Annotated in this window: 47 protein-coding genes, 1 tRNA gene, 1 pseudogene and 1 riboswitch (1 of these 50 running past the window's edge); of the genes and pseudogenes, 10 read left to right on the top strand and 39 right to left on the bottom strand. The window is 61.6% G+C overall.

Going from position 1 to position 57,671, the window contains the following annotated elements; genetic code table 11:
* The 13 genes from ACH2AT_RS01910 to ACH2AT_RS01970 form a co-directional block, all read right to left on the bottom strand.
* On the bottom strand, window positions 1–419 hold a 419-nt coding region (locus ACH2AT_RS01910), incomplete at its 3' end, for a class I tRNA ligase family protein (protein WP_394963097.1).
* Window positions 420–475: 56 nt separating this feature from the next.
* Window positions 476–1,264 carry a DivIVA domain-containing protein gene (locus ACH2AT_RS01915; protein ID WP_394963099.1) on the bottom strand — a complete coding sequence of 263 codons (789 nt, stop codon included), beginning with the start codon at window positions 1,262–1,264 and terminating at the stop codon, window positions 476–478.
* A 40-nt stretch (window positions 1,265–1,304) separates the two neighbouring features.
* Window positions 1,305–2,033, bottom strand: coding sequence for a YlmH/Sll1252 family protein (locus tag ACH2AT_RS01920; RefSeq protein ID WP_394963101.1), 729 nt, complete (start codon window positions 2,031–2,033; stop codon window positions 1,305–1,307).
* Window positions 2,034–2,085: 52 nt separating this feature from the next.
* Window positions 2,086–2,523 carry a cell division protein SepF gene (locus ACH2AT_RS01925; protein ID WP_330058484.1) on the bottom strand — a complete coding sequence of 146 codons (438 nt, stop codon included), beginning with the start codon at window positions 2,521–2,523 and terminating at the stop codon, window positions 2,086–2,088.
* A 120-nt stretch (window positions 2,524–2,643) separates the two neighbouring features.
* Complete coding sequence (locus tag ACH2AT_RS01930; protein ID WP_394963103.1) at window positions 2,644–3,849, bottom strand: HlyD family efflux transporter periplasmic adaptor subunit; 1,206 nt, start codon at window positions 3,847–3,849, stop codon at window positions 2,644–2,646.
* A gap of 37 nt (window positions 3,850–3,886) precedes the next feature.
* A complete protein-coding gene (gene miaA, locus ACH2AT_RS01935) occupies window positions 3,887–4,828 on the bottom strand; it encodes a tRNA (adenosine(37)-N6)-dimethylallyltransferase MiaA (protein WP_394963105.1) in 942 nt (313 codons plus the stop codon).
* Complete coding sequence (mutL, locus tag ACH2AT_RS01940) at window positions 4,812–6,773, bottom strand: DNA mismatch repair endonuclease MutL (RefSeq protein WP_394963107.1); 1,962 nt, start codon at window positions 6,771–6,773, stop codon at window positions 4,812–4,814. The genes miaA and mutL overlap by 17 nt, the downstream gene beginning before the upstream one ends.
* Before the next feature lie 28 nt (window positions 6,774–6,801).
* On the bottom strand, window positions 6,802–9,393 hold the full coding sequence (gene mutS / locus ACH2AT_RS01945) for a DNA mismatch repair protein MutS (protein ID WP_394963109.1): 2,592 nt from the start codon (window positions 9,391–9,393) through the stop codon (window positions 6,802–6,804).
* A 96-nt stretch (window positions 9,394–9,489) separates the two neighbouring features.
* Window positions 9,490–9,897, bottom strand: coding sequence for a YlbF family regulator (locus tag ACH2AT_RS01950; RefSeq protein ID WP_394963111.1), 408 nt, complete (start codon window positions 9,895–9,897; stop codon window positions 9,490–9,492).
* Window positions 9,898–9,934: 37 nt separating this feature from the next.
* On the bottom strand, window positions 9,935–11,317 hold the full coding sequence (miaB, locus tag ACH2AT_RS01955) for a tRNA (N6-isopentenyl adenosine(37)-C2)-methylthiotransferase MiaB (RefSeq protein WP_394963113.1): 1,383 nt from the start codon (window positions 11,315–11,317) through the stop codon (window positions 9,935–9,937).
* Window positions 11,318–11,447: 130 nt separating this feature from the next.
* Window positions 11,448–14,282 (bottom strand): excinuclease ABC subunit UvrA, encoded by a 2,835-nt coding sequence (gene uvrA, locus ACH2AT_RS01960; RefSeq protein WP_394963115.1) that lies wholly within the window; start codon window positions 14,280–14,282, stop codon window positions 11,448–11,450.
* Between the two features lie 28 nt (window positions 14,283–14,310).
* Window positions 14,311–16,320 carry an excinuclease ABC subunit UvrB gene (gene uvrB, locus ACH2AT_RS01965; RefSeq protein ID WP_394963117.1) on the bottom strand — a complete coding sequence of 670 codons (2,010 nt, stop codon included), beginning with the start codon at window positions 16,318–16,320 and terminating at the stop codon, window positions 14,311–14,313.
* Window positions 16,307–17,086 (bottom strand): RadC family protein, encoded by a 780-nt coding sequence (locus ACH2AT_RS01970; protein ID WP_394963119.1) that lies wholly within the window; start codon window positions 17,084–17,086, stop codon window positions 16,307–16,309. The genes uvrB and ACH2AT_RS01970 overlap by 14 nt, the downstream gene beginning before the upstream one ends.
* Before the next feature lie 95 nt (window positions 17,087–17,181).
* Here ACH2AT_RS01970 and ACH2AT_RS01975 point away from each other — a divergent pair, with 95 nt between their 5' ends.
* Window positions 17,182–18,138, top strand: coding sequence for a pseudouridine synthase (locus tag ACH2AT_RS01975; RefSeq protein ID WP_394963121.1), 957 nt, complete (start codon window positions 17,182–17,184; stop codon window positions 18,136–18,138).
* Between the two features lie 75 nt (window positions 18,139–18,213).
* Here ACH2AT_RS01975 and ACH2AT_RS01980 read toward each other — a convergent pair whose 3' ends face one another.
* The 11 genes and pseudogenes from ACH2AT_RS01980 to ACH2AT_RS02030 form a co-directional block, all read right to left on the bottom strand.
* The gene (locus ACH2AT_RS01980) at window positions 18,214–22,497 is read right to left on the bottom strand and encodes a PolC-type DNA polymerase III (RefSeq protein ID WP_394963123.1); all 4,284 of its coding nucleotides are present in this window, start codon (window positions 22,495–22,497) and stop codon (window positions 18,214–18,216) included.
* 81 nt (window positions 22,498–22,578) lie between these two features.
* A pseudogene (gene ispG / locus ACH2AT_RS01985) lies at window positions 22,579–23,631 on the bottom strand (flavodoxin-dependent (E)-4-hydroxy-3-methylbut-2-enyl-diphosphate synthase); the annotation flags it as partial.
* 14 nt (window positions 23,632–23,645) lie between these two features.
* Window positions 23,646–24,716 carry an RIP metalloprotease RseP gene (rseP, locus tag ACH2AT_RS01990; RefSeq protein ID WP_394963125.1) on the bottom strand — a complete coding sequence of 357 codons (1,071 nt, stop codon included), beginning with the start codon at window positions 24,714–24,716 and terminating at the stop codon, window positions 23,646–23,648.
* Between the two features lie 51 nt (window positions 24,717–24,767).
* On the bottom strand, window positions 24,768–25,922 hold the full coding sequence (gene dxr, locus ACH2AT_RS01995) for a 1-deoxy-D-xylulose-5-phosphate reductoisomerase (protein ID WP_394963127.1): 1,155 nt from the start codon (window positions 25,920–25,922) through the stop codon (window positions 24,768–24,770).
* A gap of 21 nt (window positions 25,923–25,943) precedes the next feature.
* A complete protein-coding gene (locus tag ACH2AT_RS02000; RefSeq protein ID WP_394963129.1) occupies window positions 25,944–26,786 on the bottom strand; it encodes a phosphatidate cytidylyltransferase in 843 nt (280 codons plus the stop codon).
* Between the two features lie 25 nt (window positions 26,787–26,811).
* Entirely contained in the window at window positions 26,812–27,528 is a 717-nt protein-coding gene (uppS, locus tag ACH2AT_RS02005; RefSeq protein WP_394963131.1) for a polyprenyl diphosphate synthase, read from the bottom strand.
* Between the two features lie 81 nt (window positions 27,529–27,609).
* Complete coding sequence (frr, locus tag ACH2AT_RS02010) at window positions 27,610–28,164, bottom strand: ribosome recycling factor (protein WP_394963133.1); 555 nt, start codon at window positions 28,162–28,164, stop codon at window positions 27,610–27,612.
* A gap of 70 nt (window positions 28,165–28,234) precedes the next feature.
* A complete protein-coding gene (pyrH, locus tag ACH2AT_RS02015) occupies window positions 28,235–28,945 on the bottom strand; it encodes a UMP kinase (protein WP_394963135.1) in 711 nt (236 codons plus the stop codon).
* 278 nt (window positions 28,946–29,223) lie between these two features.
* The gene (locus ACH2AT_RS02020; RefSeq protein ID WP_394963137.1) at window positions 29,224–29,424 is read right to left on the bottom strand and encodes a hypothetical protein; all 201 of its coding nucleotides are present in this window, start codon (window positions 29,422–29,424) and stop codon (window positions 29,224–29,226) included.
* The gene (locus ACH2AT_RS02025) at window positions 29,403–30,101 is read right to left on the bottom strand and encodes a hypothetical protein (protein WP_394963139.1); all 699 of its coding nucleotides are present in this window, start codon (window positions 30,099–30,101) and stop codon (window positions 29,403–29,405) included. Before ACH2AT_RS02025 ends, ACH2AT_RS02020 begins: the two co-directional genes overlap by 22 nt.
* A complete protein-coding gene (locus tag ACH2AT_RS02030; protein WP_394963141.1) occupies window positions 30,098–30,550 on the bottom strand; it encodes a hypothetical protein in 453 nt (150 codons plus the stop codon). The genes ACH2AT_RS02025 and ACH2AT_RS02030 overlap by 4 nt, the downstream gene beginning before the upstream one ends.
* A 40-nt stretch (window positions 30,551–30,590) precedes the next feature.
* Here ACH2AT_RS02030 and ACH2AT_RS02035 point away from each other — a divergent pair, with 40 nt between their 5' ends.
* Window positions 30,591–31,118 carry a TetR/AcrR family transcriptional regulator gene (locus ACH2AT_RS02035; protein ID WP_394963143.1) on the top strand — a complete coding sequence of 176 codons (528 nt, stop codon included), beginning with the start codon at window positions 30,591–30,593 and terminating at the stop codon, window positions 31,116–31,118.
* A 117-nt stretch (window positions 31,119–31,235) separates the two neighbouring features.
* Here the strand turns inward: ACH2AT_RS02035 and ACH2AT_RS02040 are convergent, their stop codons facing one another.
* From ACH2AT_RS02040 to ACH2AT_RS02050, 3 genes are all read right to left on the bottom strand, one after another.
* Window positions 31,236–32,069, bottom strand: a complete 834-nt coding sequence (locus ACH2AT_RS02040; RefSeq protein WP_394963145.1) for a sensor histidine kinase — start codon at window positions 32,067–32,069, stop codon at window positions 31,236–31,238.
* Window positions 32,053–32,787 (bottom strand): hypothetical protein, encoded by a 735-nt coding sequence (locus tag ACH2AT_RS02045; protein ID WP_394963147.1) that lies wholly within the window; start codon window positions 32,785–32,787, stop codon window positions 32,053–32,055. Before ACH2AT_RS02045 ends, ACH2AT_RS02040 begins: the two co-directional genes overlap by 17 nt.
* Before the next feature lie 516 nt (window positions 32,788–33,303).
* On the bottom strand, window positions 33,304–33,696 hold the full coding sequence (locus ACH2AT_RS02050) for a hypothetical protein (protein WP_394963149.1): 393 nt from the start codon (window positions 33,694–33,696) through the stop codon (window positions 33,304–33,306).
* Between the two features lie 720 nt (window positions 33,697–34,416).
* On the opposite strand from ACH2AT_RS02050, the gene ACH2AT_RS02055 reads away from it, so the two are divergent.
* The 7 genes from ACH2AT_RS02055 to ACH2AT_RS02085 all read left to right on the top strand — a co-directional run bounded on the left by ACH2AT_RS02055 (window position 34,417) and on the right by ACH2AT_RS02085 (window position 43,018).
* The gene (locus tag ACH2AT_RS02055; RefSeq protein ID WP_394963151.1) at window positions 34,417–35,091 is read left to right on the top strand and encodes a response regulator transcription factor; all 675 of its coding nucleotides are present in this window, start codon (window positions 34,417–34,419) and stop codon (window positions 35,089–35,091) included.
* Window positions 35,088–36,314 (top strand): sensor histidine kinase, encoded by a 1,227-nt coding sequence (locus ACH2AT_RS02060; protein WP_394963153.1) that lies wholly within the window; start codon window positions 35,088–35,090, stop codon window positions 36,312–36,314. Before ACH2AT_RS02055 ends, ACH2AT_RS02060 begins: the two co-directional genes overlap by 4 nt.
* A gap of 189 nt (window positions 36,315–36,503) precedes the next feature.
* Window positions 36,504–37,502 (top strand): ABC transporter ATP-binding protein, encoded by a 999-nt coding sequence (locus tag ACH2AT_RS02065; RefSeq protein WP_394963155.1) that lies wholly within the window; start codon window positions 36,504–36,506, stop codon window positions 37,500–37,502.
* Window positions 37,499–38,362 carry an ABC transporter permease gene (locus ACH2AT_RS02070; protein ID WP_394963157.1) on the top strand — a complete coding sequence of 288 codons (864 nt, stop codon included), beginning with the start codon at window positions 37,499–37,501 and terminating at the stop codon, window positions 38,360–38,362. Before ACH2AT_RS02065 ends, ACH2AT_RS02070 begins: the two co-directional genes overlap by 4 nt.
* Complete coding sequence (locus tag ACH2AT_RS02075; protein ID WP_394963159.1) at window positions 38,362–39,819, top strand: Gldg family protein; 1,458 nt, start codon at window positions 38,362–38,364, stop codon at window positions 39,817–39,819. The genes ACH2AT_RS02070 and ACH2AT_RS02075 overlap by 1 nt, the downstream gene beginning before the upstream one ends.
* A complete protein-coding gene (locus tag ACH2AT_RS02080; RefSeq protein WP_394963161.1) occupies window positions 39,806–41,233 on the top strand; it encodes a DUF4340 domain-containing protein in 1,428 nt (475 codons plus the stop codon). The genes ACH2AT_RS02075 and ACH2AT_RS02080 overlap by 14 nt, the downstream gene beginning before the upstream one ends.
* A gap of 159 nt (window positions 41,234–41,392) precedes the next feature.
* Window positions 41,393–43,018, top strand: a complete 1,626-nt coding sequence (locus ACH2AT_RS02085) for a hypothetical protein (protein WP_394963163.1) — start codon at window positions 41,393–41,395, stop codon at window positions 43,016–43,018.
* Window positions 43,019–43,083: 65 nt separating this feature from the next.
* Here the strand turns inward: ACH2AT_RS02085 and ACH2AT_RS02090 are convergent, their stop codons facing one another.
* The 6 genes from ACH2AT_RS02090 to ACH2AT_RS02115 all read right to left on the bottom strand — a co-directional run bounded on the left by ACH2AT_RS02090 (window position 43,084) and on the right by ACH2AT_RS02115 (window position 50,215).
* Window positions 43,084–43,647: a DUF3267 domain-containing protein gene (locus ACH2AT_RS02090; protein WP_394963165.1), complete on the bottom strand. Its 564-nt coding sequence runs from the start codon at window positions 43,645–43,647 to the stop codon at window positions 43,084–43,086.
* 24 nt (window positions 43,648–43,671) lie between these two features.
* A complete protein-coding gene (locus tag ACH2AT_RS02095) occupies window positions 43,672–44,478 on the bottom strand; it encodes a lipase family alpha/beta hydrolase (protein WP_394963167.1) in 807 nt (268 codons plus the stop codon).
* 58 nt (window positions 44,479–44,536) lie between these two features.
* Window positions 44,537–45,265: an NAD-dependent protein deacylase gene (locus ACH2AT_RS02100; RefSeq protein ID WP_394963168.1), complete on the bottom strand. Its 729-nt coding sequence runs from the start codon at window positions 45,263–45,265 to the stop codon at window positions 44,537–44,539.
* Window positions 45,266–45,394: 129 nt separating this feature from the next.
* Window positions 45,395–45,470: transfer RNA gene (locus ACH2AT_RS02105), tRNA-Ala, on the bottom strand.
* A gap of 152 nt (window positions 45,471–45,622) precedes the next feature.
* Window positions 45,623–48,232: a bifunctional acetaldehyde-CoA/alcohol dehydrogenase gene (adhE, locus tag ACH2AT_RS02110; protein ID WP_394963170.1), complete on the bottom strand. Its 2,610-nt coding sequence runs from the start codon at window positions 48,230–48,232 to the stop codon at window positions 45,623–45,625.
* Between the two features lie 216 nt (window positions 48,233–48,448).
* Window positions 48,449–50,215: a Na+/H+ antiporter NhaC family protein gene (locus tag ACH2AT_RS02115; protein ID WP_394963172.1), complete on the bottom strand. Its 1,767-nt coding sequence runs from the start codon at window positions 50,213–50,215 to the stop codon at window positions 48,449–48,451.
* Window positions 50,216–50,309: 94 nt separating this feature from the next.
* Window positions 50,310–50,495, bottom strand: a riboswitch (Lysine riboswitch).
* A 163-nt stretch (window positions 50,496–50,658) separates the two neighbouring features.
* Here ACH2AT_RS02115 and ACH2AT_RS02120 point away from each other — a divergent pair.
* A complete protein-coding gene (locus ACH2AT_RS02120) occupies window positions 50,659–51,411 on the top strand; it encodes a DUF975 family protein (protein WP_394963174.1) in 753 nt (250 codons plus the stop codon).
* Here the strand turns inward: ACH2AT_RS02120 and ACH2AT_RS02125 are convergent.
* The 6 genes from ACH2AT_RS02125 to ACH2AT_RS02150 form a co-directional block, all read right to left on the bottom strand.
* Window positions 51,324–51,749: a DUF1294 domain-containing protein gene (locus ACH2AT_RS02125; RefSeq protein WP_394963176.1), complete on the bottom strand. Its 426-nt coding sequence runs from the start codon at window positions 51,747–51,749 to the stop codon at window positions 51,324–51,326. The genes ACH2AT_RS02120 and ACH2AT_RS02125 overlap by 88 nt on opposite strands.
* 11 nt (window positions 51,750–51,760) lie before the next feature.
* Window positions 51,761–51,982: a DUF3006 domain-containing protein gene (locus ACH2AT_RS02130; RefSeq protein WP_394963178.1), complete on the bottom strand. Its 222-nt coding sequence runs from the start codon at window positions 51,980–51,982 to the stop codon at window positions 51,761–51,763.
* Entirely contained in the window at window positions 51,982–52,977 is a 996-nt protein-coding gene (locus ACH2AT_RS02135; RefSeq protein ID WP_394963180.1) for a ComEC/Rec2 family competence protein, read from the bottom strand. Before ACH2AT_RS02135 ends, ACH2AT_RS02130 begins: the two co-directional genes overlap by 1 nt.
* 9 nt (window positions 52,978–52,986) lie before the next feature.
* Window positions 52,987–54,894 carry a YgiQ family radical SAM protein gene (locus ACH2AT_RS02140; RefSeq protein WP_394963182.1) on the bottom strand — a complete coding sequence of 636 codons (1,908 nt, stop codon included), beginning with the start codon at window positions 54,892–54,894 and terminating at the stop codon, window positions 52,987–52,989.
* 25 nt (window positions 54,895–54,919) lie between these two features.
* Window positions 54,920–57,460, bottom strand: coding sequence for a DNA translocase FtsK (locus ACH2AT_RS02145; RefSeq protein WP_394963184.1), 2,541 nt, complete (start codon window positions 57,458–57,460; stop codon window positions 54,920–54,922).
* 184 nt (window positions 57,461–57,644) lie between these two features.
* Window positions 57,645–57,671: the 3' end of a GNAT family N-acetyltransferase gene (locus ACH2AT_RS02150; RefSeq protein WP_394963186.1), read on the bottom strand. The gene runs 423 nt beyond the window's last position; only the last 27 of its 450 coding nucleotides appear in the window; the start codon falls outside the window, past its right edge; its stop codon occupies window positions 57,645–57,647.

Genomic DNA, 57,671 nt, shown 5'->3' on the forward strand with positions numbered 1-57,671 from the left:
TGCTCGCCCATGATGTCGATGTGCTCGGTGGCGAACTCGTGGCAGACCTTGCGCAGCTCCAGCTTGGAGATCTCGCCTTTCCCCACCAGCTGCTTCATGGCCTTCAGCTCGATGGGCAGGCCATGGGTGTCATAACCGGGCACATAGGGGGCCTGGAAGCCGGTCATGTTCTTGTAGCGGACGATGATGTCCTTGATGATCTTGTTCAGCGCGGTGCCCATGTGGATGTTGCCGTTGGCGTAGGGAGGGCCGTCGTGCAGCACATAGCGGGGCTTGCCCTCGTTGTGCTTCATCAGTTCTTCATAAAGATGATCCGCATTCCACTCCTTGAGCATCTCCGGCTCTTTCTTGGGCAGACCCGCCCGCATGTCAAACAAAGTTTTGGGCAGGTTGATCGTGCTGTTGTAATCCTGTGGCACTGGTAACTACACTCCTATTCCTCAAATGAGCTGCGCGTTTTTCGCGCGCTGGGGGATCAATCGCTGAATTTGATGCCCTCGAAGCCTTCGAACACCGACGAAGCGGGCGGGGTCTCGGGCTGAGGCGCGGCGGGACGGTTCTGACCAGGCACAAAGGTCCGGGTGGGCTCCTCCTCCGGCTCCCCGGCGGCGGGCGCTTCCTCCTGAGCCTGCATGCCATACAAAGCGCTCAGGTCCGGGAAGCGGCTGATGGGGTCGTCCGGTTCCGGCACGGCATCGAAGGTTTGGCCAAAGGACTCGGCCTCCGCGGGGGTCTCCGGTTCTTCAGGCTCAGCCGCGGGTTCGGGCTCCACCGTTTCCTCCACGGGGGCGGGGGCCTCCTCTTCCGCCTCCTCCGGCTCGTCGCCGGGCAAAGTGCTCAGAGACTCGATGTGCTGCTTGTAGAGGCTCAGCACACTGTTTTTAAACTGCGCCACTTCCGCCTTGACGCGCTCCAGCTCCAGCTGTTCTTCGCTCACCTGCTCCAGGGCGGCGCGGGTGATATCCTCGGACTTGATGCCCGCTTCCCGCAGAATGGATTCGGCTTTCTGCTTGGCTTCCTTTATGACGTTCTCGCCCATGCGTTGGGCGTTGAGCAGCGCGGTCTTGAGGTTATCCTCATCCTTGCGGTACTCCTCCACCTTCTGGGCCAGGATATACAGTTTTTTCTCGGCGCTCTCTTTTTCCGCCTGCAGCTGCTCCATCTGCTGGGCCAGCTGCTGCAGCAGCGCGTCCACGTCTTCGGGGCGGTAGCCGCGCATGACCTTGTCGAAGGTGACGGTGCGGATCTCCTGGGGTGAAATCATTCAGATCATTCCTTTCGGCGAAAGTGGCGGCACAGTGCCGTCAGTATTGGAAATATTGAATAAACAACCGGTCTTTGCGGCTCCTGCCGCCCAGGGCCTCCAGCTTGAAGCGGCCCACGCCCCGCACGGTGAACACATCGCCTTCATACACAGCCGCATGGGCGCTGGTCACGGGGACGTGGTTTATCTCCAGCCTGCCGCCCCGCACAAGGGCCTCCGCCTGACCGCGGCTGCAGCGGAGCATGGCCGCCAGCACTGCGTCCGCCCGCAGGGAGGAAACAGTGGCGGTTTTGCTCTCCCGCTGGGCAGGCTGCACCGGCAGCTGCCCTTCAAACCGCTCGGCCCGGGCCGTCCATCGGCCCACGCTGGTGAGTTCATCGCAGATGAGCGGCGCCACCCGCTCCAGCACAAAGGCATACGCGGTGCCGGGCGCGTCAGGGTCCGGCAGGATGTCGCCCACGCACTCCCGCTCAAGGCCGAGGCCCAGAACGGAGCCAAGATAATCCTTGTGGGCGGGCGCGCCGGGGCCCGCGCCCGCGCAACGGATCAAAACGCAACAAATCGGCGGTTCGCCCGAGGCGCCCGCCGGTTCGAGGCACAGCAGTTTGCGCTCGGCTGCAGGATAGCCGCCCTCAAAGGCGGCCCAGGCGCAGCCGGCCTGGTTCATCGCGGCCTTGGCCAGACTTTGCTCCCGATCCGACAGAAAGCCGCTGTAACGGGCCACGCCCCGGTTCTCTGCGATGCGGCAGAGGTCCTGGGCGCGGCGCATGACAAGGCGCTCCTGATCGTTCTGCGGCGGGATATAACCCCGCTGCCTCTCATCAGAAGAATACGCCATTGCTTTCTAACTCATCCAGCAGGTCCCCCATGATGTCAACATTGTAGGGGGTGATGATGAAGGTGCTGTTGGCCACCCGCTTCATCTGGCCGTTGTTGGCGTAGGCCACGCCGGACAAAAAGTCCACCAGACGGCGGGAGACTTCCTTGTTGGTGCCTTCCAGATTCAGCACCACAGTGCGCTTCGCGTTCAGGTGGTCGGCCACCGTGCTGGCGTCGTCAAAGCGTTCGGGCTTGACCAGGACCACCTGCAGCTGGGTGGTGGCGTTGATGTTGACCACCTTGTTCCGCTTGCCGGTGGGTTCGGGCTGATAGCCGTCGTCATCCGCAGCGCTGCGCTGGGGGAACATGTCTTCGTTGTCGTCGTAATAACCGTCGTCCTCTTCGTTCACACCAAGAAATCTTTTAAGCCCGTCGAGCATCGTTCCGTATCTCCTTCCGAAAATGATGAACGCTTCATTCGAAAACATATCACCAGTTAGTATATATTATCGCTATTTTTAGTGTTTCTGTCAACAAAGAAACACAACATTGCCTTATATTCACAGGATTTTCCCGTCGTAGAGGTCGGTGCCCTCCACGATGACCTCGTCGAACAGGCGCACCTCGTTTTCGGTGCCCACCTTGCCGCCTTCCGGCGCAAGGATGTACTCGTCATTCTGGTAAAGCACGGTGATCTTGCGGAAGCGCGCCAGATTGCCGTATTTCACATAGACGCCCTTTTCGCCGTCCACGATGTTCAGCGCCTTGGCGCTGACCCGCACGCCCTTGAAGGACTCAAAGTCGATGCGGGCGGTGGCCGCTGCAAGGCTCAGCACGTCCGCGCCCACATATTCACAGCTGAGAACGAATTTTGCAAGGCCGGAGCCCTCATCCACCGTGACGCTCTCCACCGTGGCGGGCAGGACCTTTTCCGCCGCGCCGGGGAAGCTGATGTCCACGCTGGCAACGCCCTCGAATTTTTCACTCTCCTCCGCGGTGCACACGCCGTAGAAGTACCATTTATAATCGGTGACCAGTTTGCCCGCGCCGGAAACTTCGCTCACGCCGGCGCCCTGCTGCAGGGCGCCGGCCATCTCCGCGGCGGACATGTTGTCCAGTTCGTCTTTGCTGTACAGCAGCATCCGGGCCGCATCCGCCGCCACAAAGTAGCCGCCGGTGGAAACGGTGACCGCCGCCGGGCTGCCGAGGTTTGCCTGCTGCACAGCCTGTTCCTGGGCGATCAGTTCCTTCGCGCCGGAAAAATCCCGGATCGCGCCGGTGGTGATCTGGAGCCGGTTCAACGCCAGAAGGTACTCGTTGCTTTTGGAGGAGATCTCCTCGTAATTCTGCCGGTCCAGGCCGTCCAGCAGGTCGTACAGCGCCGACTGGCGCTGGGTCAGCAGGACATCCACGTCGGTCCCCACGGTGTTTTCGCTGCGCTCCAACAGGTCCAGCTGGGCGTCCAGTTCGGTGAGGGTGGCGCGGGCGCGGGCCTGGCTGGGGTCGGAATAGATCTCCGCCACCTGGGTGCCCGTTGCCACACGCTCGCCGCTTTCAACGAGATACCCCATCTGCCCCTCGCCGGGCACCTCCGACTGCTCAAAGACAAGATACCCGCCGCAGGAAAGGCTGTCGGACATATCGTAAAGGATGGCCGTTTCGGTTCGGTAAGGCCGGTCCAGCACCGTGAAGATCTGCACTGCCAGATAGGCCGCGGCAAAGCCCAGCGCGGCGATGACGCCGTATTTGATGATCGAGCCTCTCATGTCCTTCTCCCCCTTCCCCTCTTTGCGGCAGCGCCGCTCATAAACCGAAATGTTCGCGCACCATCTGCTCCGCGCGCCGCACCAGCCGTTCGTCGCCGGGGTCCAGCCACACAACGTTCGGCATCCGCCGGAACCAGGTCAGCTGGCGCTTGGCGTAGTTGCGGCTGGCCTGCTTGAGTTTGTCCGCGCAGGCGGCAAGGTCCGCCGTTCCCTCGAAATAAGGGAAAAACTCCTTATAGCCGATGGCCTGGGCCGCCGTGCGGTAGCGCCCGCGGTTCTCGAACACCAGTTTCGCTTCTTCCAAAAGCCCCGCTTCCAGCATGCGGTCCACCCGGGCGTCGATGCGCTGGTAGAGCTGCGCGCGGTCCGAAGGCGCAAGGCAGAACATCAGCGAATCGAACGGCGGCGTTTCGGGCAGCGACTCCGCCCGCTGCCGGCTCATGGTCTTGCCGGTGGAATAATAGAGTTCCAGCGCGCGCACCACCCTGCCCACATTGTTGGGATGCACCGTGGCGGCGTAGTCTGGGTCCACGTCCGCCAGTGTTTGGTGCATGGCCTGCGGCCCGAGGGCCGCGGCCTCCCGCTCCAGCTTTTCTCGAAGCGCGGGGTCCGTCTTCTGCCGGGCAAAGCGTACGCCGTTCAAAAAGCTTTCGATGTAAAGGCCGGTGCCGCCCACCAGGATGGGCAGCCTGCCACGGGCGCAGATGGCCCGCACCTCCCGGTTCGCCGCTTCCACAAAATCCGCCACACTGAAGGTCTCTTCCGGCGGCAGAAAATCCATCAGGTGATGGGGCACGCCCTGCATCTCTTCTTTGGTCGCCTTGGCGGTGCCCACGTCCAGCCCTTTGTAGATCTGCATGGAATCGGCGCAGACGACCTCCCCTTCAAGGCGTTTTGCCAGCTGGACCGAAAAAGCGGTCTTTCCGCTGGCGGTGGGGCCGCCCACGGCCACCACAGGCATCTTATCCCAATCGGCCAAACTGCTTTTCCAGCTCCTTTTTGGTAAGTTTCAGCACCACTGGCCGGCCGTGGGGGCAGAAAGGCGGCACCTTTCCGTTCAGAATGTCCTGGGCCAGGGTCATCAGCTCCCGCCGGTCGGACTTATCCCCCGCCTTGATGGCGGCCTTGCAGGCGATGGAGTGCATCACCCACTGGGTCTTTTCGCTCACCGTCTCCCGGCTGCCCTGGGCAAGGCGGTCCGCCAGTTCACACAGAAGGCCTTCCACGTCGGCGACCGGCACATCCGCCGGCACTGCCCGCACCAGCATGGTGTTGCCGCCGAAGTCGTCCACCTGCACGCCCGCATCGTTCAAAAGGGCGGCGTTTTCCAAAAGCGCCGCCTTTTCCGGGGCGGAAAGATTCACCGTGACCGGGGCCAGCAGAAGCTGGCTGCTGGCCGCGCCGTAACCGGCGGCCAGCTGCTCGTACAGGATGCGCTCGTGGGCGGCGTGCTTGTCAATGAGGCAGAGCGAATCCCCCCGCTGGGCGATGATGTAGGTCCTGAACGCTTCGCCAATGTATTCCAGAGGCTCCTCCTGCGGGGAGGGAGCAGCCTGCAGCCCGGCAGGATCCGCCTGCAGCTGCTCTTGGGCAGGTTCAGAGCAGACCGGCGCAGGCCCCACGGGCCGCGGCGCGGGCTGCAAAGAGGACGCAGTACTCAAAGGCAGAGGCTCCGAGCGCAGAGAGCCCAGCTGCACCGGGGAAGCGGTAAACGCCGGATGCACAGTGGGTGCAGGGCGCTGCGAAGCGGGTCCGCCGCCCCGTCCGTCAAGGCCGGACACTGTGGCTGCCGGCCTTGTAGCAGTGGTGACCGGCGGCGCAGTGTGTGTAAGCGTCGGCTGCTTTACAGGCGTGGAAAGGTCCAGCTGTTCCACCTTCTGTGCCGGCTCTTCCAATTCTGGCTGTTTTGCAAAAGTGAAGTGCTGTTCCCCGCTGCCCGGCTGGGCCAGCGCCGACTTCACCGCGCGGTAGACCGCGTCGAACACGTCGCTTTCGCGGGAGAAGCGCACCTCGGTTTTTGCGGGATGCACATTCACGTCCACCAGCCGGGCAGGCATTTCCAGCGCCAGCACACAGCCGGGGAACTTGCCCTGCATCAGGGTGCCCCGATAGGCGTTTTCCAGCGCGGCCATCATGGTGCGGTTCTTGACGAAGCGCCCGTTGATGAAAAAGAACTGCATGCCGCGGCTGGCCCGGCAGGCGCGGGGCGGCGTGACAAGGCCGGACACCCGGTAGCCGCCGCTCTCGTCCTGCACCGGCAGAAGGTCCTTTGCAAAGTCCCGGCCAAGCACAGCGTAGGCCGCGCTCTTGAGGCTTCCGTCCCCCGGCGTTTTGTAAAGCTGTTTCCCTTCACGTGAAAAAGAAACAGAAACTTCCGGGTGGGAAAGGGCGGCGCGGATGACCGTCTCGCCCACGAACGCGCCTTCGCTGGCGTCCTTTTTCAAAAACTTCATCCGGGCGGGCGTGTTGTAGAACAGATCCCGCACGGTGATGGTGGTGCCCACCGGGCGCGCGCCTGGCTCCATGCCCAGTTCCTCGCCGCCTTCGATGCGGTAGCAGCAGGCGAATTCATCCGGTTCGGTGCGGGTGAGCACCTCCACGCGCGCCACGCTGGCAATGGAGGCCAGGGCCTCGCCCCGGAAGCCCAGGGTGTGGATGCTTTCCAGGTCCTGCTCGCAGGAAATTTTGCTGGTGGCGTGGCGGATGAAGGCGGTGGAGATGTACTCCGCCTCGATGCCGCTGCCGTTGTCTGTGACCTGGATGAGGGAAACGCCCCCCTTTTCAATGGCCACGCTCACCTGGGTGGCGCCTGCGTCGATGGCGTTTTCCAGCAGCTCTTTCACCACCGAGGCGGGGCGCTCCACCACCTCGCCGGCGGCGATGAGCTCCGCGGTGTGCTTGTCCAGCACATGGATCACAGCCATGGGTCTGCCTCCCCTTTCCTAAGTAAAATCAGTTGCCGAGCGTCTTTTTCAGTTCATAGAGGAAATTCAGCGCCTCGATGGGGGTCAGCGTCTCCACGTCCAGCGCGTTCAGCTTGTCCATCATTTCGCTGGGCGCCGCGGGGCTGTTCATCGCCTCCAGCGCCTCAAAGTCCAGCTGAGTGACCCGGCGGTCCGCCTGGCTGGCGGCGTCCAGCGTCTTGAGCACCTGCTTGGCCCGCTCGGTGACCTCGTCGGGCAGGCCGGCCAGCTTTGCCACCTGGATGCCGTAGCTGTCGTCGGCGGGGCCGCGGACGATGCGCCGCAGGAAGGTGATGTCATCGCCCCGCTTTTTCACGGCGATGTTGTAGTTCTTGACGCCGGGCAGCTGTTCTTCCAGCTCGGTGAGCTCGTGGTAATGGGTGGCGAACAGGGTCTTGCAGCCGATCTTTCCGGCGATGTGCTCCACCACCGCCCGCGCAATGCTCATGCCGTCGAAGGTGGAGGTGCCCCGGCCGATCTCGTCCAAAATCACCAGGCTCTTGCGGGTGGCATATTCCAAAATCTGGGCCACCTCGGTCATCTCCACCATGAAGGTGGACTGGCCCGCGGCCAGGTCGTCGGAAGCGCCCACGCGGGTGAAGATGGCGTCCACCACGCCCACGCGGCATTCCTTCGCGGGCACGAAGCTGCCGATCTGGGCCATCAGCGCGATCAGAGCGTTCTGGCGCATGTAGGTGGATTTGCCCGCCATGTTGGGGCCGGTGATGATGAGCAGATTGTTTTCGCCGCAGTCCAGCGTGGTGTCGTTGGGCACAAAGAGGCTGCCTTTGAGCATCCGCTCGATGACCGGGTGACGTCCCTCCCGGATGAGCAGTTCGCTGCCCTCGTCCACCGTGGGGCGGACGTAGTTGTTGTCCGCCGCCACCTGCGCCAGCGCGGCGAAAACGTCCAGCCGCGCCACCGCCCCGGCGGTGGCCTGGATGCGGGAAAGCTGAGCGGAGAGATCAAACAGCAGCTCCTCGAACAGCTTGCGCTCCAGCGCCAGCAGCCGCTCGCTGGCGCCCAGAATTTTGTTTTCGAGGTTTTTCAGGTCCTCGGTGATGTAGCGCTCGGCGTTTGCCAGCGTCTGCTTGCGCACGAAGTTCGCGGGCACCTGGCCGGTGAAGGACTTGCTGACCTCGATGTAGTAACCGAACACCCGGTTGAAGCCCACCTTTAAGGTGCGGATGCCGGTCTCTTCCTTGAGCTTTGCCTCCATCTGGGACAAAAAGCCCCTGCCGCCGTGGACGATGTCCCGCAGTTCGTCCACCTCCGGCGAGAAGCCCTTGCGGATGACGCCGCCGTCCTTCAAGGTGGAGGGGGCCTCCTCATCAATGGCCGCCACGATGCGGTCATGGATGTCGGTGAGCGGGTCGATCTGCACCGCCACCGCCTTGAGCTGCGGGCAGCCAAGCCCCTCGGCCAGCTGACGAAGCCCGGGCAGCTGGCCGCAGGTGGCAGCCAGCGCGTAGACCTCTTTGGGGGTGGCGCTGCCGTAGACCGTGCGGGTCATCAGCCGCTCCATGTCAAAGATATGGCTCAGGGTCTCGATGACCTCGGCCCGCTGCACGCTGTCGCCGAACAAAGCCTGCACGCAGTCCAGCCGGTCATTGATGGCCGGTGCGCTGACCAGCGGCTGCTCCAGCCAGCTGCGCAGCAGGCGCTTGCCCATGGCGGTCTGGGTCTTGTCCAGCACCCAGAGCAGGGTGCCCCGCTTTTCCCTCCCGCGCATGGTCTGGGTCAGTTCCAGGTTGGCCCGGGTCACCGGGGAAAGCTGCATATACTGCGCTTCGGCGTAGCTGACGACGGTCTTGAGCCGCTCCACACCGTGCTTCTGGGTGCGGCCCAGATAGGCCAGCAGGCCCGCCACTGCAAGCCCGGCAGGGCCGTCCTGCGCAAGGCCGCCGGAAGGCCAGCCCTCATCGCCGAACTGGGCCTGAAGCGTATCCTGGGCGCCGGCATAAGCCTCGTTTTCCATCAGTTCCACCGCGCAGGCCATGTGCTGTTTGATGTAGGCGGTGACTTCCTTCAAGGAGAGGGTCGCCTCGTTGAAAAGCACCTCGCTGGGGGTATAGCGGCAGAGTTCGGTGATGATCTGGCCGCTCACCGATGCGCCGCCCAGCTGGGTGGCATAGGTCTGGCCGGTGGAAACGTCGGCAAAACAGATGCCGGCCTTGTCCCCTTCCAAGTATATGCTGCAGATGTAGTTGTTTTTGTCGTCCTGGAGCATGCTGCTCTCGATGACCGTACCGGGGGTGATGACGCGGATGACGTCCCGTTTCACCAGCCCTTTGGCCAGGGCCGGGTCCTCCATCTGCTCGCAGATGGCCACCTTGTAGCCCTTGGCAATGAGCCGGGCCACATAGCTTTCATAGCTGTGGAAGGGCACGCCGCACATGGGCGCGCGCTCCGGCTGGCCGCAGTCCCGCCCGGTGAGGGTGAGCTCCAGCTCTTTGGACGCAAGGATCGCATCGTCATAGAACATCTCGTAAAAGTCGCCCAGCCGGAAGAACAGGATCTCATCCTTGTGCTGCTGCTTGATCGCAAAATACTGGGCCATCATGGGGGAAAGTTCCGCCATTGTTGCGCTTCACCTGCCTGTTTTCTTTGAAAGGGACTTTTATGAAAGGGCGGCGCGGCGGCACAAGCCGCCGCGCCGTTCGGAATGTTATATCGCTCAGCCGCAGCCGCCGCAAGAGGCGCAGCTGCCGCTGCAGCCGGCGGAAGGCGCTTCCACCAGCATCGGGTCGCCGCCGTTCATGGCGGTGTTGATGATGGCGTCGATGTGGCTGATGAGGGCCTCGGCATCCGCCTTGGCAGCGTTGTAGGCCACCATGCCCTCGCTGGCCATGATCTTGCCGTAGAGGTCGTTGACCTTGGCGTTCAGGGCTGCCACGCGCTCGTCGTTGCGCTCGTCCTTGGAAATTTCGTTGTTCAGGTCCATCCGGGCCAGGTTGAACTCGCCGATCATGTCCTGCAGGGCCTCGTCTTCATCGTTGGCCTTGCGGGCCGCGGCCAGGGCCAGATAGCGCTCGTCGGTCTGAAGAGCGGCGGCGGCTTTCTTGAAAAGGTCGATCACGTCCATGGTAGTTCTCCTTTTTTTACTGTAAAGTATTTTTATTTCACACAAGTTCGCCTTTGAGGATCGTGCCTTTGCTGGAAGTGAAATGCACCCGGGCATACTGCCCGATGAGCGCTTCATCGCCCGCAAATTCCACCACGAGGTTGTTGGTCAGCCGCCCGGCCAGAGTGCCCGGGGTGCGGCTGTGGCCTTCCACCAACACCCGCTGGGTGCCGCCCACCAGCGCCGCGGTCTCGGCGTGGGCGATCTTCTCCTGCACCGCCAGAAGGCGGGCCATGCGCTCGGTCTTTTCCTTGTGGGTCGCCGGGTCGGGCATGAGAGCGGCTTTGGTGCCGGTGCGCTTGGAGTAGATGAAGGTGAACAGCTGCATGTACTGCACCTTCCGGATGAGTTCCAGCGTGGCCGCAAAGTCCTCCTCGGTCTCGCCGGGGAAACCCACGATGATGTCGCTGGAGAAGGTCACGTCGGGAATTTTCGCCTTGGCGTAGTCGATGAGCTCCAGATACTGCTGCACCGTGTAGTGCCGGTTCATCTCTTTCAGGATGCGGTCGCTGCCGCTCTGCACCGGCAGGCGCACGTGGTTGCATATTCGCTCCTCGGCGGCGATGACGTCGAGGAGCTTGCGGCTGGCGTCCTTGGGGTGGCTGGTCATGAAGCGCAGGTGATAGTCTCCCGGCACCCGGCAGAGCATTTCCAGCAGGTCGGCGAAATCCACGCGGGGTTCCAGGCCTTTGCCGTAGCTGTTCACGTTTTGGCCCAGCAGGGTGATCTCCTTGTAGCCGGCGTCCACCAGCTGGCAAAACTCCGCCAGAATGTCCTCGGGGCGGCGGCTGCGCTCTCTGCCGCGCACATAGGGCACAATGCAGTAGGTGCAGAAGTTGTCGCATCCATACATGATGGGCAGCCAGGCCCGGAAATCAGAATCGCGGCGGATGGGCACCTGTTCCACGATGTCCGCCCGCTCCACCGGCGTCTGCAAAAGGCGCTTTTTGCCGCCGGTGAGCTTTTGCACCAGCAGCTGAGGCAGAGTGTCGATGGCGTTCACCCCGAACACCAGGTCCACGAAGGGGTAGCTCTGGCGCAGCTTTTCCACCACGGTTGGCTGCTGGGCCATGCAGCCGCACAGGCCGATGATGAGCCGGGGCTTTTTCTCCTTGAGGCTTTTCAGCGCGCCCACGTTGCCGAATACCCGCTGCTCGGCGTGCTCCCGCACGGCGCAGGTGTTAAAGAGGATAAGGTCCGCCTGCTCCGGCGCGTCGCACAGGCCGAAGCCCACATCCGCCAGCACGCCTTTTATCTTCTCGCCGTCGTTGACGTTCTGCTGGCAGCCGAAGGAGTGGATATAGGCAAGAGGCGGGGTGTCGTAGAACGAGGCAATGATCTGCGCGGCCTGTTCGTTGTGTTCAAAATGCAGGATCTCCAATGGGTCGTTTTCCTCCGCTTGGGTGTTGTGTTTACGGACCGGCGCCCCTGCTTGTGGCAAATGCGCCGATATACTGCTTCAGTATACTATATTTTGCGGTTTTGCACAAGAGCGAAGTGTTCCGTTCCCCTCACTCCCGGTCCCGCTCCAGGATGGGCTTGAGGTAGCGCCCGGTGTAGGAGGCGGGGTTTTCCGCCACTTCCTCCGGGGTGCCGGTGGCCACGATGGCGCCGCCCTCGCTGCCGCCCTCGGGGCCCAGGTCGATGATATAGTCCGCGCGCTTGATGATGTCCAGGTTATGCTCGATGATGACCACCGTGTTGCCGCCCTCCACCAGCCGGTCCAGCACGCCGATGAGCTTGTGGACGTCCGCCACATGCAGGCCGGTGCTGGGCTCGTCCAGCACGTAGACGGTGCGCCCGGTCTCCCGGCGGGCCAGTTCCAGCGCCAGCTTGACGCGCTGTGCCTCGCCGCCCGACAGGGTGGTGGCGCTCTGGCCCAGGGTGATATATCCAAGGCCCACGTCCATCAGGGTTTGCAGCTTGCGGGCGATCTTGGGCACGTTGGCGAAGAAGACGCATGCCTCCTCCACCGTCATGTTCAGCACGTCCGCGATGCTCTTGCCCTTATATTTGACTTCCAGCGTCTCCCGGTTGTAGCGCGCGCCCTTGCACACCTCGCAGGGCACGAAGATATCCGGCAGAAAGTGCATCTCGATCTGCACAATGCCGTCGCCCTCGCAGGCTTCGCACCGGCCGCCCTTCACGTTGAAGCTGAACCGGCCGGGGCCGTAGCCCCGCATCTTGGCGTCCTGGGTCTGGGCGAAGACGTTGCGGATGTCGGTGAACACCCCGGTGTAGGTGGCGGGGTTGGAGCGGGGGGTGCGCCCGATGGGAGCCTGGTCGATGCCGATGACCTTGTCCACGTATTCCAGCCCTTCGATGGCCTTGAACTTGCCGGGGCGGCGCTTGGCGCCGTTCAGTTCCATGGCCAGTGCCTTGTAGAACACTTCGTTGATGAGGCTGGACTTGCCCGAGCCGGACACGCCGGTGACGCAGACCATCCGCCCCAGGGGGATGTCCACGTTGATGTTGCGCAGATTGTTTTCCGCCGCGCCCACGATGCGCAGCCTGTTGCCGGTGCCTTTGCGCCGGGTGGCGGGCACCACGATCTTCTTGCGCCCGGAAAGATAGTCGCCGGTGATGCTGCGGGGCGCGGCGCAGATGTCCTCCACCGTGCCGGCGGCCACGATCTCGCCGCCGTGGACGCCCGCGCCGGGGCCCACGTCCACGATGTAGTCCGCCTGGCGCATGGTGTCCTCGTCGTGCTCCACCACGATGAGGGTGTTGCCAAGGTCTCGCAGGCGTTTGAGGGTAGCGATGAGCTTATCGTTGTCCCGCTGGTGCAGGCCGATGCTGGGCTCATCCAGCACATAAAGCACGCCGGTGAGGGCGCTGCCGATCTGGGTGGCAAGGCGGATGCGCTGGCTCTCGCCGCCGGACAGGCCCGACGCCCCCCGGGAGAGGGTCAGATAGTCCAGGCCCACGCTCTGCAGAAAGCCCAGGCGCTCCCGCACTTCCTTCAAAATGCCGTCGCCAATGAGGTGCTCCTGGTGCGTGAGCTCCATCCCGTCCAGGAATTGCAGCTCCTGCCGCACGCTCATCTCGCAGAAATCGCTGATGTTCTTGCCCCCCACCGTCACTGCCAGGCTGGCTGGTTTGAGGCGCTTGCCGTGGCACTCGGGGCATTCCACTCCGTTCATCACGGTGGCGATCTCCTCTTTCATCCACTCGCTGCCGGTCTCCCGGAAGCGGCGTTCCAGATTGTTTACGATGCCCTCGAAGTCGTTGAGATAGCGCCCGGAACCGAACTCGTTTTCCCGGCGCATCTCGATGCGCTCGCCGCCGGTGCCGTAGAGCAGGGCGTTCAGCGCCTTGGCGCTCAGCTCCTTAATGGGGGTGTCCAGTGTAAAGCCGTAGTGCTTTGCAAGCCCCTCGTAGTACATCTCGCTCACCGAACCCTCGGCGTAGTACCAGCCGCTGGCCTTGATGGCGCCCTCGCGGATGGAAAGCTCCTTGTTGGGGATGATGAGCTCCGGATCCACCCGCATGAAGGTGCCAAGGCCGGTGCATCGCTCGCAGGCGCCGAAGGGGTTGTTGAAGCTGAACATCCGGGGCTCCAGCTCGTTCACCGACACGCCGTGCTCCGGGCAGGCGTAGCTCTGGCTGAACTGCATCGCCTCCCCGCCCGTCACATCCACTGTGACCAGCCCGCCGGTGAGGGCAAGGGCGGTCTCCAGGCTGTCGGCCAGGCGGCTGTGGACGTTCTCGTTGAGCACCAGACGGTCCACCACGATCTCCACCGTGTGCTTCTTGTTCTTTTCCAGGGAAATCTCTTCATCCAGGTCGTACATGTTCCCGTCGATGCGCACCCGGGCGTAGCCGCCCCGGCGGGCGGCGTCCAGCTCCTTCTGCTGGGTGCCCTTGCGCCCGCGCACCACCGGCGCCAGCACCTGGAAGCGGGTGCCCGCGGGCAGTTCCAGCACGGCATCCACCATCTGGTCCACCGTCTGCTGGCTGATGACCCGCCCGCACACCGGGCAGTGAGGGATGCCGATGCGGGCATAGAGAAGGCGCAGATAGTCGTAGATTTCCGTCACCGTGCCCACGGTGGACCGGGGGTTGCGGTTGGTGGTCTTCTGGTCGATGGAGATGGCGGGCGAAAGGCCCTGGATGTCGTCCACATCCGGCTTTTCCATCTGGCCCAGGAACATGCGGGCATAGCTGGAAAGGCTTTCCATATAGCGGCGCTGGCCGTCGGCGTAGATGGTGTCGAAGGCGAGGCTGGACTTGCCCGACCCGGACAGGCCGGTCATGACGATCAGCTTGTCCCGCGGGATGGTCAGGTCAACGTTTTTCAGGTTGTGCTCCCGCGCGCCCTTGATAACGATCTTGTCGTTGCTCACAGATATGTTCTCCCTTAAGTCAGTTTGCTCAGCGGCGGCCGCGGCGCTTTTTGGGCGCATCGGGCTCCTCCGTGGGGTTCTCGCCCCGGCGCAGCCGGTCGATGCGGTCCCGCAAAAAGGCGGCGTGCTCGAACTCCAAAAGGCGCGCGGCCTCCTTCATCTCCCGGGTCAGCCGGGTGATGAGCTGCTCCCTCTCGGCCTTGCTCATGCGGCGGCCGGAAAGTTTTTCGTTTTCCTTGTGGTCGCTGATCTCGATGCCCTCGCGGATGCTTTTGACGATGGTCCTGGGCACGATGCCGTGGGCCTCGTTGTAGGCCATCTGGATGGAGCGGCGGCGTTCGGTCTCGGTGATGGCCCGCTCCATGCTGGGGGTGACCTCGTCGGCATACATGATGACCACGCCGTCGGCGTTGCGGGCCGCGCGGCCGATGGTCTGCACAAGGCTCGTCTCACTGCGCAGAAAGCCTTCCTTGTCGGCGTCCAGAATGGCCACCAGCGACACTTCCGGCAGGTCCAGGCCCTCCCGCAGCAGGTTGATGCCCACGATCACGTCGATGGAGCCGGTGCGCAGGTCTTTGATGAGTTCCATGCGCTCGAAGGTGTCCACCTCGTGGTGCATGTATTTCACCTTTACACCGTGTTCCGAAACGAAATCGGTCAGGTCTTCGGCCATCTTCTTTGTGAGGGTGGTCACCAGCACGCGCTCGTTTCGGGCGGTGCGCAGGTTGATCTCGCCCAGAAGGTCCTCGATCTGGCCTTCCACAGGCTTCACGACGATCTGCGGGTCCAGCAGGCCGGTGGGCCGGATGACCTGCTCGGCAATCTGGGTGCTGTGCTCCCGCTCGTACTCGCCGGGGGTGGCGCTGACAAAAACGATCTGATTGAGCTTTTCTTCCACCTCCTCGAATTTGAGGGGGCGGTTGTCAAAGGCGGAAGGCAGGCGGAAACCATAGTCCACCAGGGTGCGCTTGCGGGCGTAGTCGCCACCGTACATCGCCCGCAGCTGGGGCAGCATGACGTGGCTCTCGTCCACGAAAAGCAGAAAGTCCCTGGGGAAATAGTCCAGCAGCGTGGTGGGGGTGGAACCGGGGGCCCGGCCGCTGAGGACGGCGGAATAGTTCTCGATGCCCTTGCACATGCCCACTTCCCCGAGCATTTCCATGTCGTAGCGGGTGCGCTGGGCGATGCGCTGGGCCTCCAGCAGCTTGCCCTGTTCGGTGAACTTGCGCACCTGAACGTCCATCTCCTCCTGGATGCGGGCAAGGCCGGCGCGCATTTTTTCCGGCGAGACGATGTAGTGGCTGGCCGGGAAAATCGCCACGTGCTTGATGACGTTTTTGCGCTCGCCGGTGAGGGGGTTCATCTCGCTGATGCGGTCCACCTCGTCGCCGAAGAACTCCACCCGGATGGCGGTGTCGCTGGCGTAGGCAAGGTTTATCTCCACCGTGTCGCCCCGCACCCGGAACTTGTTGCGCACAAAGTTGACGTCATTGCGTTCGTACTGCAGCTTCACCAGCCGGCGGCACAGCTCGTCCCGGTCCATCTGCATGCCGGGCCGCAGGCTGACGACCATGCTTCGGTAGTCGATGGGGTCGCCCAGGCTGTAGATGCAGGAGACGCTGGCCACGATGATGACGTCCCGCCGTTCGGACAACGCCGCCGTGGCGGAGTGGCGCAGGCGGTCGATCTCGTCGTTGATGGCGCTGTCCTTCTCGATGTAGGTGTCGGTGGAGGGGATGTAGGCCTCCGGCTGGTAATAGTCGTAGTAGGAGACGAAATATTCCACCGCGTTCTCGGGGAAAAATTCCCGAAACTCGGTGCACAGCTGGGCGGCCAGCGTCTTGTTGTGGGCCAGCACCAGCGTGGGCCGGTTCACCTTGGCGATGACGTTGGCCATGGTGAAGGTCTTGCCGCTGCCCGTCACGCCCAGCAGGGTCTGGGCTTTATCGCCCCGCAGGATGCCCTCGGCCAGTTTGTCGATGGCCTGGGGCTGGTCGCCGGTGGGCTGATAGCTGGAAACAAGTTTAAACTGATCCATGGTTCTCCTTTTTGTCTTGCCCGAGGGCTTTTTCCTTGCTGCCCGCCACGCCCTGCAACAGCGAGGGCTCCACGGCGGGCATCCTGCCCGATTGCTGCAGAGAGATGTAGTCCCCTTCTTTGTCCACGATGATGTGGTCCAGAAAACGGATGCCCAGGCTTGCCAGGGCGTTGGCCAAATCGCGGGTGAACTGGATGTCGGAAGGGCTGGGCAGCGCCGCCCCTGCCGGGTGGTTGTGGGCCAGCACGGCCTGGGTGGCGCGGCACTGCACCGCCAGCCGGGCGATCTGGGTGCGGGCCATGGCCGCCTCGTTCACGGTGCCCTCGGTGACCTTTTGCAGCTTGATGGGGCAGTTGCGGTCGTCCAGAAACAGAACGTAGACCTGCTCGGTCACTGCGCCGTAAAACTGCGGGATGAGGTAGGCTGCCACCTCTTCCAGGTCCTGAAAGGCCCGTGGCGCGCGGGCGCGGCTCTGGCTGTAGTAGCGGTTGGCGGCGTGCATGGTGGTGAGCAGCCGGGCCACGGCCGGCCCCGCGCCCTCCACCGTGAGGATGTCGGCCTCGCTGGCCTCCAGCACCTGGCACAAACTGCCGAAGCGTTCAATGAGGCGGTGGGCCAGAGGGTTCGTGTCCTTGCGGGGAATGGCAAGATACAGGATGTACTCCAGCACCTCGTGCTCGGCAAAGCCGGAAAAACCGCCCTGCTGGGCAAACCGTTTGTGCATCCGCTGGCGGTGGTTGGCATGGAGTTCCTTTTCCTCGGGCATCCTGCGCCCTCCTTTCCTGCTGTTTTGTGCTTTACGCCGTATCTGATTTATTATATACTATTTGCAGGCAATTTTAAAGAGAGGGGCCAAGGGATTTGAAACAATTTACCGCCGGCGCGAATGAGGACGGCGTGCGGCTTTCCCGCTTTGTGGAGAGCGTTACCGCCGGCCTGCCCGCCAGCCTGCTTTACAAGAGTTTCCGCAACAGGCGCATCAAGGTGAACGGCAAGCGCCAGACGCCGGACTACCGCCTTCGCCAGGGGGATGTGGTGGAGCTTTACATCAACGACGAGTTCTTTGCCGCCGCGCCTCAAAAGGCCGTTCCCACCCGGAAGCTTCCGTCTTTGAAGGTCGTGTATGAGGACGAGGCCCTCGCCGTTCTCTACAAGCCCGCCCACCTGCTGTGCCACGGCGACCGCACCGGCGACGTCAGCCTTGTGGACGCCTTCATCGCTTATCTTGCCCAGAAAGGCGAGTTTGACCCGCAGGCCGAAGCGTCTTTCAAACCGGCCCTTTGCAACCGGCTGGACCGGGGCACCGAAGGATTGGTGGTGGGCGCCAAGACCTACGCCGCTTTGCGGGACATGAACGCCGTCATCCGGGACGACCTTGTGCGCAAGGAATACCTGGCCATCACCTTCGGCGCGCCCGCCGCGGGACGGCACGCGGCCTACCTGCGCCACGACGAAAAGCGCAACAAGGTGAAGGTGCAGGCAGAACCCGGCGAGGGCTTCAAGCAGATCGTCACCGATGTGGCGGTGGAGCGCACCGAAGGCCCCTTCGCCCTCTGCCGCATCGGCCTTGTGACGGGGCGCACCCACCAAATTCGGGCGCACCTGGCCTTTTTGGGCGCGCCGGTGCTGGGCGACGTCAAATACGGCAACCGCAAATGGAACGAAAAGACCGGCTTCAAGACCCAGGCTCTCTGCGCGGTGAGCCTCACCTTCGCCCGGCTGCCGCCGGAGAATACGCTCTGCGCCCTGAGCGGCAAAACCATCCGGCTGGAACACCCGGCCATTCTGGATAAATTTGCCTCGCTGGCAAGAAAGTGAACCGCCCTTCCCTTTTGCAAAAAAACGGCGGCCCGCCTCCCTTTTTGGGGAAGCGGGCCGCCGTTTTTTTGTTGCTCAGAAGAAGCTGACCTGGCTTGTGTCCGGCAAATCGCCGAGCGCGCCCACATTTTTCAGGTTCTCCATCACCGCGCTGGACACGCCGCAGGCCTGCTGCAATTCCTCCACCGAAAGGTATTCCTGGCCGTGGATGGTGGCCGCCTCCAGCGCCTGGGCCGCCGCCTCGCCCACGCCTTTCAGCGAGGCGAAGGGCAGGCGCACCTTGCCATCCTCCACCATGTAGCGCACGGCGCGGCTTTTGCCCAGCTCAATGGGCAAAAACTCATAGCCCCGGGCCAGCATCTCGTTCACCAGCTGCAGCGACACCTGGATGTCCTCGTCCTTGGCCTTCTTTTCTTCTTTCAGGCGCTGCTCCACCTCCCGCAGGTGCTGCTGGGCCACCCTGACGCCGCCCACGGCGGCCTCGTAGTCGATGTCGTCGCCGCGCACGGTGAAATAGGTGGCATAGAACGCCTGGGGATGATAGACCTTGAACCACATCAGCCGGATGGCCGCGATAAGGTAAGCCACCGCATGAGCCTTGGGGAACATGTACTTTATCTTGCGGCAGGAGTCCATATACCAGTCCGGCACGCCGCACTCTTTCATCTTCTCCTCCGCCCCCGGCGGAAAGCCCCCTTTTGCCACCTTGCCCTTTCGGGTGAGCTCCATGATGTTGAAGGCCAGCTTGGGTTCCAGCCCCTTGTGCAGCAGATAGGTCATGATGCTGTCGCGGCAGCCGATCACATCGGAAATGGTGCAGATCTTGTTTTTGATGAGGTCCTGGGCATTGCCGTTCCACACGTCGGTGCCGTGGGACAGGCCCGAGATCTGGATCAGGTCGCTGAAGTTTTTGGGCTGGGCTTCAATGAGCATCTGCCGCACGAAGGGGGTGCCCAGCTCCGGGATGCCGAAGGTGCCGGTCTGGCTGCCGATCTGCTCCGGGGAAACCCCCAGCGCCTCGGTGCTCACCAGCAGGCTGATGACCCGCTGGTCGTTCATGGGCACCTGGTCCATGGGGATGCCGGTCATATCCTCTAGATACTTGTACATGGTGGGCACATCATGGCCCAGCTCGTCCAGCTTGAGCAGCGTATCATGGAGGTATTTGAATTCGAAATGGGTGGTCAGCACGCCCTTGTCCTTGTCGTCGGCGGGGTGCTGGATGGGGCAGAAATCCTGGATCTCATGCGCGTCCGGCACCACCACCATGCCGCCCGGGTGCTGGCCGGTGGTGCGTTTCACCCCGGTGCAGCCCACGGTAAGGCGGTTTTCCTCGGCCCGGTTCACCGTGCGGCCCCGCTCTTCCAGATACTTTTTCACGTAGCCGTAGGCGGTCTTGTCCTGCAGGCCGGACACGGTGCCCGCCTTGAACACATATTCCTTGCCGAACAGCTCTTCGGTGTAGCGGTGGACCTGGCTCTGGTATTCGCCGGAAAAGTTCAGGTCGATATCCGGCTCCTTGTCGCCGTCGAAGCCCAGAAAGGTCTCAAAGGGGATGTCGTGGCCGTCCACGATGAGTTTCGAGCCGCAGCGGGGGCAGTTCTTGTCCGGCAAATCGAAGCCGTCCGCCACGCTGCCGTCGGTGATGAACTCGCTGTACTGGCACTTGGGGCACAGGTAGTGGGGCGGCAGGCTGTTCACTTCCGAGATGCCCGAGAAGTGGGCCACGGCAGACGAACCCACGGAACCGCGGCTGCCCACCTGGTAGCCGCCTGCGTTGGAGTAGGCCACCAGCTTGACCGCGATGACGTACAGCACGGCGAAGCCGTGGCCGCAGATGGAGTCCAGTTCCCGCTGCAAACGGGTCTGGACGATCTCCGGCAGCGGGTCGCCGTAATGCTTTTTGGCGGTGGACCAGGTGGCGTCGCGAAGCTGCTGCTCCGCGCCTTCGATGGAGGGCGGGAAGGTGCCCTTGGGAATGGCCCGGATACCGCCGTCGCACATATCGGCGATCTTGTTGGGATTTTTCACCACGATCTCGAAGGCTTTGTCTTTGGGCAGGTAATAAAACTGGTCCAGCATGTCCTGGGTGGTGCGGTAGTAAAGGGGGGCCTGGTTGTCGGCATCCTTGAAGCCGTTGCCCGCCTGCAGCACCGCCCGGTAGACCGAGTCCTCCGGGTCCTGGAAATGCACGTCGCCGGTGGCCACCACCGGCTTGTGCAGCGCCTCGCCCAGCTTGATAATGGTGCGGTTGAAGTCCTGTATCTTCTCGATGGAATCCACCAGGTGTTCCCGCAGCATGTACTCGTTGTTGCCCAGGGGCTGCACTTCCAGAAAGTCGTAGTATTCCGCGATGCGGCACAGTTCTTCAAAGCTGCGGCCCTCCATAACAGCCCTGTAAAGCTCGCCGGCCTCACAGGCAGAACCAATGATAAGGCCCTCCCTGTACTTGTCCAGCACGCTGCGGGGAACGCGGGGCTTTTTGAAGAAATACTTGGTGTGCGCCTCGCTGACGATCTTATAGAGATTTTTCAGGCCCAGCTGGTTGCGCACCAGGATGATGAGGTGATAGTACTTCTTTTTGATGACCGCCGTGTTGCCGCCGCCCAGGCCGGTGTTGATCTGCTCCACCGTCTTGACCCCTTTGAGGGCCAAATCCTCCAGCATCTTGCAGAAGATTTTTGCCAGCGCCATGGCGTCGTTCACCGCGCGGTGGTGGTTGAAGGGCTCAATTTCAAGGTGGTCGTTGATGGTGTCCAGCTTGTAGTTGCGCAGGCCGTGATAGAGGTTCTGGGCCAGAGGCAGGGTGTCGATGTAGGAATTCTCCAGCCGCAGGCCGGCCTTTTCCGCCGCCGCCCGCATGAAGCGCATATCAAAGTTATGGGCGTTGTGGGCAATAAGCACCCGGTCGCCCGCGAACTCCATGAACTGTTTGATGGCCTCGTCCGGGCCCGGCGCATCGGCCACCATGGCGTCGTTGATGCCGGTGAGCTCCACGACTTTGGGCGGGATGGGTTTGCCGGGGTTCACAAAGGTGCCGAAGGTCGCCGTTATCCCGCCGTTCTCCACCAGCACCGCGCCGATCTCGGTGAGGGCCTCGGTCTTGGCGTCGAGGCCGGTGGTCTCGGTGTCGTAGATCACAAAGCTGCCGGACAGCGGCCCGGCCGCTTCGCCATAGACCACCGGCACCATATCGTCCACAAAATAGGCCTCGCAGCCGTAGATGAGCTTGAAGTCCGGGTCGGTCTTACGGATGGCCTCGGCGGCCAGCATCGCTTCGGGAAAGCCCTGGCAGACGCCGTGGTCGGTGATGGCGATGGCCCGGTGGCCCATGCGGTGGGCGGTGCGGACGATCTCGCCCGGGTCGCAGAAGCCGTCCATGCTGGAGAGCTTGGTGTGCAGGTGCAGCTCCACCCGCTTTTGGGGGGCGTTGTCCTCCCGCTTTTTGCGCTCCACCTGCAGCACGTCATAGGGATACACCACATAGTCGTGCTCGTATTTGTCGTAGGCGCACTCGCCCTTGAGCACAAGGGTGGTCCCCTTTTTCACTTCTTCCCATTTGGAGTAGTCCTCGCCGTCCCGGCTGCGCAGTTTCAGGCTGATAGAGCCGGTGTAGTCGGTGATGGACACGATGTAGCTTTTCTGGAAGTTGCCCTTGACCTCCACGGCGAACACATCGCCCCAGATGGTGACCTTGCCGCTGTCGCTGCCCAGGTCTTTGAGCGGGGTCACCGCCCCCGGCTTGAAATTCTTGCCATGGAACACGCTCACCGGCTTGTCGGTGAGGTCGAGGCCCGGTATCTTGAAATCGGGCGGCTGCTTTTTTTCTTCAAACCGGGGCGCGGGGGCCTTTTTCATCACCCGTTTTTCCCACTCGTCGGCGCTCACGGAACTGTTCTGTTCCAGCGTGACGGTGGGCAGCACGCCGGTGCGCTGCTCCACCAGCTTGGCCAGCGTATCGCCAAAGCCGATGTCTTCCAGAATATTCTTCCCCACCGGCACCGTGATGACAAGCTGCGTGCCCTGCAAAGCAAAGGCTGCGTGGTCCAGAAAACCGTTTACCGGCAGCCCCTCCCCCCGAAGCTCGTCGATCATCGCCCGCAGGCTCTCTTCGGTGATGGTCTCAAAGGGAAAATAATTGCACACCATCAGTTCCAGCCCTTCAAACTGGGGCGCAAGCGACGCGCAGAGCCGCCCGCACAGCTCAAGCGGCAGAGGCGCCGCGCTGCGCAGGCTGATTTTCAGTTTTCGGCTGATGCGCAGCAGTTCCACCTGCTCCACGAGCACCCCCGCAAAGCAGCGGGCAAAAGCCTCGTCGGCATTGAACTGCGGCCACAGCTGGCTCACCAATGGCTTCAATGGTCTTTCTCCCTTTCCTTGTGGCAAAGCGCAGCCCGCGGGCAGGGCAAAGGCCCCGCCCGCAGGCAGATAAAGCAGCTCTTACAGCTTGTAAATTTCGTCCACCAGCTGGCCAACGATGTCGCCCCGCAGCATCCGTATCTTCTCCCCGCGGATGAACAGCAGGGCCTCGTCTTTGCCGCCGGCGATGCCGATGTCGGCCTCCCGGGCCTCGCCGGGGCCGTTGACCACGCAGCCCATCACCGCCACCTTGACGGGCTTTTTGTAGCCTTTGAGGCGCTGCTCCACCTCGTCGGCGATCTTGGCCACCGGGATGTTGGTGCGCCCGCAGGTGGGGCAGCTGATGATCTCCGGCCCACCCACGGCGTGGCCGGCGGCCCGAAGGATGTCAAACCCCGCCTGCACCTCTTTCTCCGGCTCGTCGGTCAAAGAGACTCGCAGGGTGTCGCCGATGCCCTCCATCAGAAGGCCGCCGATGCCCATGCCGGACTTAATGAGGCCCATGCGGTAGGTGCCCGCCTCGGTGACACCCACATGCAGCGGGTAGCCGCACCGCCCGCTCAAAAGGCGGTAGGCCTCCATCATCCGGGGCACGTTGCTGGATTTGATGGAGATGACGATGTTGTCAAAATCGTATTTTTCCAGCAGAGAGACGTGGTACATGGCGCTTTCCACCAGCGCCTCGGGCACCGGCGCGCCGTATTTGGCCAGCACCTCTTTTTCCAGGCTGCCGGCGTTCACACCGATGCGGATGGGGATGTTCTTTGCCTTGCAGGCGGCGGCCACCTCTTTCACATGGTCGTCGCCGCCGATGTTGCCGGGGTTCAGGCGAATTTTGTCCACCCCCGCGTCCACGCAGGCCAGAGCGATGCGGTGGTTGAAGTGGATGTCCGCCACGAGGGGGATGTCCACGGCATTTTTGATGGCTTCGATGAGGCGCACATCCTCCAGGGTGGGCACGCTCACCCGCACGATCTGGCAGCCCGCCTCGGCCACCCGCACCGCCTGGGCCACGTTGCCCGCCACGTCGGCGGCGGGCACGTTGAGCATGGTCTGCACCGCCACAGGGTTATGGCCGCCGATGGTGAGGTTGCCGATGGTCACTTCACGCTTGACCTTGCGCATGCTTTTTCCCTCTTTTCTTAAATTTAAAACAGCCGGGTGATGTCGTTGAAGGTGGCAAAGATCATCACGGCAAACAGGAAGAAGAGCCCCGCCATGTTCACCCAGATCTCGAACCGTTTGGGCAGCGGGCGGCGGAAGATGCCCTCGATGACAAGGAACACCAGCTTGCCGCCGTCCAGCGCAGGGAAAGGCAGCAGGTTGAAGATGCCCAGGTTCACCGTAAGCAGCGCCAGCAGGCTGAGCACCTCGGGAAGGCCCATGCCTGCCGCCTGATTGATGGCGCTGACGATGCCCACCGGGCCGGAGAGTTCGGTCACGCTGACCCGCTGGGTCACCAGATCCACCAGAGAGCGGAACACCAGCCGGGCGTAGAACAGGGTGTAGTCAAAGGCCTGCCCGATGACGTTCAGCGGCGTTTTTTCCAGCGCATAGACCTTGAAGCCCATGTTCATGGTGACGGTGCCGCCAGTTTGCACCTGGTCGAAATGGACGTCGTCGATCTGCACTGTTTCGCCGTTTCGCTTCACTGTGAAGTCGGCGGTGAATTCTTCGCTGCGCTGTAACTCGTATATGATATCGTTGGCCACAAAGCAGCGGCGGCCGTTGATGGCCAGGATCTCGTCGCCCACCTGCAGGCCGGAGGCCTCCACGGCGGAACCTTCCTCCACCAAGGCCACCGTGCGGCTTGCAAGCGTGTCGCTGCCGGAGAACAGGAGCAGCAGCACCACGAAGCCCAGCACCAGGTTCATCACCGCGCCGGCAGCCACCACGATGATGCGTTTCCAGACCTTGACCTTGGGAAAAGGCAGGCCGGTCTTTGCCTCCGGCGGCAGGTCCGGGTCGATGAACTGTTCCTCCTCCGAGAGTTCCTCATCCTCCCCTTCCATGCTCACATAGCCGCCCACCGGCAGCGCGCGGATGCTGTATCGCGTGCCGTTTTTCACCCGGCTGAACAGCGCAGGCCCCATGCCGATGGAAAACTCGTTGACCTGGATGCCCGCCTTTTTCGCGCAGACGAAGTGGCCCAGCTCGTGGATCATCACCACCAGGCCGAAGATGAGCACCGAGACGACGGTCGTGATCAGAATTGACATATGCCCTTGTTTGCTCGCTTTCTTTAATTTACTTACAGGCGCTCTTTCCTGTTAAGTCAAATGGCTTTGCACAAAAGAGCGGGCCATGCGGTCGCACTCGTACACATCGGCGAGGGTGTAGCCGCCGCCGAAGGAGTCGCTGTCCACCACTGCCTCCACCAGGCGGCCGATGTCCAGAAAGCCGATCTTGTCTTCCAGAAACAGGCGCACCGCCTCCTCGTTGGCGCCGTTGGCGGCGCAGGGGCCGAGGCCGCCCTTGGCGATGGCTTTTTTGCAGGCGGCGAGGCAGCGGAATGTTTCCTCATCCGCCACATCGAAGGTGACGGACTTGAGGGTGGTGAAATCCAGCTCCGGGGCGCAGCCGGGGGCCCGCTCGGGCCAGGTGAGGGCGTACTGGATGGGGATGCGCATATCCGGCACACCCAACTGCGCCAGGATGGAATTGTCACTGAACTGCACCATGGAGTGGATGATGCTCTGGCGCTGCACCACCACCTGCACCTTCTCCGGCGGCAGGCCGAACAGCCACACCGCCTCGATCAGCTCAAGGCCCTTGTTCATCAGGGTGGCGGAGTCGATGGTGATCTTTGCGCCCATGTTCCAGTTGGGATGCTTGAGGGCGTCCGCCTTGGTCTTGCCCGCCAGCTCCTCTTTTTTCATGCCGAAGAAGGGGCCGCCGGAGGCCGTGAGCAGTATTTTTGTGAGCGCTTTGGCGGAATGGGCGTCCTGCAGACACTGGAAAATGGCGGAATGCTCGCTGTCCACCGGCAGCAGTTTCGCATTGTGGCTTTCCGCCGCCTTTGTCACAAGATACCCGCCGGTGACAAGGCTTTCCTTGTTGGCCAGCGCCACGTCGCAGCCGCTTTCCAGCGCCGCGAGGGTGGCCCCAAGGCCGGCGATGCCCACCACCGCGTTGAGCACCACATCCGCCTCGCCCATGCCGGCCAGGGCCACGATGCCCTCGGCGCCTTTTAGCACCCTGGGCGCGTTTGCACGGCCCGCCAGCGCGCTTTCCAGCCGGCGGCAGGCCGCGGGGTCCGCCACCGCCACATAGCGGGGATGAAATTCTTCGATCTGCTCCAGCAGTTTTTCCACGCTGGAATTGGCGGCCAGGGCCCGGATCTCATACCCCTGGCTGCGGGCCACGTCCAGGCTCTGGACGCCGATGGAACCGGTGGAGCCCAGCAGCGTGATGCTTTTTGCCATAGCTCGTTCCTCCGTCAAATTTTACATCATGGTCCTGAACCAGACGGCCAGGGCCACCAGCGGGGTGATGAACAGCACGCTGTCGAACCGGTCCATGATGCCGCCATGGCCCGGGAAGATGGTGCCGTAGTCCTTGATGCCAAGCTGGCGCTTGATGGCCGAGGCAAACAGGTCGCCCAAAATGCCCAGCACCGAACAACCCATGCCCAGCAGGAACACGGCGACATAGCCGAACATGCCGCCTGCCAGATGGCCTGTGATGGCCCTGGCGGCAAAGGTGCACAGCACGCCCACCACGCCGGAGCCCAAAATGCCGCCGATGGCGCCCTCCACCGTCTTGTGGGGGCTCACCAGCGGGGCCAGCTTGTGCTTGCCGAGCAGCCGCCCGGTGAAATAGGCAAAGGTATCGCCGCCCCAGGCAAAAGCCAGCGCCATAAGGATGAGGTACACCGCTTCGTAGCCGTATTCCTCCACCGGCAGCCGGGCCTTGATGTAAACCAGCGAATAGAAGGCGGTCCAGATGACCGCGCCCACGGCGCACACGCCGCTGAGGCGGGTGACATTCAGGCTCTGGTTACACCATATGAGGCAGACGGCCAGATACAGTACAAAAAGAAAGCTGACGGGCGCGATCAGCAGTTTATCCGGCGCCGCCGCAGACAGGATCAGCAGCACCGTGTACACCGAAAAGCCCCCGAAGACCCATGGGCCGCGCTTGCCCAGATCGAACGCCTCATAGATCTCGTGCACGGCGATCAGGCAGATCAGGGCCACCACGATCTCGAAGACCGGTGTGTTGAACAGACACAGCACCACCGCCAGCAGGGCAAGCCCGAAGATAGAGGTGATGATCCGCGTTTTCATCGAAATTCTCCCCCTTTTTCCGCAGTCAGATGCCGCCGAAACGGCGGCTGCGGTGACAGAATTCCAGAATGGCAGCGTCCAGGTCCGCCCGGGTAAAGTCGGGCCAGAGGACGTCCATCTCCACCAGTTCCGAATAGGCCGCCTGCCAGAGCATAAAGTTGGACAGCCGCTTTTCCCCACTGGGGCGCAGGATGAAGTCCGGGTCTTTCTGGCCGCGGGTGTACATATGGCCGCTCATCATCTCTTCGGTGATGTCCTGCGGCTGCAGCTTGCCCTCCTTCACCAGTTCGGCCAGCTGCCGGGCCGCCCGCACGATCTCGGGCCGCCCGCCGTAGTTCACGGCAATGTTCAGCGTCATGCCGGTGTTGCCGGCGGTCTTGGTCTCGATCTCGTCCATCAGCTGCTGATGCCGGGGCTCCAGCACCGAGCGGTCGCCCAGAAACACCACACGGTTGTTCTCTTTCTGGTAATCGAAGGCTTTGACAAGGTACTCGCCGAACAGCTTCATGATGGCGCCCACCTCGTCCTGGGGGCGGCGCCAGTTCTCGGTGGAAAAGGCGTAAAAAGTCACCGACTCCACCCCCAGCTGGTTGCAGTAGCGGGTGATGTCCTGGAAGACTTCGGCGCCCTTTTTGTGGCCCGCGGTGCGGGGCAGGCCCTGCCGCTTGGCCCAGCGGCCGTTGCCGTCCATGATGATGCCGATGCTGAGGCCCTTGGCCAGTTCCTGAATGGGCTGCTCCATACAAATTGTTCCTTTCATAAATAAAGGGCCGCGCTTCGCAACCTGGCGCTGCGCGGCTCGGCCCTTTTGGTCACGCCGAGATCAAATCTCCATGATCTCCTTGTTTTTCTCTTCGCAGGCTTTGTCGACCAGTTTAACATACTTGTCGGTGATCTTCTGCATCTCCTCCTCGAGATTCTTCTGATCGTCCTCGGTGATCTCACTGTTCTTTTTCTGCGCCTTGAGTTTGTCCATCGCGTCACGGCGGACGTTGCGCACAGCGACCTTGGTCTCCTCGCCCAGCTTCTGCACGTCCTTGGTCAGCTGGCGGCGGCGCTCCTCGGTGGGCGCCGGGAACACAAGCCGGATGACGCGGCCGTCATCGGTGGGGTTGATGCCGATGTCGCTCACCAGCAGCGCATGCTCGATGGCGTGGATCAGCGAGGAATCCCAGGGAGTGATGGTGAGGATGCGGGCTTCGGCCACCGCCACAGCCGCCATCTGATTGATGGGCGTGGGGCTGCCGTAATAGTCCACAGTGACCCGGTCCAGGATGGCAGGGTTGGCGCGGCCGGCGCGGATGGCCACCAGTTCCTTGTCCAGATGGCGCAGGGCGCCGTCCATTTTGTCCTCGTAGGGTTTTGTAAATTCGCTCATATCCAAAGCTCCTTTTCTGTTTTCCAGCCGTCAGGCTCAAAGTTCGTTTTGCGGGGCAGTATCTGAAAGATCAAGCTCCCTGCACCAGGGTGCCGATGTCTTCCCCTTTCGCCGCGCGGGCGATGTTGGCAGGGTGCGCCAGGTCGAACACCAGGATGGGCAGGCCGTTCTCCCGGCAAAGGGTGGCGGCGGTGCCGTCCATCACGCCCAGCTGCTTTTCCAGCACCTCGCTGAATGTGAGGGTGGAATACTTTACAGCATCAGGGTGCTTCTTGGGGTCCTTGTCATACACGCCGTCCACCATGGTGGCCTTGAACATCACGTCGCAACCGGTCTCGATGGCGCGCAGGGCGCTGGAAGTGTCGGTGGAGAAGAAGGGACAGCCGGTGCCGCCGCCGAAGAGGACCACTTTCCCCTCTTCCAGGGCCTGCACGGCGGCATCGCGGGTGAACACCTGCGCGACCTGGGGCATCACGAAGGAGGTCTGGACCACCGCGGGAACACCCATCTGCCGCAGCATATCCGCCACAGCCAGGCAGTTCATCACCGTGGCCAGCATGCCGATCTTGTCGGCGCAGGTGCGCTCCATCCTGCCGCTGGAGCGGCCGCGCCAGAAGTTGCCGCCGCCCACAACGACGCCGATCTGCACGCCCAGCTCGTAGGCCTGCTTGATGCCGCTGCAGATAGAGCGCATGGTCTCATCGTCGAACCCCGTGCCTCTGGCGCCGGCGAGAGCCTCGCCGCTCACCTTCAGCAGGATGCGTTTGTATTTGGTTTCCACGTTCAAACACCGCCTGTATCCCTACAGCCCGAAGGCCGGAACTGTATTTATTATATTGCTTATATTTTACAATAAAACCCTTTTCTTGTAAACAATTAAAAAAGAAGGCCGCCTTTTGAAGGTCGGCCGCTGCTTCGAACGCATTGAAAGCGAAGCGGCTGAACGGCGTGCCGCGGCAGAAAAGCGGGCAAGAAGCCTTTGGCCTCTTGCCCGCTTTTCTGCACCGCGAAAGCTTTAAAACGCATTTTGTCCTTGCGGTGGTCATTGACAATATGAAATTACCCTGATGTATTATTTTCGCGTTTCAATCTCGCTTTTGCTTCTTCAACGCTTTCTCCTTCTTCCGTTAGATAGCGGTCAACAAATGCGTCTTCGATTTTAGTGTAACCGCCGACGAGCGTATCTTCAATTTTTTTGTAGATGCCAACCACCTTTCCTGCTATTTTCTCATTTGCTTCTATAAGTTTTGATTTTGCCATATTTCCTGTTCCTTTTTTCGTGGTTTTGCCATCATGGACAAGCCGAGCACCAGCACAAACACGCACACAGCGGCTCCTGTCATCGCGTTCATCAAACGGACCCGCCCGCTATCCATTGAGCCAAAGGAAACAAGCATGGAGCGCTGCAAGTTCAATATGGAAGCGGCTGCTTCCGCATAACCGATGCTTCGGATCGCTCTTAACAGCGGCGAGGGGTTTTTGCGCTGCTTCACGGCTTTCACGATCGCCATTGTGATTTTATAAAAAGTGTAGGTCGCGATCGTTATCATGATGATCTCGCCATGTTTTGCGGCGATGTTCTGCGACAGGCTGATATAATTGACCGCTGCAAGCACAGCGCCCAACAAAACTAACATCATGCCGGTAAATTTCACCACAAACAGTTCCGTATCATCAGAGGGCGATTTGTGATGGTCACGCCCGCACAGCACCGCAGAAAACCGCATTGCGGCCAAAATCCCATAGAAGGCACACATGGCGATAAACCAAAATGAAACGTTCAGAACGCCAAGTACGCAATGGTATATTGCATAGAGCAAATTGAGCGCAAAGGCAGCCGCAGCAGACAGAATGACACGGTAACGCTGGCTTGAAGCGATCTTTTTTCCCATTTTTGTTTTGGCGGTCCATGATGCGGCTTTCTGTTTCGGTTTCAATCCTTAATACCTTTTGTGAGAGGGATAAGGCAGAGTAAAACGACAATTCCCACAAGGCCGATCACAACGCCCGCGGCCAATTTGCCCCAGACCATGCTGAAGCACATGCCTACGCCCAGCGCCAAAGCGCTAACCACACCGACAATGACAGTCAGGACAGTTTTCCCATTTATGTGGAGCGGCTGCTTGTGTTCCATTTTCTCCATGCAATCAGCGTAACAAGCCCAAGAAACAAGCCAGCGCAACCGAAAATAATGCCCGGCTTGAATGTGTTCCACTCCGGGATGGTCGCCATGCACATGCCAAGCGCGAATAAGACAACGCTGACCGTTCCCAATACCATGGCAAAAAAACTGCTTTTTTTCATTGATACACACCTCCAAAGTATTAAAACAACAGTTGTTGTTTTCTTGCAAATCAAGTATAATGGACTTGCATGCAAAAAACAATCATCAACTTTCCAACAACTGTTGAGATAAAGGAGATTTTATGAACACGCCAAATAACAAGCGAAAAAAAGAGTCTATGGATCGCATCGAGAAAGTTTTTATCGAGCTGCTTCAAACAAAGGAATTGAATGAGATCAGCGTGTCGGACATTTGCAAACGCGCCGGGCTGAACAGAACCACGTTCTACGCAAACTATACGGATATTCATGGGTTGGCCGACGCGATACGGGATAAGCTGGAAAACGAAGTATCCGATCTATATAAAGAGGAAGTCGCGCAGGGTTTTAACAGCAACGACTATTTGAGGCTGTTTCGGCATATCAAAGACAACCAGATCTTCTATAAAACCTATTTCAAGCTGGGATATGATAACAACTACAAGATCTTCCATTATGACACTACTCTTGCCCGCAGGCATTTTCAGAACAGATTTATTGAGTATCACATGGAATTTTTCAAAGCGGGCATTACCCAGATCATAAAGATCTGGGTAAAAGGCGGCTGCGAGGAAAGCCCCGAAGATATGTTTGAAATCATTAAAAGCGAATATAGCGGACGCATGGAATAAAAAGCGAAGCGTTGCAAGTCGAAAAACCTGCAACGCTTCGTTTTGCGTAATTTCCGCCTTATTGAAAACACAGTGGGGCGTGAAAGCAAAGAGTATTTTTGAAAAGCTCCGTCCGTTTCAAAGGGAAAGGCAGCTTTGGGCCGTGCGCAGACGGTCCGCCTGGCGCGCGCGCACCGCAAGGCTGCGGGAGGCGCTGCGCAGGGCCGCAAGCCCTGTGGAATGGAGGGGGGCGGCAGGAATGTCCAGACGCACGCTGGTGCCGGCGGGGCCGCTTTCCAGCGAAAAGCCCCAGCCCATGGCCAGCGAATACTCCCGCGCCAGATAGAGCCCCAGCCCCGCACCGTGGCGCGCGCCGTCCTGCGCCGCATCGGCAAGAAACGGCTCGAAAAGGTGCTTCATCAGTTCCGGGGGCAGGCCCGGGCCGGAGTCCTCCACCAAAAGGCGCATGCCCTCCCCTTCCGGCTGCAGGCTGACCCGCACCGGCTCCTGCGTATAGCGCAGGGCGTTCATCAAAAGATTCAGCAGCACCTTGTCCGCCCAAGCCTGGTCCGCCAGCACAAACTGCCCTTCGGCGCAGCCGCATTCCCAGCGTACCCGGTCGCCTCCCGGGCAGGATTCATTGACCAGGCTGACCATCTGCCCCCATTGCCAGGCCGGTTCCACCGGCTGGAGCCGGGGCGTGAGCCGGCCCTGGACCTGGCTGGTCAGATCGGCCAGGTTTTCGGCAATGTAGTTGAGATAACGCACGCAGACGTCCATATCCGCAAGGGCGGGCTCGATAAAGCGGGCACAGCTTTCCGGCAGGGTCCCGCGGGTCTGCAGTTCCACCGTCTCGCGGGCCAGCATGAGCCCCTGGGTCACCTGCTGGATCTCTCCGGCAAGGCCGCCGCAGAGAAGGTTCTTTCGCTTTTCTTCCTGCAAAAGGCGTTCTGATTCAAGTTTCGAGGGCATACGCATCATCCCGGCTTTCCGATCTTTCCCGCACGAACGCGCTCACCAGGGCGGCGACCATCTGCTTGGGACTGGGCGTTTTTTCGAACACGCCCCTTCGGGTCAGCACCTTGCCCATCCTGCGCAGGCCGCTCTCCACGCCCTGCGGGCTCACCCCATACATCTGCCCAAGCTCGATGTAAAGGGATTTCAGCGGCACAAACACGCCCGCGTTCATCTCCAGCTGCATGGCGCTGGCGATGTACCAGAAGCTGACGTGCTCCATCGGCAGACCCAGCCCGCGGAGGAAATCCACGATGGCGGGGTGCACCCCCGGTATATGCGCGGGCACCGGCGATGAATACAGGTGCCGGATGCTCTCCAGCAGCATTTGCGCGGTATATGGCTTTATCATATAATAATCCGCGCCGTTTGACAATATCTGCGGCCGAAGCTCCGGTGGCGGATAGGTCTCGGTGCAGGTCAGGATGAGCCGCGTCTCAGGGTGCGGCCCCTCCAGTTCTGTATACTGCTTCAGAAATGAAAACAGGTCCGTATCCGGCACAAAGCAGTCCGCAACGACCACCGCCGGGCCGGGTTCCCGCTGAAGATACCGCAGCAGCGCCGACGCACGCTGAAAACAAACAGGCGTTTGCCCCAGCTGCTCCAGGCCGGCCGCAAGCCTCCGCTGCAGCACCTGTGAAGGTTCCAGGATCAGTATCCTCTCCCATTTGCGCATCGGTCCGCCCAATGCAAGTCACACCTTTCCTCTTTGCCTCAGATCTGAACCAGCAGATCGTCCAGAACATCCCGCCAATGTTCCGCCGGCACCGCGTTCTCATAGAGATACTCCAGGATCCAGCGCGCCTTCTGCCTGCACAAGCCCGTTACCGTCCTGCTCTCCCGGGTGATCTCCCGCGCCGAGACCACCGCGACTTCATATGTCGCCGTGCATTCGGGCGAAAACACCAGGGAATACCGGACCCGGTGGGCGCTTTGCAAACGCCCCAGCTGTGAGAAGGACCTGTACCTTATGTATCGCTCCCCGATCCTCAATGCGTCCCCTGTCCTTTCTTCAATTTTATCAAATATAATGGTATCGAATCCGGCAGGGAAATGCAATGGGAAAAATCCGTCGTTTTCCGTCGCGCTTTCTCCGCTTGTTTTGGCTTTTCTGCGCACAAAAAAGGCCCCGCCCTGTGCAGGATGCACAGAACAGGGCCCTCGCTCAGAGGACAATGTTCAAAACGAGGATTTACGCTTCGGTCGTGCTGCTCTCGCCGCTCACCGTCGAATCGTCAGCGGAAGCAGAGTCTGCCCCGTCCGCCGTCTCGCCGTCAGAGGTGCTGGCAGAGGCGGCGCCGGCCGCGTCGCCGCTCTCGATCAGGATGATCTGGTGGGCGCCGTCCTCGTCGAGGGTAGAGACGATGAAGGCCCCGGTGGTCACATCATCGCGGGCAGCCGCGTTCAGCATGCCGGTCTCCACCTTCAGATACTCGGTGTCCTCGGCGGTGTCGATGCTCTCGGTGTTTTCAGTGGCTGTCAGTGTGGAAATGTCCAGCGTGGTGAAATCGGTGACGTCTTCGCCGCCGGTGTAAGCCGTGACGCTGATGTAGCTGGAGCCGACGTAGGTCACCTCGCCCATCACGGTCTTTTGCGCCTCTGTGCTCTGCGTACTGCCAGACGCAGCCTGAGAGGAAGGCGTGCCGGTGCTTTGTGTCTGCGAGGTGCTTTTGTCGCTGGAGCAGGCGGTCAAAACTGCGAGGCACCCCAGTGCCATCGCCAGGCATAATGCGATATACTTCTTCGTGTGTTTCAAGGTTTTCCCTCCGTTCGTTTTTGGTTTGTCATCGGAAGCTGGTTCCGATGCGCCTATCCTAATCCCCGGGGCTAAAGCGGCGCTAAAGCAATTGGTGGTGTTTTTGTGGAAAGTGTTTTGCCCCAAAATTCCCCCCGGACTTGTCTCAAGCGCAGTTCGCCTGATGAACTGCGCTTGAGTGTTCGTATATAAACCACTGTGCCGCTATTCCCAAAGCGGCGGGCCGTCGGCTCATCCGGGACGTCTGCCCCGGCATCGGCCCGCTGCATAGCCGCAGAGCGTTCGCCTGCGCCAGCGGGGAGCTTTAAATAAAAAAAGTCCCCCGTGCTGAGGAGTGATTTATGCTGTGAGTCCAGAATAACAGGCAGACCTTAAGCAAAGCTAAAGCAGCTTGTGAGAAGACGGTAAAGTTCCTGTGAAAGCCTGCCGCCCGCCGTGCTTGACGCGGGCGGGCAGGATGATACAATGGAAGTGCGGCCCGGCCGCTTTAGGCTGCCTTTAGCGGCGTGTGCTATGCTGTTCTGCGATCATTTCCAGGGAGGTGCGCTTATGCGTCTGCTGGTGGCGGAGGACGACCCCCGCCTTTTAAAGACCCTGACACATATCTTTGAAAGCAACAAATTCAGTGTGGACGGCGTATCCAACGGAGAGGACGCGCTGGCCCACGGCCAGACAGTGGAATACGACGGGATGGTGCTGGACATCATGATGCCCGGCATGGACGGCATCAGTGTGCTCAAGGCCCTGCGGGAGGCCGGCGTGACCACGCCCGCGCTGTTTCTCACCGCCCGCTCGGAGGTCTCCCAGCGTGTGGAAGGGCTGGACGCCGGGGCGGACGACTACCTGCCCAAGCCTTTTTCCACCGCGGAACTGCTGGCCAGGGTGCGGGCCATGCTGCGCCGGAAGGACAACTACCTGCCCGACCTGCTGACTCTGGGCCCGGTGACCCTGAACCGCTCCACCTATCAGCTGGCCTGCAGCGGCGGCGAACAGACCCTCAGCGGGAAGGAGTTCCAGCTTATGGAGATGATGATGCAGACGCCTGGCACCATCATCTCCACCGAGCGCTTCATCACCCATCTGTGGGGCTGGGACACCAACGTGGACACCAGCGTCATCTGGGTGCATATCTCAAACCTGCGCAAAAAGATCAACGCGCTGGGCGCGCCGCTGGAGATACGCTTTGTGCGGGGCGCGGGCTATCTGCTGGAGGTGCGGGCATGATCGTCAGCCTTCAGAGGAAGTTTATCCTCATCAGCGCCATTTCCATCTTCGTGGTGTTTTCGGGCATTTTCCTCGTGCTTGTCTTTTTCAGCAACCGTCAGCTGGACCGCACGATGGACACCCTGGCCGACGCCATCTCCTTCAACAACGGCGTCTTCCCGGAGTTCGACCCGGCCCAGCCGTCCCAGCCGTTCCCATACGACAACATCATCACCGAGGAGACCCGGTTCAGCACCCGCTTCTTCACCGTTTGGGTGGACGGCGACGGCCGCATCACCCGCATCAACATCGACTCGGTGTCCTCCATCAGCGAAGAACAGGTGGAGGACTTTGCCCGGACCGCCCTGTCCGAGGGGACCCGGCGCGGCTGGGTGTCAGACTACCGCTATCGCGTGGTGGAAACAGGCGGCGGCTCCACGCTGGTGTTCGTGAACGGCACCATGAACCGCAGCATGTCCGGCCGGCTGCTTCTAACCGCCTTTCTGGTGCTGCTGGGCAGCGCTTTCCTCATCCTGGCGCTCATCGTGATCATCTCCAAACGGGTGGTGCGCCCTGTGGCGGAAAGCTATGAAAAGCAAAAGCAGTTCATCACCGACGCAAACCATGAATTGAAGACCCCGCTGACCCTCATCCTCTCCAACCTGGACATCGTGGAGGCCGATGTGGGCAGGAACGAGTGGCTGGAGGACATCCGCAGCGAGAGCGAGCGCATGGGCCTGCTGATCAATCAGATGGTGACCTTGTGCCGCATGGATGAGAGCGATACCCCCCTGGCGCTGGCGGATGTGGACCTGAGCGGCGTGGTGGACGATACTGTCTCGGAATTCGAAGCTCTTGCCGCTGACCGGGAGAAAAAGCTCACCGCTTTTGTTGAGCCCGGCGTGCGCTGCCGCGGCGATGAGGCGCTTCTGCGTCGGCTGGCCGCCATCCTGCTGGACAACGCGGTGAAATACTGCGACGCCGGCGGCGAGATACGCGTCCGCCTGCGCTGCCGCCACCACCCCGTTCTCACGGTGGAGAACACCTATGCCGAGGTGGATCAACTGGAACTGGACCGGCTGTTCGACCGCTTCTACCGCGCCGACAAGGCGCGCACCTTCACAGGCAGCTTTGGCATTGGGCTTTCCATTGCCCAGTCCATCGCCAAAAAGCACAAGGGTTGTGTCACCGCATACAAAAAAGAGGGCGTCATCGGGTTCCGGGCGGAGCTGAAAGAATGCTGACCACGTTCTCCTGTCAATTGCATCATATCCGCCGGGGAGGCCGCTTTTCGCGGCCTCCCCGTTTGTTTTTTCGGAAATTCCTCACCGGTTTCTTTAGTGCCGCTTTAGGTTCGCGCTCTATACTTGTCACGGCAAACAGCGGCATGGGCCGCAAAAACGAGTCAAATACAACGGCGAGGAGGTCACTCCATGATAAAAGTTGAGCATCTCACAAAATACTATGGCGACTTTCTGGCGGTGGACGATCTCTCCTTCGAGATCGACGAGGGCCATGTGTATGGTTTCCTCGGGCCCAACGGCGCAGGCAAATCGACCACGATGAACATCATGATCGGCTGCCTGTCCGCCACCAGCGGGCGAGTATCCATCGGCGGCTTCGATATTTTCGAAGACCCCGACAACGCCAAGCGGCTGATCGGTTACCTGCCGGAGCAGCCGCCTCTTTATATGAACGAGACCCCTGTGGAATACCTGCGGTTCGTGGGTGAAGCGAAGGGGCTGCACGGCGAGGAGTTGAACAGCCAGATCGAAGGCGTCATCCGGCAGGTGCGCATCGAAGAGGTGAAAGGCCGGCGCATCTCGGCCCTTTCCAAAGGCTACAGGCAGCGCGTCGGCATCGCTCAGGCGCTGCTGGGCAGCCCCAAGGTCATCATCCTGGACGAACCCACCGTGGGCCTTGACCCGTTGCAGATCATCGAGATCCGCGACCTGATCCGCCAGCTAGGCCGGGACCATACGGTCATCCTCAGCTCCCACATCCTCTCGGAAGTGCAGGCCATCTGTGAAAAGATCCTCATCATTGCCCATGGGCGGCTGGTGGCCTTCGACGAGCCCGACCAGCTGGAGCGCAGCCTGCTGGGCACAAGCGAGATCTCCTTCACCACCGACGCGCCGCCCGAGCGGGTGCGCAGCATCCTGTCCGGCGTACCCCATGTCTTTGATGTCAAGGTATCCCAGCCGGAGAAGGGGCTGGTGCATGCCCGGATGCAGACCAACGCCAAAGACATTTACGACACCTCCCGCGAGGTCTTTTTTGCCTTTGCCAAGCGGGACATCGCACTGCTGGAACTGAACCTGAAGAAGGCCAGCCTGGAGGACATTTTCATTGAGCTGACCGAAGGCAGCGCATCCACCGTGCAGACCGAGGCCACTGTGCCCGCAGCAGAAAGCGAGGCGAACGAACAATGACAGCCGTTTTGAAACATGAACTGAGAAACTATTTCCACTCCTTCACCGCCTATGTGTTCGGCGCGTTTCTGCTGGCCATCGTGGGGTTTGGCTCCATGCTCTACAACCTGCAGGCGGCCGTGAGCAATTTTGAGTATGTGCTCAGCTTCGGCAGCATCGTGTTCGTGGTCATCGTTCCCATCCTGACCATGCGCGTGATCGCCGAGGAGCGCCGCCAGAAGACCGACCAGCTGCTCTACTCCCTGCCCATCAGCACCACCCAGGTGGTCCTGGGCAAATACCTGGCCCTGCTGGTGGTCTATCTTATCCCTCTGGGCATCATCAGCCTGTATCCGCTGATCTTCGCCCAGTTCGGCGACGTGTACCTGCCCACCAGCTACGGTTCCCTGCTGGCCATCTTCATCATGGGCGCGGCCCTCATCGCCATCGGCATCTTCATCTCCTCCCTCACCGAGAACCAGGGCCTGGCGGCGGGCGTTTGCATTGCCGTGATCCTGTTCAACTATTACAGCGTGAGCCTTTCGGAATACGTCTCCAGCACCGCCTTCGGCTCGGTGCTGGCGCTGGCGGCGATCATCCTTGCGCTGGGCGCCGTCGTGCGGCATCTGACGAAGAGCGAGCTGCTCGCTTCGGGCGTGTGCGTGGTGCTGTTCGCACTGGTCGTGCTGGTCTATTTCACCGACTACACAAAGTTTGAGGGCCTTTTGCCCAACATCATGAAACAGCTTTCCCTCTTCGATCGTTTCAGCACCTTTGTCAGCGGCGTGTTCGATCTGACGGCCATCATTTATTACCTGTCCGTTGCGGCTTTTTTCCTGTTTCTGACGGTGCAGTCCCTTGAAAAACGGAGGTACAACTGATGAAACACTGGGATCCATTTTCTTCTGACAAAAAAGGCGCCAGGAACGCCGGCAGCCGCCTCGCCTTTCAGGGCGGCGCTTATTCCCTGGCTGCGGCGGCCATTCTGCTGGCCATCCTGATCGCGGTGAACGTCCTGGTCAGCGCGCTTCCCGCCTCCATGACCCGCTACGACATCAGCGCCACCAAACTCTATTCCATCACCAGCAACACGAAGGTGGTGGTGAACGCCCTGGAGGAGGACGTGACCATTTATTGGATCGTCCAGTCCGGCGCGGAGGACGATGTGATCGAAACGCTGCTGAGCAAGTACGAGAGCCTTTCGGACCACATCACCGTAGTGAAAAAGAACCCGGACGTCTACCCCACCTTCGCCGAGCAGTACACTGACGAAACGGTGCAGAACAACAGCCTTGTGGTGGAATGCGGCGACCGCAGCCGCTACATCGCCTACGATGACATCTATGTGCAGGAAGCGGACATGTATTCCTACTCCTACAGCACTTCCTTCGACGGCGAGGGCGCCATCACCTCCGCCATCGACTACGTGGTCACCGACGAGCTGCCGCAGCTGTATCTGCTGGAAGGCCACGGCGAGCAGGAGCTGCCTGCCAGCTTCAGCGAGCAGGTCGAAAAGGAGAACATCGAGACCAACGCCCTGTCGCTGCTGACGGTGGACGAGATCCCCGAAGACGCCGACTGCGTGATGATCTATGAGCCCTCCTCCGACATCTCCGAAGAAGAGAAGGAGATGCTTGCCGACTACACCAAGAACGGCGGCAAGCTGCTGGTCATCGCCGGGCCCGTGCAGGATGGCGAACTGACCAACCTGAACAGCCTGCTGGCGGACTACGGCGTGGAGACCTGCGAAGGCATCGTGGTGGAAGGCAGCCGGGAATCCTACACCGTGCAGCCCCACATCCTGCTGCCCGACATGAACAGCAGCGACATCACCGACCCGCTCATCGAAGAACACTACTACCCCAACATGCCCATCTCCCAGGGCCTGATCGTTTCCGAGAGCGCCGGCGACAACGTTACCGAGCTGCTCACCACCTCTGACCAGGCCTTCAGCAAGGTGGCCGGCTACGACCTGCAGACCTACGAGAAAGAGGACGGCGACATCGACGGGCCCTTCGCGGTGGCTGTTTCCATCGCCTGCGACAACGACGGCCAGATCGTCTGGTTCTCCTCCGCCGCCTTCCTGGACGACATGTACAACGCCCTGTCTTCCGGCTCCAACTCCGACCTTGCCATGAACGCCCTTTCCTCGCTGATCGGCGAGACCGAGGCCATGGCCATCCGCAGCAAGTCGCTGAACTACAACTACCTTTCCATCAGCGGCTCCACCGCCTCGCTGCTCAAAGTGCTGATGATTGGCGTGTTCCCCATCGGCTACCTGTGCGTTGGCGTGTATGTCATCTTGAAGAGGAGGAAGAAGCAGAATGAAGCGGGCTAAACGGCTTTATATCCTGTTCGGCGTGCTGGTGGCCGTGTGCATTGCCACCGTCTGCGTTTTGCAATACGACCAGAAGCAGGAAGAGATCCAGACCAGCGGCGAGACCATCCTCACCGTGGACGCGGACACCGTGTCCGCGCTGGACTGGGAGACGGAGACTGCCTCCCTTGCCTTTCACAAGGACGGCAGCTGGCTGTACGATGAGGACGAGGCGTTCCCGGTGAGCGAGGAAAAGATAAGCGACCTTTTGGCGGAGTTTGAGGACTTCCGGGCCGCCTTCGTCATTGAAGACGTCACCGACTTCGCCCAGTACGGACTGGACGAACCCGTCTGCACCATCGACATCACCACCAGCGACGCCAGCTATGAGATCCAGCTGGGCGATTACAGCTCCATGGACTCCCAGCGGTATGTCTCCATCGGCGACGGGAATGTGTATCTCGCGGTGAGCGACCCGCTGGACTCCTTTGACCTTGAGCTCAGCGACATGATCGCCCACGACGAAGTGCCCTCCTTTGACGAAGTGTCGAGCATCCACTTTGAAAAGCCCGAAGCCTACGACGTGGTCTGGCAGGAGTACACCGAGGACAACGCCTACACCCTGTGCAGCGACGACGTTTACTACAAGCAGGACGGCGACGGCCTGCTGCCGCTGGACACCTCTTCGGTGGAAAGCTATCTGTCCTCCATCAGCAACACCGACTTCACCGATTATGTGACCTACAACGTCACTGACGAGGAACTGGCCTCCTACGGGCTGGATGACCCGGAAGCGACCGTGACGGTGGAATACACCGAGCTGGACGGCGAGGAGGAGGCTTCCTCCACCTTCACCCTCAGCGTGAGCCGCGACCCGGTGGAACTGGCTGCTCAGGCGGCTGAGGAAGTTTTGAACAACGACTCTTCCGCCGCTGAGAGCGCCGAGGAGACCATCACTGCTTACGCGCGCATCAACGATTCCAAAATCGTTTACAAGATCTCCGGAAGCAGCTACGAGGCGCTGATGGCCTGCACCTACGACGATCTGCGCCACACCGAGGTGCTCACCGCCGACTTTGCCGACGTGACCGGCTTTGACATCTCGCTGGAAGGCCAGGTCTACACCATCACCTCCAGGGGTTCGGGCGAGGGCAAGACCTTCCTCTTCGGTGATGAGGAACTGGACATCAGCGGCCTGGAGGCCGCCCTCACCGCCGTGAGTGCGGACGAGTTCACGGACGAAAGCCCCTCCCAGAAAGAAGAGCTGGGCATGACCGTGACGCTGGACAGCGAGGCCCATCCAAAGGTCCAGATCGAATTCTACCGTTACGACGGCGAGCACTGCCTTGCCGTGGTGGACGGCACCCCCTTCGCGCTGGTCCCCCGCTCCGCCGTGGTGGACCTGATCGAAGCCGTGAATACCATCGTTCTGTGATCATGCTCCCGGCGGGAGCCGCCCTGTTCAGGGCGGCTCCTTTTTGCTTTCCAGCCGCCTCACAGCGGCTTTTGTGCAATTTTTCAGCGGGCCTGCCTCGTTTGACATATAAAGAGTATTTTCCCGTGTTACACCGCGGAGCGAGGAGAGTGCGCATCCATGAAAAAAGCCCAAAAACCGCTTTGCCTTTTCAAGCGCTTTGGCGCTGCGGCGCTGGCCCTGAGCCTGTTCGGCTGCAGCCAGGCCGGCGCGCCTTCCCAAAGCCTGCCCGCTTCCTCCGCTGTGCTGAGCGAGGAAGCGCCCCAGGTCCAGAGTATCCCTTCCGGCACGCAGATGAGCGAGGACGAGCTATTCCAGCTTGCGGCGGACCTGATCGCTCAGGGCCAGGCCCTGGACGACCAGGCCGCGGTGCCTTCCCTGTGGGAGCTGGACAAGGAGGACTCGTTCACCGAAGACCTGTACGGCCAGAGCATCGTCTTTTACCATCTTCCTTCCGTGCAGGGCAAGGCCCGGCTGCGGCAGATGCTTTCAGAAGTATTCAGCAAAGCCTATACCGACGAAATGCTGCAGGAGTTTTTTTCGCCGGACGCGGTGTGCGCCCTGCGGGAGCGGGACGGGAAACTTTACGCCAGCGAAAACTGGCTGTTCCGCCAGGCGCCCCTCCGTCAATACACCGGCAAGCTGACGCTGATCGGGCGCACCGAGGACGTTGTCAGCCTGCAGGCGGAACTTTCCTACCAAGGCGGCACCGTGCAGATGCTCGAAAATTACCCCCTGACCCTGCGCCGGGAAGAAAACGGCTGGAAAATAGACGGTTGGAAGAGCGAAATGTCCGCCGACAATTCCTTTGTGCAGCTTCCGCCGGAACTGGAACAGGCGGCGGGAGACGACCCGGAACTTGCCACCTCGCTGCGGTATGCCTGGACGCTGGGCGACGCCCTCGCCCGCGGCGAACAGCGCTGGGTGGACTGGTGCTTCTCCGGGCTGTTCGAAGCGCCGGCAAGCTATCAGGAACTGGGCTATCCGCTGAAGGACATCACCGGCCTGAAGGTGACGGGGTATGGGGTGGAGACCGGCCCCGACGGCGCGGTCTATCTGCGACTGGACGTGGACGACCCCGGCGCCACCCCGCTGCGCGCAGGCTCCAACTGGTATCTGCTGGCCTTTGGCCGTGACATCGACCGGGTGGACGGGGTGATACAGCGCATGTATCCGGACAGCGAGCAGGCGGCCTTCGGACTGGGCAGAGCCCCGGAGAGTGAAGAGGCCGCCGCATTGAGCCGCGAACTGACAAGCGTTGCGGGCCTTTTCCGCAACTGGGCCAGCAGCGGGCCCGCCGGCAAAGACTGGTGGAAATCGTCTGAAAGCGACCTTCCCGCCGAGGTCCCCTACGTAGTGGTGCGGATGGCACAGGACGGGCGCACCGACGAAGAAGGCCGGTTCACCGCCGAAGAATTCCAGCAGGCGGCGCGGGAGTATCTGGACGAGCCGGACTATACGGTGGACCGGGACAGCCTGCGGCAGAGGTGCGACGAGCAGGACGGCCGTTTTGCGCTGATGCCCATGGGCGGTTTCCTTTCGGACATTGACCTGGTCTGCCGCGACCTGGGCGGCAGCCTTGCCGGCGGCGCCGCCACGGTGGTTCGCCGCTATTACAGGGATGAACTGGGCCTTGTGCCGGACTATGACCTCGTCTACACCCTGCACCGCTCGCTGGGCGGCAATGGCAGCTGGTGCGTCTCCAAATGCACAAAACAGCCCTTTGGCGCTGAGAGCGTCCAGTGACCGCCGATGCACAAAAGCGGCCCCGGCCTTTCCTTTTCGGAAAGACCGGGGCCGCTTGTTTTATCTCATCCGTTTCGGGTGAAAACCGTCATGGAAACGCCGGTGTCCTGCACCAGAACATCCTTCGGCATGCGCAGAAAGCGGAACACGACATACAGGTCCCCTGCCGCGCCCGAGACGTTGACCATCTGCAGCAAATAGATAAACCAGAAATACTTCTCCCCCATGGCAAGGTTCAGCGCCAGGAACACCGCGCCCCACACCACCAGCGGCGCCAGCGCCACCACGATGTAGGCTCCCTTTTTGAAGTACTCGCTGCCGCCGGCAAAGGCGTACAGCCCGGTGAAACCGAAGCGCACCTTTTTTGCGCCGAACAGCTTCATGCAGGCGCCGTGCACCAGTTCATGAAGCACCATATACAGCACAGTGCAGGCAAGGAACGCCGCCAGCGCCGGCAGGCTCGCGGAGATGACAAAGACCGGCATCAGCAAAAAGCCCGCAGCCAGCATCATCGCGGCAATGCCAACGGCCAGCCCGTTGACCACCAGCGCCAGCTTTGAGTCCTTCTGCAGGTCCAGAGTCAGAATTTTTTCGTATCCGTCCGGCAGCTGCAGAAAGCAGTGTTCCATGGTTCCTCCCCCCCCCTTTTTTGTTCACAGCCCCAGCTCTCTGAGCTGGGCCGCCATGCGTATGTATTCATCCACCACGTCAAAAACTTCACCCCGGCGGCGCAACGGGCGGCGGCGGAAATCCACCTCGTCCATGTGGGAAACGCCTCGCCCGGCTGCGCCCCGCCAAACGCCCTGAAAGCCCGTCCATTGGGCGGACTCGGCGGTCACAAGGCCGTCGTTCTCCCCTTCCACCAGACCGATGATGAGGTTTTGCCACCACATGAACACATCGCTGCGCCAGGAGCGCATCGCCCCGGCATAACTGCGGTAGAGCACGCCCTCCTCGTCCGGGTTGGCGCGGTTGAACTCCTCGGCCCAGGCCGTGGTGAACTGGCCGCAGACGGCGCAGAAATCGGGGTGGCGGTCCCCCAGCAGGCGGTACCAGAGATTCACGAAAAAGCCCGCCAGCCGGAACGCCCAGCGGGGCAGCCGGGTCAGCGTGTCCATGGTTTTTGAGCCGTGGTTTGGCGCCGACACCAGCGACACCGAGGCCACACAGGGCGCCATGCCCAGCGAAGAGACCATATACCGCACGTCCAGCCCACCCTTGGAATGGGCGATGATATGCACCTTTTCGCAGCCGGTCTCCTCCATTACTTCTTTTATCCTTGCTTTGAGCAATTCCGCATTGTGTTCCACGGTGGCCCAGCCGTCCTGCCCGCCAAAGAACACCTTTGCGCCCCGCTGCTCCAGCGCCCGGGGGATCCGGCCCCAATAGCCCCAGTCCCGAAAACCGGTGCCGTGCACCAGGATGAACGGATAGCGGGTGCTGCATTCCAATGTGTCCATACTTCTCCCCTCCTCGCAGTGCATGCCCGGCAAGGGTGCGCAGCCACTGCCGCAACACTCAAGGCACCACCTCAGCGAGCACCTCACCGATGGGACGGCGGATGGTCAGCGCCGCCTGGGCGTCGCGGGGGGTGGCGCTGAGATTGATGACCGCCAGGTCTTTGCCGTGAAAATAATCCACCAGCCCCGCCGCGGGATAGACCGAAAGCTGGGTGCCGCCGATGAGCAGCATGTCCGCGGCGGCGATGGCCTCCACCGCCGCCGTGAGGGTAGCAGAGTCCAGGCCCTCGCCGTAGAGGACCACATCCGGCTTGATGACGCCGCCGCAGGTGCAGCGGGGCACGCCGTCCGCCTCCAGCACCGCCTCCACCGGCCAGCTTTTGCCGCACTCCATGCAGTGATTGCGGTACACGCTGCCGTGCAGTTCCAGCACGTTGCGGCTGCCCGCCCGCTGGTGCAGCTCGTCGATATTCTGGGTGACGACCGCCGTCAGTTTGCCCTGCTGTTCCAGGCGCGCCAGCGCATAGTGGGCCGGGTTGGGCTTCGCCTCCGGACGGATGAGGTATTTGCGGTAGTAATCAAAAAACACATCCGGGTGACGCACAAAAAAGTCGTGGCTGAGCAGTTCCTCCGGCGGTCTTCCGTATGCCTTCAACGCCGCATAAACGCCGTTGCTGCTGCGGAAATCGGGAATACCGCTCTCGGTGGAAAGCCCCGCTCCGCCCAGAAACGCCATGCGCCGGGCCCGTCCGATCATCTGCGAAAGCCGCTGCAGTTGTTCGTCCATCTTTTTCGCCTCCCGGCCTTATCATACCACATCCGCCGCTTTGCCGCCACCAGGAATAACGTTTCGGGCCGCGGCCGCCTTCTAAAAGGCGACAAAAAAGCCGCAAGCGCTTTCTGCTTGCGGCGATGATGGTGGACCTGGAGGGATTCGAACCCTTGACCTCTGCGATGCGAACGCAGCGCTCTCCCAACTGAGCTACAGGCCCATGTGTGACTGCCTTATCTAATTTAAAGCATTCCGGCCAAAAAGTCAAGGTTTTTTTCGTCATTGCCGCGTATTTTTTTGTGCGTGAAAAAAAGAAGGGCGGCCTTCTCCAAAGAGACGGCCGCCCTCCCTCAACAGAAAGGAGTGGATCGCTTATTTGCCGTAGTAAGCCTGGAGGTAGATCTCCTTGATCTCGCTCACCAGAGGGTACACGGGGTTGGCGGTGGTGCACTGGTCCTCGAACGCCTTATAAGACAGTTCATCCACCTTGGCAAGGAATTCTTCTTCACTGACGCCGCAGGCCTTGATGGTCATGGGCCGCTCGGTCTCCATCATCAGCTTCTGGATGGCCGCGATGAGGCAGTCCACTGCTTCGTAGGTGTCGGTGCCCACGTTGCACAGCCCGCAGCGCCGGGCCAGTTTTGCATAGCGCTTGTCGGCCACATACTCTTTATACTTGGGGAAGGCCGCAAACTTGGTGGGCTTCTTCGCGTTGTAGGCGATGACGTAGGGCAGCAGAATGGCATTCGCGCGTCCGTGGGGGATGTGGAACTCACCGCCCAGCTTGTGAGCCATGGAATGGTTGAGGCCCAGGAATGCGTTGGTGAAAGCCATGCCCGCGATGCAGCTGGCGTTGTGCATCTTTTCCCGAGCAAGCTGGTCGCCGTTGTAGGAGTCTTTCAGGTAGGTGAACACCATCTCGGTGGCGTGCAGGGCCAGGCCGTCGGTGTAGTCGCTGGCCATCACAGACACATAAGACTCAATGGCGTGGGTCAGCACGTCCAGGCCGGTGTCGGCCACGATGCTGCGGGGCATGGTGCGGGTGAACTGTGGGTCGATGATGGCCACGTCGGGGGTCAGGCTGTAGTCTGCCAGAGGATACTTGATGTTGCCGTTGGCTTTGTCGGTGATGACCGAGAAGCTGGTCACCTCGCTGCCGGTGCCGGAGGTGGTGGGAATGGCCACCAGCTTGGTCTTGGCGCCCAGTTTGGGAAACTTGAACGCGCGCTTGCGGATGTCCATGAAGCGCTGGCGTAGGCCGTCGAAGCTGGTCTCGGGATGCTCATAGAACAGCCACATGCCTTTGGCTGCGTCGATGGCGCTGCCGCCGCCGATGGCGATGATCACGTCCGGCTGGAAGGCGCGCATGGCCTCCACGCCGCGCATGATGCACTCCACGCTGGGGTCGCTCTCCACATCGGAGTAAATTTCGCTGTGGCAGTACTGTTCACGCTTGCGAAGGTAGTACAGCACCTTGTTCACATTGCCCAGCTGCACCATCACCGGGTCGGTGACGATGAAGGCGCGGCTGATGCCCTCCATCTTCTCCAGGTACTGGATGGAGTCCTCCTCAAAGTAGATCTTGGGCGGGATCTTGAACCACTGCATGTTCACCCTCCGTTTGGCGATGCGCTTTTTGTTGATGAGGTTGACGGTGGTCACGTTCTGGCTCACCGAGTTCTTGCCATAGCTGCCGCAGCCAAGGGTCAGGGACGGGGTGTTGGTGTTGTAGATGTCGCCGATGGCGCCCTGGGAGGAGGGGCTGTTCACAATGATGCGCCCCACCTTCATGGCAACGCCGTATTCGTCGGCGATCTTTTTGTCGCCGGTGTGGATGACGGCGGAGTGGCCAAGGCCCCCCAGCTCCAGCATTTTGTTGGCGTAGGCAAAGCCCTGCTCCTTGTCCTTGCAGACGAAGTAGGCCAGCACCGGGCTGAGCTTCTCCTTGCTCAGGGGGAACTCCTCGCCGGGATGGGGCAGCGGGGCGATGAGGATCTTGGTCTTTTCCGGCACATTGATGCCCGCCTGTTCGGCGATCCAGTTGGCGCTCTTGCCCACCACGGGGGCGAACACGCCCTTGGCGGGGTCCGGGAACATGTATTTGGTCAGGGTCTCGGTCTCTTCCGGGGTGAGGAAGTAGCAGTTGTTGGCCTTCATGTAAGCCTCAAAGTCCTTGGCGATGGGCTTTTCCACGATGACCGCCTGCTCGGAGGCGCAGATCATGCCGTTGTCGAAGGTCTTGGACATCATCAGGTCGGTGCAGGCCTGGTGCAGGTCGGCGCTCTTCTCGATAAAGCAGGGCACATTGCCCGCGCCTACGCCCAGCGCCGGCTTGCCGCAGGAGTAAGCCGCCTTGACCATGCCGGGGCCGCCGGTGGCCAGGATGGTGGCAACACCCGGATGGTTCATCAGGGCGCCGGTGGCCTCGATGCTGGGTTTGTCGATCCACTGGATGCAGTTCCTGGGCGCGCCGGCATTCACCGCCGCCTCATAGACGATGCGGGCCGCCTCGGCGCTGCACTTCTGGGCCGAAGGGTGGAACCCGAAAATGATGGGGTTGCGGGTCTTTACCGCGATGAGGCATTTGAACAGCGTGGTGGAGGTGGGGTTGGTGGTGGGGGTCACGCCGCAGATCACGCCCACGGGCTCGGCCACTTCCACATAGCCCTCCATATCGTTCTCTTCCAGAACGCCCACCGTGCGCTCTTTTTTGATATCGTGCCAGATATATTCGGTGGCGAACATATTCTTGATGACCTTGTCTTCATACACGCCGCGGCCGGTCTCCTCCACCGCCATGCGGGCCAGTTCCTGGTGTTTGTCCAGGCCGGCCAGCGCCATCGCGTGGACGATGTTGTCCACTGCTTCCTGATCCAGCGCCATGAACTCCTTCAGCGCCACCTGGGCCTTTTCCACCAGAGCGTCGATCATGGTCTGCACATCGGTCTTCACCGTTTCAACCACAGGTTTCTTTTCTGCCATTGCGATCTTCCGTCCTTTCAGGCGTGTTGCGCATGGTACGAAAGCCCTTTGCTTTCGCCTGCAGCTTGTTGCCATGGCATTATGATACCACATCGTTAATCAAATAACAATGTCCTGGCTGGCCAAAGATTGTTAATAAAATAACGTGCTTTTGTGCAGGATGTACAGCGCGAAAAAAGAGCGCGGAACAGATGCGTTCCGCGCTCTTTTCAGTTGTCAGGCTCTGGCCATGTTGCGTCGCTTGATGGCCAGCAGCGTGGCCAGCATCAGCGCGATGCCCACCGGCAGCGCCAGGACGCCCGGCGCGCCGAAGTGGACCAGCAGGCCCGCCACAAGGTACGTGATGCCGGAAACCACCGCACAGGTGATGGCGTATGGCAGCTGGGTGGACACATGGTTCACATGGTCGCACTGGGCGCCCGCAGAAGCCATGATGGTGGTGTCGGAGATGGGAGAGCAATGGTCGCCACAGACCGCGCCGGCCATGCAGGCGGAGATACAGACGATGGACATGGGGTCGTCCATGGAGAACACGCCCTGCACGATGGGGATGAGGATGCCGAAGGTGCCCCAGCTGGTGCCGGTGGAGAAGGCCAGCAGGCAGCCCACCACGAACACGATCACAGGAAGCAGCATCTGCATGCCGGTGGCGCTCTGCTGCACGAAGTCGCGCACGAAATATTTGGCGCCCAGGGAGTCGGTCATGGCCTTGAGGCTCCAGGCGAAGGTGAGGATCATGATGGCGGGCACCATGGCCTTGAAGCCCTCGGGGATGCAGTTCATCATCTCCTTGAAGGACATGGCGCGGCGCACCTGGTAGTAGATGAACGCAACGATCAGCGCAAAGGCGGAACCGAGCATCAGGCCCACCGACGCATCGGAAGCGGAGAAAGCCTCCACAAAGCCCACGCCGGAGAAAAAGCCGCCGGAATAGAGCATGCCGATAACGCAGAACACCACCAGCACCAGCACCGGCAGGACCAGATCCAGAACGGACCCCTTGCTGTCGTCCACCTGCTCGCCGGCGTCGGCGTAGGGGTTGGGGCCGCTGAACAGGTCGCCCTTTTCGATGGCGTTTTTCTCGAACCTGGCCATGGGGCCGAATTCCACCCGCAGCAGCACCATGCTCACCAGCATGACGATCGTGAGCAGCGCATAGTAGTTGTAAGGGATGGCCCGCAGAAACAGGCTGAAGCCCTGGCCGTCCTCCGCGAAGGCGGACACCGCCGCCGCCCAGGAAGAGACCGGCGCGATGATGCACACGGGCGCGGCGGTGGCGTCGATGATGTAGGCCAGCTTTGCCCGGGAAATGTTTTGCTTGTCGGTGATGGGGCGCATCACGCTGCCCACCGTCAGGCAGTTGAAGTAGTCGTCGATGAAGATGAGCACGCCCAGAAGGATGGAGACAAGCTGCACGCCCGCCCGGGATTTGATATGGGCCTTGGCCCAGCGGCCGAAGGCGGCGGAACCGCCCGCCTTGTTCATCAGGCAGACCATGGCGCCCAGAATGATGAGGAAGATCAGGATGCCCATGTTGTAGCTGTCGGTCACCGACGCTACGATGCCGCCGTCGAACACGTGGCGCACGGTGGTCTCGAACTGGAAGTTGGAGTAGAGCAGGCCGCCCGCCACGATGCCGATGAACAGGGAGCTGTAGACTTCCTTTGTGATGAGGGCCAGCGCGATGGCGATGACCGGAGGCAGCAGGGACCAGGCGGTGTTGAAGAAGCGGCTGGGGGAGGTCACATATCCCGTACCGCCGCAGGCGGCGCAAACGTTCGTGCCGCCGCACGCCTCACAGGCGGGGTCCAGCCCGTAGCATTCCATACAGGCGCCCACAGCGCCGCAGTCCGGGCATTCGATCATCCTGGTGCCGGGTTCTTCGGTGGGGTCGCCGGCAGCAAAGGCTGTGGCGCTGAGCATTGCCAGCAGCACCAGCATCATTGCCGCCAGGGGCAGGATGCGGTTCAATGTCTTTCTCATGTCAGTTCCTCCTGCAAAAAAAATGAAGCCATGACAGCGTCATGACTTCATACCGATGCACAAGTGCCCATAGTGCCCGCAGTGCGGCGGTCGAATTCACGACAGCGCTCCGCCCGGCGTCTCTGCACGGGCGACAGTCCGGGGGATGTTCTCCCACGGCCCGGCGCGGCGGCCCCCTCAGGCGGGGCAAACCGAACCTCGGCAAACGCCCCTTTCCCGCCCCGCGCGCCTGCGCTTGAATGGGGGCCGTACTCTTGACGTTCGCACCTCTATCATGCTTTGTACGTCTATATGATAAGCCTTTTTTTACAAAAGTCAACCGCTAAAGAGAAAGAATCTGCAATTTCCTGTAAATCCATTCCGTTCTATGCTATACTGGAGTTGCTAATACGTTAAGAGGGAGCGCACGGAAAACGAGCCGCTCCCGCAGGAGGGAAAGCATTATGTACTGGTCGAGGAGCTTGCTCAAACAGAATGCAAAACAGGTATTGAGAGAGAGTTACTGGCGGATGTTCCTGGCCTGGCTGCTGCTCACGCTCGGTGTGGGTGCCGCTTCCAGCGCTCTGAGCTACATCATTATCTTTGTGCCCACCATCATTTTGTCTGTTCTGTCCATCACTTCGCCGGAAGCCTACATCGCCGGGGTGGTCATCCTCTATATCCTGATGCTGGTGTTCATCCTGGCGTTCAACGCCCTGGTCACTCAGCCTGTGAACATCGGCGGCATTCGGTACACCATGGAGAACCGGGCCGGCTATCCGCCGCTGGACACGGTGCTCTCCCCGTTCCGGGACAAGGCGCAGTATCTCAACGTGGTAAAAGTGATGTTCTTTTACACGCTGGAGATCATGGCCTTCTCTTTTCTGTTCATCATTCCCGGCGTCGTGCGCGGCTACCAGCTGCGGTATGTCCCCTATCTGATGGCCGAAAACCCCTACATGAGTTACAAACGCGCCAAGGAACTGAGCAAGGCCCTGACCGGCGGCGAAAAGATGGAGATCTTCGTGCTGGACCTTTCTTTCGTCGGATGGTATCTGCTGGGCTATCTCACCTGCGGCCTGGGCATTTACTTCCTGACCCCCTACGCGCAGGCCACCATGGCGGAACTTTATGCCGCCGCCCGCGCCAAGGCCTTTGCCATGGGGATCTCCAGCGAAGAAGAGCTGTCCGGCTTCGCTGTGCATCCCCGGCGCTGAACCGCGTTTCGAAACCTGACAAAAAGCTCCCGGCTGCCAAACCAGGCGCCGGGAGTTTTTTTACAGAAAACGGGCGGCCAGCGCCAAAAGAACCAGCTGCACGGCCAAAATAAGGGGCACGCCAACAAAAAATTTCGGTTTGCGGATCTTGTGGCGGAACAAGGCCATCCCCAGCAAAAAGGCGGGGCTGCCGCCCAGCGCGCAAAAAGCAGAAGCCTGCGCTCCGGCACACGGCGGGCGCCGCGCTTCGCGGCCCATTTGTCCCACCCGCAAAGGGCAAAAGCCAGCAGGTTGGCCGCCGCGAAATAAGCGGGGAGAAACTCTCGAAACAAATCCATTCCGCCTTTCGTCAGCCGGGCCGCCCGGCAAAAAAACGCCGGCGCATCCGCTGCCTGCGGGCGGCAGTCGCGGCGGCGTCCACCCGCCAGCGCCCGTCCTCACAGAGTAGGATATCCCCTTCCCGAGTCTCGGGCGGAAGCAGGGCGCGGTCGATTTTTTCGGTGCGAAGCGGCCCCTGGGCCGGTTCCAGCACCGCCGTCTCCCCTTCAAAACGGTCCACAGTGTATTCCATCAGGCGGCCTCCTTTTCCCCGGCGGCGCTGGCCGTGTAGCTTTGCAGGCCGTTTTCGGCCGCCGCGATCACCACGCTGCCGTCCTGGTCGGTGCGCAGCACCTGCGCGCCCACCTGCTCAAAGCGCGCCAGCGGCTCAGCATGGGGATGGCCATAGCTGTTGCCCAGCCCGCAGCTGATGACCACATATTGGGGCCGGGCGGCCTGCAGGAATTCCAGCGTGTTGGAGGTGTCGGACCCATGGTGGGCCGCCTTGAACACCTCCGCCCGGGGCACGACCCCCGCCTCCAGCGCGGCCTGTTCCACCGGCTTTTCGCCGTCTCCGCTGAGCAGCACCGACAGCCCGCCGCTCTCGAACAAAAGCACCTGGGAAAGGTCGTTGTAGTTGTCGGTCTCCACGCCTGCGGCCAGCACCTGCAGGCTGCCGCTGCCCACAGAAAAACTCTGCCCCGGCGCGGCGGTGGTCACCACCGCACCGCTGGCTTCGATGGCGTCCATCACCGTTTCAAACAGGCGGGTGGTGGGATAAGGCGCCTTGTCAAAATCCGGCACAAGCACCTGCTCCACCTCTATCTTTTCCAGCACGGCGGCCATGCTGCCGATGTGGTCGGCATGGGGATGGCTCATCACCAGCAGTTTGAGATGCGTGACGCCTCGCTGCTCCAGGTACGTCATCAGCTTCTGCTCGCTGTCAGTGTCGCCCGCATCCACAAGGCAGTATTCTCCGCCGCTCTGCAGCAGGGTGGCGTCCGCCTGACCCACGTCGATGAAATGCACCGCGTCGGTGTCTTCCGGCAGGTCGTCTGCGGGCAGCGGCTCAGCAAGGCCCACCGCCGTGTATATCTCGTCCCAGGTAGGCGCCGCGCCGGCGCCGCTGCCCGCACTAACGTACAGCCCCAGCGCAAGGCAGAGGCCCACCAGTGAAAACACGACGGTTTGAAAGGGCGTGAGTTGTATTTTCCGCCTGCGGCGGCGGGATGTTCTTCGCTTTGCCATGAAACAGTTTTACTTTCTGCCCTTGCGGGGCGGCTTGGAATTTGGTGTAAAGCGCCCCTGCTGTGCGCTTGCCCCCTGCCGGCCATTTCGGCCGCGGGGCGCGGGCGTGTTTTTCTCGCGCCGGGGCTTCCATGCGGGGGCAAGCAGCGGGATAAGGTCCTCCCGCCCGGTCTTGCGCAGGGCCCTGACCACCTTTTCGGCGTTGCGGGGTTCGTAATACTGCAGCAGCGCCCGCTGGAGCGCCTTGCCCTCCGGGGTCTTCTCCACAAACACCGGCTTCATGGTGTAGGGGTCGAGGCCGGTGTAGAACATGCAGGTGGACACGGTGCCTGGCGTGGGGTAAAAATCCTGCACCTGCTCCGGGCGTATCTTGTGCTTGTAAAGATATTCCGCCAGGATCACCGCGTCGTTCAGGGTGCTGCCGGGATGGCTGCTCATCAGATAGGGCACCAGATACTGCTTTTTGCCCGCCTTTTTTGTGAGCTCATAGAACTTGGCGGAGAACTTATTGAACACCTCCACCGGCGGCTTGCCCATGTATTTCAGGGTGTTGGGGGCGCAGTGCTCCGGGGCCACCTTCAGCTGGCCGGAGACGTGATGCTCCACCAGTTCCCTGAAGAACTCGTCGTTTTTGTCCCAGATGAGGTAGTCGTAGCGGATGCCGCTGCGGATGAACACCTTTTTCACCCCGGGCAGGGCCCGCAGCCTGCGCAGCATGGAGAGGTACTCGGTGTGGTCCACCAGCAGGTGCGGGCAGGGGCTGGGAGCGAGGCACTTTTTGCCGCCCTGGCACATGCCCTTGGTCATCTGCTCCTTGCAGCTGGGCAGGCGGAAGTTGGCGGTGGGGCCGCCCACGTCGTGGATGTATCCCTTGAAGCCGGGCTGACGGGTGAGCAGTTCCCCCTCCTCCACCACGCTTTCCACACTGCGGCTGGTGACCCGCCGCCCCTGGTGCAGGGTGATGGCGCAGAAATTGCAGCCGCCGTAGCAGCCCCGGTTGTGGATGATGGAAAACTCCACCTCTTCGATGGCGGGCACGCCGCCCACCGCGTCGTAGCTGGGGTGCCAGCGGCGGGTGAAGGGCAGCGCCGCCACTTTGTCCAGCTCTTTTCGGTTGAGGGGCTTTGCGGGCGGGTTCTGCACCAGGTATTTTTCGCTCTGTTTCTGCACGATGATCTGGCCGGTGACCGGGTCCTGGTTGTCCATCTGGATGCGGCAGGCGCGGGCATAGGCGGCCTTGTCGGCGCTCACCTTGGCAAAACCCGCACACTCCACATAGCGCTCCGGCAGGCCGGCGAAGTCTGTCATGTAGCAGGTGCCGGGCACGTCCCGGATGGTCTGGGCCTTCTCCCCCGCCGCCAGGCGCCGGGCGATGGCCGCCGTCTGCCGCTCGCCCATGCCAAAGCTGATGATATCCGCCCCGGAGGCCTCAGCGATGCTGGGCAGCACCGTGTCCATCCAGTAATCGTAATGGGCAAAACGGCGCAGGCTGGCCTCCAGGCCGCCCAGGATCACCGGCAGGTCGGGATAGGCCTGCTTTGCCAGCCGGGTGTACACGGTGGCGCTGCGGTCCGGGCGCTTGCCCGCCACGCCGCCGGGGGTGTACTCGTCCACCGTGCGGCGTATCTTCGCCACGGAATAGTGGGCCACCATGCTGTCCACATTGCCGCCGCCGATGAAAAAGCCATAGCGGGGCCTGCCCAGGGCCTTGAAGCTCTCGGGGGTGGTGTAGTCCGGCTGGCTGAGCACGCCCACGCGGTAGCCCTCCGCCTCCAGCACCCGGCCAATGATGGCCGAGCCGAAGCTGGGATGGTCCACATAGGCGTCGCCGGTGACCAGAACAAAATCCAGTTCGTCCCAGCCCCGCGCCGCCATCTCCTCGCGGCTGACCGGCAGAAATTCCGTGCCCTGCTGCATGGGGCGGCCTCCTTTCGCTGCTGTTTTAAATCTCGTCGGGCGCCGGGGCCGCCTCGGCCCGCATGCTCTTTTCGATCCACTGCTGGCGGGTGACGAGCACCTCCCGGGGCTTTGCGCCCTGGTACGGCCCGATGACCCCCAGCTGCTCCATCTCGTCCATGATGCGGGCGGCCCGGGCATAGCCAAGCTTGCACCGGCGCTGCAAAAGGCTGGTGCTGGCCTGCCCCGCGTCGATGACCACTTCCACCGCCTGGTCCAGCATGGGGTCGTGGCCGCCGTCGCCCTCCTCGCCGCCGCTGCCGGAGCCTTTCTCCGCCGCGGCCAGCTTGTCCATCTGGGCGATCATCTCCTCGTCGTACTGGCTGGTATTGTCCTGCTTGATGAAATCCAGCACAGCGCTGATCTCGTCGTCTTTCACATAGGTGCCCTGGATGCGCACGGGCTTGGCCGCGCCCACCGGCATGAACAGCATGTCGCCCATGCCCAGCAGTTTTTCGGCGCCGCCGGCGTCCAGGATGGTGCGGCTGTCCACCTGGCTGGAAACGGCAAAGGCGATGCGGCTGGGGATGTTGGCCTTGATGAGGCCGGTGATGACGTCCACGCTGGGGCGCTGGGTGGCCACGATCAGGTGCATGCCCGCCGCGCGGGCCTTCTGGGCGATGCGGCAGATATAGTCCTCCACCTCTTTGCCCGCGACCATCATCAGATCGGCCAGCTCGTCGATGATGATGGCGATGTAGGGCAACTTTTCCAGCCCGTCGGCTTCGGCGGCAAGGCGGTTGAAGCTCTTGATGTCGCGCACGTTGTTCTCGGCGAACAGGTGGTAGCGGCGCTCCATCTCCGCCACGGCGCTGCCCAATGCGCCCGCCGCCTTGCGGGGCTCGGTGACCACCGGCATCAGCAGATGGGGGATGCCGTTGTACTCCGCCAGCTCCACCACCTTGGGGTCGATGAGGATGAGGCGCACATCCTCGGGGCTGGCCTTGTACAAAAAGCTGATGATGATGCTGTTCACGCACACCGACTTGCCGCTGCCGGTGGAGCCGGCGATGAGCAGGTGGGGCATCTTGCACAGGTCCGCGATCTGGGCGTTGCCCGCGATGTCCTTGCCCAGGGCCAGCGTCAGGGGCGAGGCGCTCTTGGAGTAGACCGGGGACTCGAAGATGCTGCGGATGCCCACCGGGCTCTTTTTGCGGTTGGGCACCTCCACGCCCACGGCGGGTTTGCCGGGGATGGGGGCTTCGATGCGAACGCCGCCGGCGGCCAGGTTCAGAGCGATGTCGTCCGCCAGGCCGGTGATGCGGCTGATCTTCACGCCCGCCAGCGGCTGCAGCTCGTAGCGGGTGACCGACGGGCCGCGGCAGATGTCCAGCACACGGGTGCGCACACCGAAGCTTTCCAGCGTGCTCACCAGCAGTTCGGCGTTCTTTTTCAGTTCTTCCTCCACGCCCGGGTCCTCCGCGGCGCCGGCGCGCTCGAAGAGGCTCAGGGGCGGATAGTGATAGACCTGCTGCTCTGCGGCGGCAGGCGCGATCATCATCTGATCGTTCTTGCCCGGCACCACGGCGGCGGGGGTCATCTGAGCGGCGGAAGCCGCCCCCATGGCCCGCTGGACCAGGTCGTCCAGGTCGCTGCCGCCCACCGTTTCGGGCATGCTTTCTTTCGTGTCGGGCCGGCCGGGGGCAGGCTCCTCGTCCCCCTCCAAAAAGATGGGGGTCTCGAATTCCGAGTCTTCCTGGGAGGGAGTTTTTGCCGGCTGCGGGGCGTCCTGCGGCGGGAACATGCCAAAGGTGCCGCCCGGCCCCACCAGCGGTTCCTCCGGGTCGGGGGCAAGGTCGGTCTCCTGCACCGGGTCGGGGCCAAGGTCGATGTCCACCTGCGACGCGCGGCGGCGCGCCTTGGGCGCGGGCGCGGGGCGCTCTCTGCGCCGGGGCTGGGGCTCAGCGGGCTCTTCTTCCCGCTCCTCTTCCAGGAGGGCCGCCCGTTCGGCACGGCCCTCCTGCCACAGGGCATAGCGCCCGGCCACAAGGTTCCACAGATCGCCGGGGGTGACCCCCGCGAACCACATGATGCCCGCCGCCAGCAAGACCACAAGCAGGATGTTTGCCGCAGGCCGGCCGCACAGCACCAGCAGGGTGCCGCCGACCACACCGCCCAGCACGCCGCCGCCCAGCGCGCCCTGGCCCTGCTCATACAAAGCCTTGACGACCTGGCCGAAATCCATGCCGGTGAGATTGACCCGTGAGAACACCACCGCGGTGCCGCACAGGAACATCATCAGGCACAGGGCCTTGGCGCACTTGGACCAGATGGGCAGGCCCAGCGCCACCAGCACCGCCACATACAGCACCAGCAGCCCCAGCGCATACATCCCCAGGCCGAACACGCCGAACAGCGCGGCGCGCATCCAGGCCCAGGCGGATTCACCTTCCACGAAGATCATGGCCACCAGAACGGCGCCCAAGCCAAAAAGCAGGATGCTCCAGCTCTGGGCAATGTCCGGCTGGGGCCTGCGCCGCCGGGCGCCGGAGTCGTTTTTTCGGGTCGAAGTTTTCTTTGTCGCCATAGTGTTTTTATATCCTCTTTCGCCTTGCGTTGGTATCGTTCGCCGCAGAGCCTCTGCCCGCGCGGCGCGGAATGCTTAACTCAATTATTTTACCATCAACCGGGCGAATTGTAAAACCCAAATTTGGCGAGCGCAGGCGCTTGAAACCGAAACCCCGGGGCGGTTTTTGCCACGGCAAATCCCTTTATTGCCGCAGAGCCAGCGCAAGTTC

It is taken from the genome of Candidatus Allofournierella excrementigallinarum (assembly GCF_944388085.1).
Classification (GTDB): Bacteria; Bacillota; Clostridia; order Oscillospirales; family Ruminococcaceae; genus Allofournierella_A; species Allofournierella_A excrementigallinarum.

Bases quoted from the DNA above. Each gene is read 5' to 3' on its own strand.
- ACH2AT_RS01915 (WP_394963099.1), bottom strand. From the start codon at position 1,264: ATGATTTCACCCCAGGAGATCCGCACCGTCACCTTCGACAAGGTCATG.
- ACH2AT_RS01920 (WP_394963101.1), bottom strand. From the start codon at position 2,033: ATGCGCCGCGCCCAGGACCTCTGCCGCATCGCAGAGAACCGGGGCGTG.
- ACH2AT_RS01925 (WP_330058484.1), bottom strand. From the start codon at position 2,523: ATGCTCGACGGGCTTAAAAGATTTCTTGGTGTGAACGAAGAGGACGAC.
- ACH2AT_RS01930 (WP_394963103.1), bottom strand. From the start codon at position 3,849: ATGAGAGGCTCGATCATCAAATACGGCGTCATCGCCGCGCTGGGCTTT.
- mutL (WP_394963107.1), bottom strand. From the start codon at position 6,773: ATGGCTGTGATCCATGTGCTGGACAAGCACACCGCGGAGCTCATCGCC.
- mutS (WP_394963109.1), bottom strand. From the start codon at position 9,393: ATGGCGGAACTTTCCCCCATGATGGCCCAGTATTTTGCGATCAAGCAG.
- ACH2AT_RS01950 (WP_394963111.1), bottom strand. From the start codon at position 9,897: ATGGACGTGATCGACCTTTTCAAGAAAGCCGCCGCCGCTCTTCAGACC.
- uvrB (WP_394963117.1), bottom strand. From the start codon at position 16,320: ATGGATCAGTTTAAACTTGTTTCCAGCTATCAGCCCACCGGCGACCAG.
- ACH2AT_RS01970 (WP_394963119.1), bottom strand. From the start codon at position 17,086: ATGCCCGAGGAAAAGGAACTCCATGCCAACCACCGCCAGCGGATGCAC.
- rseP (WP_394963125.1), bottom strand. From the start codon at position 24,716: ATGTCAATTCTGATCACGACCGTCGTCTCGGTGCTCATCTTCGGCCTG.
- dxr (WP_394963127.1), bottom strand. From the start codon at position 25,922: ATGGCAAAAAGCATCACGCTGCTGGGCTCCACCGGTTCCATCGGCGTC.
- ACH2AT_RS02000 (WP_394963129.1), bottom strand. From the start codon at position 26,786: ATGAAAACGCGGATCATCACCTCTATCTTCGGGCTTGCCCTGCTGGCG.
- uppS (WP_394963131.1), bottom strand. From the start codon at position 27,528: ATGGAGCAGCCCATTCAGGAACTGGCCAAGGGCCTCAGCATCGGCATC.
- frr (WP_394963133.1), bottom strand. From the start codon at position 28,164: ATGAGCGAATTTACAAAACCCTACGAGGACAAAATGGACGGCGCCCTG.
- ACH2AT_RS02020 (WP_394963137.1), bottom strand. From the start codon at position 29,424: ATGGCAAAATCAAAACTTATAGAAGCAAATGAGAAAATAGCAGGAAAG.
- ACH2AT_RS02035 (WP_394963143.1), top strand. From the start codon at position 30,591: ATGAACACGCCAAATAACAAGCGAAAAAAAGAGTCTATGGATCGCATC.
- ACH2AT_RS02040 (WP_394963145.1), bottom strand. From the start codon at position 32,069: ATGCCCTCGAAACTTGAATCAGAACGCCTTTTGCAGGAAGAAAAGCGA.
- ACH2AT_RS02045 (WP_394963147.1), bottom strand. From the start codon at position 32,787: ATGCGCAAATGGGAGAGGATACTGATCCTGGAACCTTCACAGGTGCTG.
- ACH2AT_RS02055 (WP_394963151.1), top strand. From the start codon at position 34,417: ATGCGTCTGCTGGTGGCGGAGGACGACCCCCGCCTTTTAAAGACCCTG.
- ACH2AT_RS02060 (WP_394963153.1), top strand. From the start codon at position 35,088: ATGATCGTCAGCCTTCAGAGGAAGTTTATCCTCATCAGCGCCATTTCC.
- ACH2AT_RS02065 (WP_394963155.1), top strand. From the start codon at position 36,504: ATGATAAAAGTTGAGCATCTCACAAAATACTATGGCGACTTTCTGGCG.
- ACH2AT_RS02070 (WP_394963157.1), top strand. From the start codon at position 37,499: ATGACAGCCGTTTTGAAACATGAACTGAGAAACTATTTCCACTCCTTC.
- ACH2AT_RS02075 (WP_394963159.1), top strand. From the start codon at position 38,362: ATGAAACACTGGGATCCATTTTCTTCTGACAAAAAAGGCGCCAGGAAC.
- ACH2AT_RS02080 (WP_394963161.1), top strand. From the start codon at position 39,806: ATGAAGCGGGCTAAACGGCTTTATATCCTGTTCGGCGTGCTGGTGGCC.
- ACH2AT_RS02085 (WP_394963163.1), top strand. From the start codon at position 41,393: ATGAAAAAAGCCCAAAAACCGCTTTGCCTTTTCAAGCGCTTTGGCGCT.
- ACH2AT_RS02090 (WP_394963165.1), bottom strand. From the start codon at position 43,647: ATGGAACACTGCTTTCTGCAGCTGCCGGACGGATACGAAAAAATTCTG.
- ACH2AT_RS02095 (WP_394963167.1), bottom strand. From the start codon at position 44,478: ATGGACACATTGGAATGCAGCACCCGCTATCCGTTCATCCTGGTGCAC.
- ACH2AT_RS02100 (WP_394963168.1), bottom strand. From the start codon at position 45,265: ATGGACGAACAACTGCAGCGGCTTTCGCAGATGATCGGACGGGCCCGG.
- adhE (WP_394963170.1), bottom strand. From the start codon at position 48,232: ATGGCAGAAAAGAAACCTGTGGTTGAAACGGTGAAGACCGATGTGCAG.
- ACH2AT_RS02115 (WP_394963172.1), bottom strand. From the start codon at position 50,215: ATGAGAAAGACATTGAACCGCATCCTGCCCCTGGCGGCAATGATGCTG.
- ACH2AT_RS02120 (WP_394963174.1), top strand. From the start codon at position 50,659: ATGTACTGGTCGAGGAGCTTGCTCAAACAGAATGCAAAACAGGTATTG.
- ACH2AT_RS02125 (WP_394963176.1), bottom strand. From the start codon at position 51,749: ATGGATTTGTTTCGAGAGTTTCTCCCCGCTTATTTCGCGGCGGCCAAC.
- ACH2AT_RS02130 (WP_394963178.1), bottom strand. From the start codon at position 51,982: ATGGAATACACTGTGGACCGTTTTGAAGGGGAGACGGCGGTGCTGGAA.
- ACH2AT_RS02135 (WP_394963180.1), bottom strand. From the start codon at position 52,977: ATGGCAAAGCGAAGAACATCCCGCCGCCGCAGGCGGAAAATACAACTC.
- ACH2AT_RS02140 (WP_394963182.1), bottom strand. From the start codon at position 54,894: ATGCAGCAGGGCACGGAATTTCTGCCGGTCAGCCGCGAGGAGATGGCG.
- ACH2AT_RS02145 (WP_394963184.1), bottom strand. From the start codon at position 57,460: ATGGCGACAAAGAAAACTTCGACCCGAAAAAACGACTCCGGCGCCCGG.